At 63.0% G+C, this 57,671-nt stretch carries 48 protein-coding genes (2 of these 48 only partly in view); 21 read left to right on the top strand and 27 right to left on the bottom strand.

The annotated features are described in order from the left end of the window. Nucleotides 1-1,213, bottom strand: the 5' portion of a protein-coding gene (locus tag AC0L2J_RS11855; RefSeq protein WP_473389766.1) for a cytochrome P450 family protein. It extends 8 nt beyond the left edge of the window; only the first 1,213 of its 1,221 coding nucleotides appear in the window; the start codon lies at nt 1,211-1,213; its stop codon lies beyond the left edge, outside the window. Nucleotides 1,214-1,352: 139 nt separating this feature from the next. After that, nucleotides 1,353-2,633, bottom strand: coding sequence for a sodium:proton antiporter NhaD (gene nhaD / locus AC0L2J_RS11860; protein WP_473389770.1), 1,281 nt, complete (start codon nt 2,631-2,633; stop codon nt 1,353-1,355). Nucleotides 2,634-3,741: 1,108 nt separating this feature from the next. On the opposite strand from nhaD, the gene AC0L2J_RS11865 reads away from it, so the two are divergent. Next, the gene (locus AC0L2J_RS11865; protein ID WP_473389773.1) at nt 3,742-3,912 is read left to right on the top strand and encodes a hypothetical protein; all 171 of its coding nucleotides are present in this window, start codon (nt 3,742-3,744) and stop codon (nt 3,910-3,912) included. A gap of 963 nt (nt 3,913-4,875) precedes the next feature. Here AC0L2J_RS11865 and AC0L2J_RS11870 read toward each other — a convergent pair. Further along, the gene (locus AC0L2J_RS11870) at nt 4,876-6,138 is read right to left on the bottom strand and encodes an ROK family protein (protein WP_473389776.1); all 1,263 of its coding nucleotides are present in this window, start codon (nt 6,136-6,138) and stop codon (nt 4,876-4,878) included. A gap of 255 nt (nt 6,139-6,393) precedes the next feature. On the opposite strand from AC0L2J_RS11870, the gene AC0L2J_RS11875 reads away from it, so the two are divergent. From AC0L2J_RS11875 to AC0L2J_RS11885, 3 genes are read left to right on the top strand one after another with little or no spacing between them, the layout of a single operon-like run. After that, entirely contained in the window at nt 6,394-7,359 is a 966-nt protein-coding gene (locus AC0L2J_RS11875; protein ID WP_473389780.1) for a sugar-binding protein, read from the top strand. Nucleotides 7,360-7,419: 60 nt separating this feature from the next. After that, complete coding sequence (locus tag AC0L2J_RS11880; protein ID WP_473389784.1) at nt 7,420-8,946, top strand: sugar ABC transporter ATP-binding protein; 1,527 nt, start codon at nt 7,420-7,422, stop codon at nt 8,944-8,946. Next, entirely contained in the window at nt 8,943-10,004 is a 1,062-nt protein-coding gene (locus AC0L2J_RS11885; RefSeq protein ID WP_063993327.1) for an ABC transporter permease, read from the top strand. Before AC0L2J_RS11880 ends, AC0L2J_RS11885 begins: the two co-directional genes overlap by 4 nt. A gap of 238 nt (nt 10,005-10,242) precedes the next feature. Here AC0L2J_RS11885 and AC0L2J_RS11890 read toward each other — a convergent pair whose 3' ends face one another. Continuing rightward, complete coding sequence (locus AC0L2J_RS11890; RefSeq protein WP_473389788.1) at nt 10,243-11,130, bottom strand: VOC family protein; 888 nt, start codon at nt 11,128-11,130, stop codon at nt 10,243-10,245. Between the two features lie 165 nt (nt 11,131-11,295). On the opposite strand from AC0L2J_RS11890, the gene AC0L2J_RS11895 reads away from it, so the two are divergent. Continuing rightward, complete coding sequence (locus AC0L2J_RS11895) at nt 11,296-12,483, top strand: CaiB/BaiF CoA transferase family protein (protein WP_007607537.1); 1,188 nt, start codon at nt 11,296-11,298, stop codon at nt 12,481-12,483. Here the strand turns inward: AC0L2J_RS11895 and AC0L2J_RS11900 are convergent. Further along, on the bottom strand, nt 12,480-13,265 hold the full coding sequence (locus AC0L2J_RS11900; protein ID WP_473389794.1) for a DUF72 domain-containing protein: 786 nt from the start codon (nt 13,263-13,265) through the stop codon (nt 12,480-12,482). The genes AC0L2J_RS11895 and AC0L2J_RS11900 overlap by 4 nt on opposite strands. A 64-nt stretch (nt 13,266-13,329) precedes the next feature. Here AC0L2J_RS11900 and AC0L2J_RS11905 point away from each other — a divergent pair, with 64 nt between their 5' ends. Continuing rightward, nucleotides 13,330-13,575, top strand: coding sequence for a hypothetical protein (locus tag AC0L2J_RS11905; RefSeq protein ID WP_247496821.1), 246 nt, complete (start codon nt 13,330-13,332; stop codon nt 13,573-13,575). A 27-nt stretch (nt 13,576-13,602) separates the two neighbouring features. On the opposite strand, the gene AC0L2J_RS11910 is transcribed toward AC0L2J_RS11905, so the two are convergent. The 5 genes from AC0L2J_RS11910 to AC0L2J_RS11930 form a co-directional block, all read right to left on the bottom strand. Beyond that, nucleotides 13,603-14,751: an amidohydrolase gene (locus AC0L2J_RS11910; protein ID WP_473389798.1), complete on the bottom strand. Its 1,149-nt coding sequence runs from the start codon at nt 14,749-14,751 to the stop codon at nt 13,603-13,605. Between the two features lie 273 nt (nt 14,752-15,024). Further along, entirely contained in the window at nt 15,025-16,113 is a 1,089-nt protein-coding gene (locus AC0L2J_RS11915; protein WP_473389804.1) for a mandelate racemase/muconate lactonizing enzyme family protein, read from the bottom strand. A gap of 102 nt (nt 16,114-16,215) precedes the next feature. Further along, the gene (locus AC0L2J_RS11920) at nt 16,216-17,223 is read right to left on the bottom strand and encodes an alpha/beta hydrolase (RefSeq protein ID WP_473389807.1); all 1,008 of its coding nucleotides are present in this window, start codon (nt 17,221-17,223) and stop codon (nt 16,216-16,218) included. A 325-nt stretch (nt 17,224-17,548) separates the two neighbouring features. Continuing rightward, entirely contained in the window at nt 17,549-18,742 is a 1,194-nt protein-coding gene (locus tag AC0L2J_RS11925; protein ID WP_473389811.1) for a M20/M25/M40 family metallo-hydrolase, read from the bottom strand. A 24-nt stretch (nt 18,743-18,766) separates the two neighbouring features. Further along, entirely contained in the window at nt 18,767-20,020 is a 1,254-nt protein-coding gene (locus AC0L2J_RS11930) for an MFS transporter (RefSeq protein WP_473389815.1), read from the bottom strand. Nucleotides 20,021-20,163: 143 nt separating this feature from the next. Between AC0L2J_RS11930 and xylB the strand changes: the two genes are divergently transcribed. The 4 genes from xylB (at nt 20,164) to AC0L2J_RS11950 (ending at nt 25,443) form a co-directional block, all read left to right on the top strand. Continuing rightward, entirely contained in the window at nt 20,164-21,609 is a 1,446-nt protein-coding gene (gene xylB, locus AC0L2J_RS11935; protein ID WP_473389817.1) for a xylulokinase, read from the top strand. A 207-nt stretch (nt 21,610-21,816) separates the two neighbouring features. After that, the gene (locus AC0L2J_RS11940) at nt 21,817-23,352 is read left to right on the top strand and encodes a sugar ABC transporter ATP-binding protein (RefSeq protein WP_473389821.1); all 1,536 of its coding nucleotides are present in this window, start codon (nt 21,817-21,819) and stop codon (nt 23,350-23,352) included. After that, entirely contained in the window at nt 23,345-24,400 is a 1,056-nt protein-coding gene (locus AC0L2J_RS11945) for an ABC transporter permease subunit (protein ID WP_063993315.1), read from the top strand. Before AC0L2J_RS11940 ends, AC0L2J_RS11945 begins: the two co-directional genes overlap by 8 nt. A gap of 95 nt (nt 24,401-24,495) precedes the next feature. Next, nucleotides 24,496-25,443: an ABC transporter substrate-binding protein gene (locus AC0L2J_RS11950; protein WP_473389826.1), complete on the top strand. Its 948-nt coding sequence runs from the start codon at nt 24,496-24,498 to the stop codon at nt 25,441-25,443. A gap of 333 nt (nt 25,444-25,776) precedes the next feature. Here the strand turns inward: AC0L2J_RS11950 and AC0L2J_RS11955 are convergent, their stop codons facing one another. Both AC0L2J_RS11955 and AC0L2J_RS11960 read right to left on the bottom strand, forming a co-directional pair. Further along, nucleotides 25,777-26,403: a hypothetical protein gene (locus tag AC0L2J_RS11955; RefSeq protein WP_473389829.1), complete on the bottom strand. Its 627-nt coding sequence runs from the start codon at nt 26,401-26,403 to the stop codon at nt 25,777-25,779. A gap of 251 nt (nt 26,404-26,654) precedes the next feature. Further along, nucleotides 26,655-27,935, bottom strand: coding sequence for a L,D-transpeptidase (locus AC0L2J_RS11960; protein ID WP_473389832.1), 1,281 nt, complete (start codon nt 27,933-27,935; stop codon nt 26,655-26,657). A 52-nt stretch (nt 27,936-27,987) separates the two neighbouring features. On the opposite strand from AC0L2J_RS11960, the gene AC0L2J_RS11965 reads away from it, so the two are divergent. Then, nucleotides 27,988-29,322 carry a lysozyme family protein gene (locus AC0L2J_RS11965; RefSeq protein ID WP_473389836.1) on the top strand — a complete coding sequence of 445 codons (1,335 nt, stop codon included), beginning with the start codon at nt 27,988-27,990 and terminating at the stop codon, nt 29,320-29,322. A gap of 182 nt (nt 29,323-29,504) precedes the next feature. On the opposite strand, the gene AC0L2J_RS11970 is transcribed toward AC0L2J_RS11965, so the two are convergent. Then, entirely contained in the window at nt 29,505-29,918 is a 414-nt protein-coding gene (locus AC0L2J_RS11970) for a bleomycin resistance protein (protein WP_473389840.1), read from the bottom strand. Nucleotides 29,919-30,667: 749 nt separating this feature from the next. Between AC0L2J_RS11970 and AC0L2J_RS11975 the strand changes: the two genes are divergently transcribed. Beyond that, on the top strand, nt 30,668-31,699 hold the full coding sequence (locus tag AC0L2J_RS11975; RefSeq protein ID WP_473389843.1) for a serine hydrolase domain-containing protein: 1,032 nt from the start codon (nt 30,668-30,670) through the stop codon (nt 31,697-31,699). 133 nt (nt 31,700-31,832) lie between these two features. On the opposite strand, the gene AC0L2J_RS11980 is transcribed toward AC0L2J_RS11975, so the two are convergent. Beyond that, nucleotides 31,833-33,674, bottom strand: a complete 1,842-nt coding sequence (locus AC0L2J_RS11980) for a caspase family protein (protein ID WP_473389847.1) — start codon at nt 33,672-33,674, stop codon at nt 31,833-31,835. 1,691 nt (nt 33,675-35,365) lie between these two features. Between AC0L2J_RS11980 and AC0L2J_RS11985 the strand changes: the two genes are divergently transcribed. After that, nucleotides 35,366-35,632, top strand: a complete 267-nt coding sequence (locus AC0L2J_RS11985) for a DUF3551 domain-containing protein (RefSeq protein ID WP_156526759.1) — start codon at nt 35,366-35,368, stop codon at nt 35,630-35,632. 787 nt (nt 35,633-36,419) lie between these two features. On the opposite strand, the gene AC0L2J_RS11990 is transcribed toward AC0L2J_RS11985, so the two are convergent. Together AC0L2J_RS11990 and AC0L2J_RS11995 are read right to left on the bottom strand one after the other, a co-directional pair. Continuing rightward, nucleotides 36,420-37,640, bottom strand: a complete 1,221-nt coding sequence (locus tag AC0L2J_RS11990) for a hypothetical protein (protein ID WP_473389854.1) — start codon at nt 37,638-37,640, stop codon at nt 36,420-36,422. Nucleotides 37,641-37,830: 190 nt separating this feature from the next. Continuing rightward, nucleotides 37,831-39,222: a serine hydrolase domain-containing protein gene (locus tag AC0L2J_RS11995; RefSeq protein WP_473389859.1), complete on the bottom strand. Its 1,392-nt coding sequence runs from the start codon at nt 39,220-39,222 to the stop codon at nt 37,831-37,833. 355 nt (nt 39,223-39,577) lie between these two features. Here AC0L2J_RS11995 and AC0L2J_RS12000 point away from each other — a divergent pair, with 355 nt between their 5' ends. Beyond that, nucleotides 39,578-40,606 (top strand): lysozyme family protein, encoded by a 1,029-nt coding sequence (locus tag AC0L2J_RS12000; protein WP_473247689.1) that lies wholly within the window; start codon nt 39,578-39,580, stop codon nt 40,604-40,606. Between the two features lie 557 nt (nt 40,607-41,163). Here AC0L2J_RS12000 and AC0L2J_RS12005 read toward each other — a convergent pair. The 4 genes from AC0L2J_RS12005 to AC0L2J_RS12020 all read right to left on the bottom strand — a co-directional run bounded on the left by AC0L2J_RS12005 (nt 41,164) and on the right by AC0L2J_RS12020 (nt 43,585). Beyond that, nucleotides 41,164-41,514, bottom strand: a complete 351-nt coding sequence (locus AC0L2J_RS12005) for a hypothetical protein (protein ID WP_473389861.1) — start codon at nt 41,512-41,514, stop codon at nt 41,164-41,166. Between the two features lie 299 nt (nt 41,515-41,813). Beyond that, complete coding sequence (locus tag AC0L2J_RS12010) at nt 41,814-42,311, bottom strand: hypothetical protein (protein WP_473389864.1); 498 nt, start codon at nt 42,309-42,311, stop codon at nt 41,814-41,816. Nucleotides 42,312-42,650: 339 nt separating this feature from the next. Continuing rightward, a complete protein-coding gene (locus tag AC0L2J_RS12015) occupies nt 42,651-42,932 on the bottom strand; it encodes an HGGxSTG domain-containing protein (RefSeq protein ID WP_473389867.1) in 282 nt (93 codons plus the stop codon). Beyond that, nucleotides 42,929-43,585: a hypothetical protein gene (locus AC0L2J_RS12020; RefSeq protein WP_473389870.1), complete on the bottom strand. Its 657-nt coding sequence runs from the start codon at nt 43,583-43,585 to the stop codon at nt 42,929-42,931. The genes AC0L2J_RS12015 and AC0L2J_RS12020 overlap by 4 nt, the downstream gene beginning before the upstream one ends. Before the next feature lie 455 nt (nt 43,586-44,040). On the opposite strand from AC0L2J_RS12020, the gene AC0L2J_RS12025 reads away from it, so the two are divergent. Next, on the top strand, nt 44,041-45,015 hold the full coding sequence (locus AC0L2J_RS12025; RefSeq protein ID WP_473389874.1) for a Bug family tripartite tricarboxylate transporter substrate binding protein: 975 nt from the start codon (nt 44,041-44,043) through the stop codon (nt 45,013-45,015). On the opposite strand, the gene AC0L2J_RS12030 is transcribed toward AC0L2J_RS12025, so the two are convergent. Both AC0L2J_RS12030 and AC0L2J_RS12035 read right to left on the bottom strand, forming a co-directional pair. Next, nucleotides 45,002-45,487: an NUDIX hydrolase gene (locus tag AC0L2J_RS12030; RefSeq protein ID WP_473389877.1), complete on the bottom strand. Its 486-nt coding sequence runs from the start codon at nt 45,485-45,487 to the stop codon at nt 45,002-45,004. The genes AC0L2J_RS12025 and AC0L2J_RS12030 overlap by 14 nt on opposite strands. A gap of 104 nt (nt 45,488-45,591) precedes the next feature. Then, nucleotides 45,592-46,548 carry a lytic transglycosylase domain-containing protein gene (locus AC0L2J_RS12035; RefSeq protein WP_473389881.1) on the bottom strand — a complete coding sequence of 319 codons (957 nt, stop codon included), beginning with the start codon at nt 46,546-46,548 and terminating at the stop codon, nt 45,592-45,594. A gap of 182 nt (nt 46,549-46,730) precedes the next feature. On the opposite strand from AC0L2J_RS12035, the gene AC0L2J_RS12040 reads away from it, so the two are divergent. Further along, nucleotides 46,731-47,765, top strand: a complete 1,035-nt coding sequence (locus AC0L2J_RS12040; RefSeq protein ID WP_473389884.1) for a L,D-transpeptidase family protein — start codon at nt 46,731-46,733, stop codon at nt 47,763-47,765. 75 nt (nt 47,766-47,840) lie between these two features. Here AC0L2J_RS12040 and AC0L2J_RS12045 read toward each other — a convergent pair whose 3' ends face one another. Both AC0L2J_RS12045 and AC0L2J_RS12050 read right to left on the bottom strand, forming a co-directional pair. Then, a complete protein-coding gene (locus AC0L2J_RS12045) occupies nt 47,841-48,698 on the bottom strand; it encodes a VOC family protein (protein ID WP_473389888.1) in 858 nt (285 codons plus the stop codon). Nucleotides 48,699-48,843: 145 nt separating this feature from the next. Further along, the gene (locus tag AC0L2J_RS12050) at nt 48,844-50,034 is read right to left on the bottom strand and encodes a urate hydroxylase PuuD (RefSeq protein WP_473389892.1); all 1,191 of its coding nucleotides are present in this window, start codon (nt 50,032-50,034) and stop codon (nt 48,844-48,846) included. Between the two features lie 234 nt (nt 50,035-50,268). Here AC0L2J_RS12050 and AC0L2J_RS12055 point away from each other — a divergent pair, with 234 nt between their 5' ends. Beyond that, entirely contained in the window at nt 50,269-51,609 is a 1,341-nt protein-coding gene (locus tag AC0L2J_RS12055; RefSeq protein ID WP_473389896.1) for a PQQ-dependent sugar dehydrogenase, read from the top strand. Nucleotides 51,610-51,709: 100 nt separating this feature from the next. On the opposite strand, the gene AC0L2J_RS12060 is transcribed toward AC0L2J_RS12055, so the two are convergent. Continuing rightward, nucleotides 51,710-52,510 (bottom strand): SDR family NAD(P)-dependent oxidoreductase, encoded by an 801-nt coding sequence (locus AC0L2J_RS12060; protein WP_473247678.1) that lies wholly within the window; start codon nt 52,508-52,510, stop codon nt 51,710-51,712. 1 nt (nt 52,511) lies between these two features. Next, a complete protein-coding gene (locus tag AC0L2J_RS12065; protein WP_473389901.1) occupies nt 52,512-53,294 on the bottom strand; it encodes a carboxymuconolactone decarboxylase family protein in 783 nt (260 codons plus the stop codon). 233 nt (nt 53,295-53,527) lie between these two features. On the opposite strand from AC0L2J_RS12065, the gene AC0L2J_RS12070 reads away from it, so the two are divergent. Genes AC0L2J_RS12070 through cyoD form a run of 4 tightly spaced genes read left to right on the top strand, consistent with a single transcriptional unit; the run spans nt 53,528 to nt 57,378 of the window. After that, a complete protein-coding gene (locus AC0L2J_RS12070) occupies nt 53,528-54,361 on the top strand; it encodes a cytochrome ubiquinol oxidase subunit II family protein (RefSeq protein WP_007607596.1) in 834 nt (277 codons plus the stop codon). Then, the gene (gene cyoB / locus AC0L2J_RS12075; RefSeq protein ID WP_473389923.1) at nt 54,351-56,351 is read left to right on the top strand and encodes a cytochrome o ubiquinol oxidase subunit I; all 2,001 of its coding nucleotides are present in this window, start codon (nt 54,351-54,353) and stop codon (nt 56,349-56,351) included. The genes AC0L2J_RS12070 and cyoB overlap by 11 nt, the downstream gene beginning before the upstream one ends. Next, nucleotides 56,351-56,992 carry a cytochrome (ubi)quinol oxidase subunit III gene (locus AC0L2J_RS12080; RefSeq protein WP_007607598.1) on the top strand — a complete coding sequence of 214 codons (642 nt, stop codon included), beginning with the start codon at nt 56,351-56,353 and terminating at the stop codon, nt 56,990-56,992. Before cyoB ends, AC0L2J_RS12080 begins: the two co-directional genes overlap by 1 nt. Continuing rightward, a complete protein-coding gene (gene cyoD, locus AC0L2J_RS12085; RefSeq protein WP_007607599.1) occupies nt 56,989-57,378 on the top strand; it encodes a cytochrome o ubiquinol oxidase subunit IV in 390 nt (129 codons plus the stop codon). The genes AC0L2J_RS12080 and cyoD overlap by 4 nt, the downstream gene beginning before the upstream one ends. Before the next feature lie 219 nt (nt 57,379-57,597). Here the strand turns inward: cyoD and AC0L2J_RS12090 are convergent, their stop codons facing one another. Then, nucleotides 57,598-57,671, bottom strand: partial view of a thermonuclease family protein gene (locus AC0L2J_RS12090; protein ID WP_007607601.1) — the 3' end only. The gene runs 715 nt beyond the window's last position; the window shows 74 of its 789 coding nt (coding positions 716-789); its start codon lies off the right edge, out of view — the gene reads right to left on this strand; its stop codon occupies nt 57,598-57,600.

The following is a 57,671-nucleotide window of genomic DNA, read 5'->3' on the forward strand; positions in this document are numbered from 1 at the left end:
CCAGTCGCACCGGCAATCTCGCCAACGCGCGGATGCCAAGCCGCTTGTGCCACCTGATGTCTTCGGGCTGCCGGGCAAGCCGCAACCCGGGAAAGCGATCCAGGATGCGCTGAATGCCTATCGACGCTTCTGCGCGCGCGAGCTGGAATCCGAGGCAAAAGTGTACGCCGGTGCCGAACGAGAGGTGCGGATTGGGATGGCGGCCGATGTCGAATGTGTGGGGTTGCTCGAACCGTGTCGGGTCGCAGTTCGCCGCGGCAAGAAATGCCGCAAACATCTCGCCGCGCCGGACCTGGCGTCCTTGCCAGATCAAATCCCGGGTCGCGAAACGGGGCTTGGTCATCTGCACGGGGGAGACGTAGCGAAGACATTCCTCGATGCATGTCGGCATCAGGCCCGGGTCTTGGCGCAACCGGCTCAACTGGTCCCTATTCGTGAGCAGCGCGTAGAGACCGCCCGATATCAGATGCGTGGTGGTTTCCTGTCCCGCACCGAAGAGGAGGAAGATCATGGAGACGATTTCGTCCTCGCTGAGCCTCTGGCCTTCGATCTCCGCCTCGCGCAGCGCAGCGATCAGCCCCTCCGGCCGCGCCCCGCCGTCGGGTCTCGAAACGCGCCGAAGGTACCGCACGACGCTGATCACACCGGGGATGGCGCGTATCACCGCAAAGACATTCGCAGTATCCTTCAACCGGCCCAACCAGTTCTTGAACCGGTCGTGATCCTTCTCCGGCAACCCTAGCATCGCGCAGATTACCGAAAGGGGCAGATCGCGGCAGAACTCTGCCATGAGATCGGCCTCGGGCTTGGCGTCCAGCTTGTCGAGCAGCCGATCGGCCGTCTCAACGATCGTCGGCTTGAGAGCTGCGATCGTGCGCCTCTGGAAGGCGTGGTCGACGAGGGCACGCAGGCGACGGTGCTCCGGATCGTCGTGGCCGAGCATGTTCGACGCAAGAAGCCCGAGCGTCCTCGGGAGAACTTTCAATATCCGCTCCTGCGTTCTGCTTCCGGCGTTGGCGGGATCGCGCGCGAAGTCCTGGCTGTTTTTCAACAGGTCTGCGCAGCTCTCATGGCTCGCCGCGAGCCAGGTGCGGCCGACGATCGGCAACCTCAAGCGCACCACCGGGCCTTCGGTTCGCATGCGGTCGAGCGTCGTAAAAGGGTTCGCGTGAAACTCCGGGGACAAGATGTCGAACCGTCGCTCGTCGAACATGTCTGCTTCCGCGCTTCTGTTTGTTGTGGTTGGAAATTGAGCGGTGCTCCGTCCTGAACGCCGCGCGTGCGGGCGGTGCGACTAGCCGCTCTGCCGAGGGGTTGAATCCTTGGACAGACACACTGAAAAGAATCTGCGTTCAGTGAAAGTACCGGAACTGCACAATGTAGACCGCCGCTCCGGCGAAGTATCCGAGAATCGCGAGTACGCTGATTTTTCGCATGTACCAAATGAACTGGATCTTCTCGATTCCCATCGCGGCAACGCCCGCAGCGGAGCCGATGATCAGTATCGATCCGCCCGTGCCGGCGCAGTAGGCGATGAATTCCCAGAGGAAACTGTCCGGTGGATACTGGCCCATTCCATACATGCCCATCGATGCTGCGACCAATGGAACGTTGTCGACGATGGCGCTGAGCAGCCCCAACGCAAGCACGATTGCGTCGGTGCGGCCGATGCTTTGATCCAGCCAGGCTGCAAGGGCGGCCAGAATATGGGTGTGCTCCAGCGTGGCAACGGCCAGCAGAATGCCCAGGAAGAAGACGATTGAGCTGAGGTCGATCTGGGTAAGAGCGTGCGCCACAGTCAACGGCCTTCTCTCCAGCAGTTGCTTCCGGCGATGAATGACCTCTCCGACGAGCCACAATGTTCCCAAGCCGAAGAGGATGCCCATGAAAGGCGGCAGGTGCGTAACGGTTTTGAACGCTGGCACCAGGACGAGGATGGCAACCCCGAGGGTGAACATGACGTTTCGTTCGAAGGCGGGCGTAAAGGCATCGTCGCTGCCATCGACCTTGGGAGCCGCGAAGGTTCGCCCGCGCAACCGGTAATTCACGATGAGCAGCGGGATCAGCATGTTCGTGAGGGACGCGAGGAATAGCGTCTTGACTATGGCGAGAGCGGTGATCTGGCCGCCGATCCACAGCATGGTCGTGGTGACGTCCCCGATGGGGGACCACGCGCCGCCTGCGTTGGCAGCGATCACGATCATCGCGACGAACAACAGCCGATCACTTTGCTTGTCCAGCAGCTTCCTGATCAGCGAAACCATGACGATGGTGGTGGTGAGATTATCCAACACGGCGCTCAGAAAAAACGTCACGGAGCAGATGAGCCACAGCAGGGTCGTCAATTTCTTCGTGTTGATTTGCGAGGTGATGATCTCGAATCCGTCGTGGGCGTCGATGACCTCGACGATGGTCATGGCGCCCATCAGGAAAAATATGATCCCCGCCGTCGAACCGATGGTCTCGCGGAGCTGATCGACGATCGCTTCGTGGTCAGTTGCTCCCACGGCATAGATCGTCCAGAGCAGGCCGGCCCCAAAAAGGGCGGAAGCGGATTTCTCTATTTGGATCGGGTGCTCAAGCGCTATAGCGGCATAAACCACGACGAAAACGACGACGAGTGCGACCAGCAAAACGAACCTCCGAATCCGAATTTCGGGCCGATCATGCCCGAACCGGACTGCGCTAAGAAGCCTCATGTGCTGAAAGGCCGCGGTCCAGTATCGTTGGCTTGGGAGAACAAAATGCCTCAACCAAACGGTGACGGATCAAGCTTGTGGGGCTCCCGCGCGAAAGGCCCCGTTGGCTGGATCGTCAGCATCGTATCCATTCTGATGTTCGTCGTGGCCCTCTACCTGTATGCAACGAGTGGCGCACCGGGTTCGTCTCCGAATGCGACGGGCGGCTCAAGCGATCACTCGCCGGCTCGCCTCCCAGCACCGAGTAAATAAGGACACGGACAGAGCGCCGCGATAGCCGCCGTTGCACGGCGGCTATCGATTGAGCAATCTCCAGCGAATGGACCGAGAAACGTGGATTATCTCAGCCGCCGCTTCGGCCTGGCCGCTTGAGGTTTACCTTCAGGCGATCGACGCGCCGCGACCTCCAAGGCCACGAGGCCGAAGACGGAGAGAGCGATTAGAATGACGAGTAGCAGCAGGGTGCCGTACATTTAGATGACTCCTACCCAGCTGCTCCTGTGAGCAGCCAGTGGTTCGACAACGTGCGGCGCCGAGATCGCGGATAGAGGGGAGTTGTCGATCGAGCAATTGCACATGCGGACAGAAGCGGGCAGATGAGTGTGCGCACGCAAGGCCGGTGCCTGCAGCCCGAGCCTTGCTGGCACCTGCACGCGAGTTTTTCGGCTCTACGGCGAGTAGTTTTTGATGCTGCGCAAAAAGATGTCGGCCGGGGCGCCCTCAAAAAATGCGTTCCTCACGGGACTCTGCACGAACAATCACTTCAGGCCCAACGAAATGTAGCGATTGGCAGCTCGCCGGGCAGTCGGGAGATCGCTTGTCGCCCGTCAGGAAAATCCTGACTATCATGACCTCCGCTCGGGCGAGGAAGGTTCAGTCGTGAGTGTGGCTCGGTTCGCTGCACGATAGTAATCGCCCGAGGAGTGGGAGTATGCTTCAACGTCTGCCAAAGACGGCGCTCGAACGCCGCACACAATTACGTCCAAGGATGGAAAGGCCGCTCTTCGGGGCGGCTTTTCTGTGAGCATAGGAGGAAAAGCAAATGCATCTGAAAGCTCCTATCGATCTTGACGCCGAAAGGTCGCGCAAAAGGGCCGTGTGGTTGCGTCAACTAGCCGAAGGGGCGGCTCACCCGGAATTCGCTGAAAAGATCAAGGATCTGACTGAAGAATACAAGGGACTTGCCGAACAGTTAGAGCATGAGGACCAGTAGGCCAGCGACACGCAACGTGATCAAGCAAAGAAGCGGCGTGGGCCCGGCGGCTTGATGTCCCCGAGTGTCGAGCGCCTCCCAGCCCAATCCGTACCGCCGTTACCTTGTTTGCGGTGATGCCGCTCCGAACGACCGACCGCGTTTCGGCCGTGTGGGGGCCGGGTTGTGCACCTGGTCCTTACAAGGCAGGGAAGTCGCGCGACGAGGTGGACGTGAGCCGGACCCGCATGTGTTGCAAGCTGCGACCGCTCCGCCGATCCTGACTACTACCAACGCCCCGCACTGAATGGAGGGTCCGTTTCCGCCGACGAAGGCAGCTGCCGTTGCAAGGCCGCCTGGAAACGGTCGGCCCTCCTTGTAGGCGGGCAGCCGTCTAGTGGCATCGGAAGGCTTGGAGGTCGTTGCTCGATATTCCTCGCACCGGCCGCCCTCGATCCTGCGGCCGAGGCCGAACGCAATGCGCCATCTTCGGTCAAGTCGTGCGGGAGGCGGAGCACTACATCGCACACAATGGCCATCTGCCGTGCACGTATCCGAGCTCTGCAGCAGTCTCGAGGGGGGGGGGCGCAGGAGCTTGTACCGTGCCTTCGACGAGGTCCTCGGACCAGGCCCAATCGAATTCCTGCGGGCGAAGCGACTCTCGATGGTGCGCCTGCGGCTATGCGCAGCGTTATCGAGAGGAACGGTGCCACCTGTTCGATTTCCAGCTTGGGGCGGTATGGTCGCTCATCCTGCGTTGCGGTCGCTCCGCACGTGAGACGACAGTGTGATGCCAGTTGGTTCAGATATGCCGCCGCCGTTTCGGTTTTGGTGTTTCTTGATAGTGCGACACCAAGATGCTACACATTGCCAGTGTCGCCCGGATTTTCTCCAGTCTTTTCAGGTGCGTAGCTTCAGCGGCCACAGGTCGAAAACTGGCTGAGTACCCTCCCGCCCCAGCCAGCGCGCCGCAGCTCTCGGCGCTTACTCGGTCGCTTCCATGTGGTTTTGGTCGACGACCCGCAGCGTCCGCCGCACCATGCCCTCGACAATGACCGCCGACTCGCTTGGACGCAGATGGATCGCCGTGGACCTGAGCAGCCATGGCAACACCGCCTGCTCAAGCCGCTCTTCATAGGCGTGGCGCATCATGTCGAATGCCATCAGGCCTGGACCCGCCAGGATGACATGGTGTGGGCGCAATACGGATATCGTTGCCGCGACCGCCTCGGCGAGCGCGCGACCTGCCTGCAGGAAAAGGTGCTCGAGACGTGGATCGCCGCCCAGTGCGCGCTCGCGCAGCAGGGCCATCTGTCCCTCGGATGGTTGCTGCGAGTCCGCCGGCGGCAGATCGAGAAAGGTGCGGGCATCGCGGTAGAGCGCATAATCGGCAAGGTAAGCCTCGATACAGCCGCGCTGGCCGCAGCGGCATTGCGGGCCATCCGGCGCCAGCTTGACATGGCCGATCTCGCTGCCGGCGCCCCAGCGTGCTTCACCATCGGCAACGACGCCCATCCCGATGCCGTGACCGACCATGATAGTGGCCGAGAGGCCTTGCGCCAATGCCGGTTCGGCGGCCGTGATGGCGAGCGCGACCGCGACAGCGTCGTTCGCCATCACGACCTCGACCCCGAACGCCTGACGTATCGGCGTCGCGAGATCGACCTCGGTGATCGACAGCGCGGGACTCCACAGCGTCGAGCCGGTGTCGACGTTCACGATGCCTTGCAGCGCAATGCCGATTCCCAGCAGCCGATGGCGCGGCGTCGCCGTCGCATCGAGCAGCGCATTGATCTGCGCGATCACGAGATCGCGCAGCGCGCCTGCATCGAGCGCGCGCGTCGATAGTGCAAGTCGCGACTGCGCCACGCCGGAGCCCCGGAAATCCGCGATCAGCGTCTCGATCAGGTTCATGCGCACGGAGACCGCGGCGATGCGCCCGAACTCCGGATTCAGGGTCAGCAACACGGCCGGCCGGCCACGGCGGCGGCCATTCAGCCCGTCCGCATCCTCTTCCTCGCCGTCCTCGGACCAGGGGCTTGCCGCCGTCTCTGTCTCGCAGAGCAGCTCTTCCGCGATCAGTCGCGACGTCAGGCCGGAAACCGCCGGGAAGCTCAGGCCAGTGCTTCGGGCCAGCGCCACGCGGGGCAGCGGCCCCTGGCGTCGCAAGACGTCGACGAGACGGCCGCGGTTGGATTCACGGGCCGTGTTCGACGCGCGTCTGGACGGCTCAATTTGGTCAACCATGCTGCCTCTTTAATTCATCAGGTAAATTTAATGCAGAAATGAGATGCCGGTGCGACCGGAAAAGCACAATCGGAATACGGTTTGCAGCAGCCATGTTTACTAATATCGTACCGCATGTACTATTTAGACTGGAAGAAGGGGCGCATACATCCTGATCCGGCTGGTTTGCCCTGCTGCATTTGTTCGCGACGTAAATAAAAGATGGCGCATAAGCGCTGTGAAACCCCTCAACGGGGGTGACCAAGGGAGGTGTACATGAACGGATCGATGAAGAAACTGATGGTGTCGCTGTTTGCAACCGCAGCTGCGCTGGCGGTTGCTACGGGGGCGGCGCAGGCCCAGCAGAAAAAGACCATCGCGCTGGTCACCAATGCCGCGGCCGATTTCTGGACCATTGCCGGCCGCGGGCTCGAGAAGGCTCAAAAGGAGCACCCCGAATACGATATCCAGTTGATCGTCACCAACGATGCGACCGCGGCGGGCCAGCGGCGCTTGCTGGACGACCTGCTGGTTCGCGGCGTTGCCGGCATCTCCATCTCGGTCGACGATGCACCGCACGCAACCGAAGAACTCAACAAGGTCGCGTCCCAGACCGTGTTGATTACGACGGACAGCGACGCGCCGCAGAGCAAGCGTCTCGCCTATATCGGCACCGACAACGTCGCGGCCGGGCGGCAAGCAGGCGAGGAGTTCAAGAAGGCATTGCCGAACGGTGGCAAGCTTGCGCTGTTCGTCGGCACGATGGACGCGGACAACGCCCGCGAGCGAGTGCAGGGTATCAAGGATTCGATCGCCGGCACCAAGATCGAGCTGGTCGACGTGTTCACGGACCAGGTGGACTCCGCCAAGGCCAAGGCGAACATGGAGAACGTGCTCGTCAAATATCCCGACATCGCGCTGCTGTCCGGACTTTGGAGCTACGAGACACCGCTGATCTATGACGCGGTCAAGGCGGCGGGCAAGGCCGGCAAGGTGAAGATCGTCGGCTTCGACGAGGACCAGCGCACGTTGCGGGGAATTTCCGACGGCACGATCGAGTCGACGGTGGTGCAGCAGCCGTTCGAATTCGGCTATCTCTCCGCCACCAACATCATCAAGACGCTGAAGGGCGACAAGTCCTGGATTCCCGCCGACAGCAAGCTGATCGTGCCGACCCAAGTGATCAGCAAGACCAATGTCGCGGAGTTCACCGCTCACATGAAGGAGCTGCTGAAGAAGTGACCCTCTGTACCTTTCGACGCCCGGCGAGAATGCCGTCGGGCGTCGGTTGGGAGGAAGTGAATGGCGGAAATCCTGTTCGAACTCGCCGGGATCAGCAAGTCCTATCCCGGGGTCATGGCCCTCAACGATGTCAGTCTGCGCGTGTACCGTGGCGAGGTGTTGGGCCTGATTGGCGAGAACGGCGCCGGCAAGTCGACTTTGATGCGGGTGTTGGGCGGCGTGATCGCGCCAAGCGCGGGCGTGATCCGCATCGGCGGAACTGACCATGCAGAAATGACGGTGAGCGAGGCGACGCAGACCGGCATCGCCTTCGTGCACCAAGAACTGAACCTGTTCGAGAATCTCGACGTCGCCGCCAACGTCTTCATCGGACGCGAGAAGCTCGTCGGCGGCCCGCTAAAGCTGGTGGACAGCGCGCAGATGCGCGCTCGCGTGACGCCGCTGCTGGAGCGTCTGGGCGCCGATTTCACCCCTGACACGCTGGTCGACAATTTGTCGATCGCCGAACGCCAGATGGTTGAGATCGCCAAGGCGCTCTCAATCGACGCCCGCGTGATCATCATGGACGAGCCGACCTCGAGCCTGACGATTTCGGAGACCGAGCGTCTGCTGGAGGTGATTGCCGATCTGAAGGCGCACGGCATCTCGGTGATCTATATCTCCCACCGGCTCGGCGAGATCATGACCTGCGCCGACCGCGTCGTGGTGCTGCGCGATGGGCGCACGGTGGGAGAGCTGGCGCGAGATCAACTCAGCCACGCCGCAATGATCAGGCTGATGATCGGCCGCGACCTGAAGGCGCTGTATACCCCGCCGAAACGACCGCCGCAGCCGGGCGGCTGCGACATCGTCGGCGTCGTGACATCAGCCTTTCCCGACCGGCAGGTTGATCTTTCCGTGCGGCATGGCGAGATCCTGGGCCTGGCGGGGCTCGTGGGCGCTGGCCGCACTTCTCTTGCCCGCGCGGCCTTCGGCGTCGACCCGCTGCTGGGCGGCGAGATCAGGATCGATAACGCGCCGATCGCAATCGCGTCGCCGCGGGACGCGATCAGGCAAGGCATCTATCTGGTGCCGGAGGACCGCAAGAAATCCGGGCTCGTGCTGGAGCTGCCGATCCGGGAGAACGTGACGCTGGCCGGTCTGCTGAATTATGCGCGGATGTGGCTGGTCAGCGGCGCAGCCGAGCGCAAGGTCGCGAAAGAGCAGGTCAGGCGCCTCTCCATCAAGGCGCCGAGCATCGACATGGAGGTGGTGACGCTCTCCGGCGGCAACCAGCAGAAGGTCGTGCTCGGCAAATGGCTGTCCATGCAGCCGCGCGTGATGTTCTTCGACGAGCCCACCCGCGGCATCGATGTCGGTGCCAAGAGCGAGATCTACGCGTTGATGCGCCAACTCGCCGACCAGGGCGTCGCGATCGTGATGATCTCCTCGGACATGGAGGAGGTCATCGGTGTCTCCGATCGCGTGGCGGTGATGCACGAAGGCAGTGTCAGCGGCGTGTTGGAGCGACGGCAATTCAGTGAATACAACGTGCTGCGGCTTGCGATGGGCCAGGCGCTGGAAACCGTGGAAGCCGCTGCCCCATGAACAAAAAAGAACTCGGCCTCGGCCTGCTGCTCGTGGTGATTTCCGTCATCACGGGCATGATCAATCCGGCCTTCCTGTCGCTGGTGAACCTGCTGAATATGGCCAATCTGATCGGCCTGTTCGGCGTGTTTGCGCTTGGCGAAGGGCTCGTGATCATCACCGGCGGCATAGACCTTTCGCTCGGCTCGATGTTTGCGCTGCTCGGCGTCGTGTTCGTCGACCTTCTGACGACCTACCAGGTGCCGTGGCCCCTGGCGCTGGCGGCCGTGCTGTTGGGCGGGCTGGTGCTCGGCGGCATCCAGGGGCTTCTGATCACCCGGCTGAAGATGCAGCCCTTCATCGTGACGCTATGTGGGTTGCTGATCTATCGCGGCGCCGCCCGCTACTACACGAGCGATTCGACCCGCGGCTTCGGTTACGGCGACGAGGCCGCGACCCTGAGCAGCATTGCCTCCGGCCATGTGGCGGGCATCCCGAACACCTTCATTCTCCTGATCATTCTTGCGCTGGTCCTCGGCGTGGTGCTGCACCGCACGGTCTACGGACGCTGGCTTTATGCCGTCGGCAAGAACGAGGAGGCGGCGCGCTTCTCCGGCATCAACACGAATATGGTGATCGCCACTGCCTATATCATCAGTGGTGGGCTCGCCGGAGTTGCGACGGTCTTGTTCGTGTTCTACACGAACTCGGTGTCTCCGAGTTCCTTTGGCAATTTCTATGAGCTCTACGCGATCGCGGCTGCCGTGCTGGGCGGGTGCAGCCTGCGCGGCGGCGAGGGTTCAATTCTCGGTATCGTGCTGGGCACGGCGTTGCTGCAGGTGTTGCAGAACCTCGTGAACATCCTGGGCATTCCCAACTCACTGAATTTCGCGGTGATGGGCACGGTCATTCTGATCGGCGTGTTGGCGGATCAGCAATTGCAGGCACGACGGCGCCGCAAGCTGGCGCTTGCCGGCCTCGCCCGCGCCGCGCCGAAATCGACATCGCCGGAGCAAGTCCAAGGCGCGGCACCGCGCGCCGCGGATGCGTTGCCGGCGAGAACGGGTGATCTGGCATGACGGATCCACGCCCCAGTTGACACAAGGCTGCCTGGCCGGCGACCGCTGGGGAGGGGCGCGTTTCAGGCTCGAGGGCTTTGGGCGGGGACGCGAGGCAAAGCAAGCAAAGCCTGAACGGCGGGAGGGACGCTAACCCGGCTGAGGAGCACACGGAGCATGCGGGCGGCCCTGCCCCGAGCGGGGCCGCCCTGCTGCAACCGGGACTTCCGACGTTGCCGCTGCCAGGTGCAAGGTTTGCTTATCCCTCGTACTGGTCCGGCCCCATCGCCCAAAGCGATTGATCGTGGCCGGACGCGTAATTGCGATTGTTCAGCGCCGGATTGCGATTGACCATCGGTCGCATGAACATCGGGTGGGTGGCGCTGCGCACCTCGTGCTCGACCGTGAACAGCGGCTTGCCGCTGTCGAGATCGAGGATGTCGCAAAACCGATACTGGTACTGATTGTCCTCGCGCGAGATCAAATCGCGCGCCAGCAGCTTGCGATAAGGGCCGGAGAAATCGGTGATGTACATCTGCACATGGTGGCCGTCATAGTCGCCTTGCGGCCGATCGGTCTCGCGGAACAACAGATGCTGGTCGCGGCCCGTCTTCACGGCGGCAACCGCGCCGTCGCCGTTCCGCAACTCGGATGGCATGCCCATGATCTCGGGGTAGAAGGCGCAGATGCGCGCGGCGGATCCCACCGGTACGTCGAATTCGACATAGGGAATGCCGAGCGCGACGCGACCGAAGCGCGCGGCGTCGGGCTCGTAACAGCGCAGCCGGTTGCCCCACGGACAAATCGCCTCGACATGGTCGTTATGCTCGGCGAAGGCGAACGCGGTGCCCTCGAGCTTCTTGGCGACCGACGCCAATCGCGCCAGCAGCGCCTCGCGGCCCGCGATGACCAGCCCGACATGACCGCGCAGCACCTGCGGCCGGCCGCTCGGCAAGTGAAACTGGCTCCGTCCGGCGTTGATCCACATGTTGGTGTCGGACACCATCAGAAAGGGATCGCGGGTGAGCCCAAGGCCTGCGACATAGAACAGCGTGGCAAGCCGTTGGTCCGGGACCTGGATGTTGACGTGCTCGAAATGGATCGCGTTGCCGAGATCTTCTTTGGATCGATCGAATTGTTGCGGCATGAACGGGGCTCTGATGCGGGAGGGACAGGCCCATACTAGAGCACAATTTCCGCCAGTCGAAATGATTCGCCGATCACATCTCGAGGGCGGGCGTGACGTCCGTTGCCACCTTGCCGCAAATGCCAATCCCTGTAAGCTGACAAACAGCACAAAGGAAAGAGATCGATGGGAGGGGTTCTGGACGGCGTCCGCGTTCTCGATTTCGGGCGCTATATCGCGGGGCCCTATTGCGCGACCTTGCTGGCCGAATTCGGCGCCGAGGTCATTCGCGTGGAGAAGCGCGACGGCAGCGAGGATCGCTTCGTGGCGCCGGTGGGCGAAAATGGCGAAGGCGCGCTGTTTCTTCAGGTCAACCGCAACAAGAAGTGCCTCACGCTCGATCCGATGAAGCCGGAAGGGCAGGAGGTGATGCGCCGGCTGATTGCGACCGCGGACGTGGTGGTCGCCAATTTGCCGCCGCAGACCTTGCGCGCGATGAAGCTCGACTACGACTCGCTCAAGGCGATCAAGCCGGACATCATCCTGACGACGGCAACCGCGTTCGGCGGGCCGGGGCCATGGTCCGACCGCGTCGGTTTCGACGGCGTAGGCCAGGTCATGTCGGGCTCGGTGTACATGACGGGCGCCGGCGATCCACCCTATCGGGCAGCGGTCAACTGGGTCGATTTCGGAACCGCGCTGCATTGCGCGTTCGGCACGCTGGCCGCGCTGATCGAGCGCGGCAAATCCGGGCGTGGGCAGATCGTCGAGGGCGCGTTGCTCGCAACCGCCTTGTCCTTCACCAATGCCACGCTGATCGAGCAGGCTGTCATCAACGTCAATCGCGTGCCATCAGGCAATCTCGGCCAGACCGCGGCGCCCGCCGACATCTACCGCACCAGGGACGGCTGGGTGCTGTGCCAGGTCACGGGACATCCGCTGTTCAAGCGCTGGGCGAAGCTGATGGGCGAGGAGGAGGTCTGGCTGAACGATCCGCGCTTTGCCGACGATATCAGCCGCGGCAACAACGGCCCTGTCATCAGCGAGCGGATGGCGCGCTGGTGCGCCGAGCGCACCACGCAGGAAGCCGTCGACACCCTGGGCAAGGCCATGATTCCGACCGGCCCCGTGCTGAGCCCGCAGCAGGCGCTGGATCACCCGCACATCCGCGCCGCCGGCTTCATGCAGGACGTCGACTATCCCGGCTTGCCGAAGCCCGCACCGGTGGCGCGCGCCGCCGTCCGCCTCTCGGAAACGCCCGGCGAAATCGCGACGCGCCCGCCCACGCTCGGCGAGCATACCGATCTCATCCTGGGCGAGCTCGGCTACGACAAGGCCGCGATCGCGGCGCTCCGGCAGGGCGGCATCGTCTAGCGGTGAACAACGGCGCCTGCACGGCGGCTTGCCGTCGTGATCGCCGCGCTTTGCCGCACGTTGAGCAATTGCTTCAACGCCCGGGCATCGGCCGGCGCCGCGCTCTTCTGGTCGTTGTCGAAATAGACGTAGACGTCGCAGCCCTGCCGCTTCCAGGACTTGATGCGCCGCGCCCATTGCGCCAGCGTGGGTCTCGTATAGTGCCCGTGATAACGCCCGCTGGGCCCGTGCCCGCGCACATAGACGAAATCGGCCGTGCGCTTCCATGGCGCGGGCGCGTCGTGATGATCGGACAGGCACAGCGAGATGTTCTCGTCGGCCAGCATCCGCAAGATGCGTGGCTGATACCAGCTCGGATGACGGAATTCGAAACTGTAACGTCGCTTCCTCGACAACAGCTTGAAGAAGCCGGCAAGGCGGTCCGCGTCGGCCTCGAATTGCGGCGGCAGCTGGAACAGGATCGGGCCGGCCTTGCCGCCGAGCCGTGAGATGCGATCCTCGAGCAGCTCGAGGCTGTTCACCGAGCGGTCCGACAGCCGTTTCCAATGCGTGATGAATTTCGACGCTTTCCACGCGAACACGAAATCGCGGCCGGTCTGCGCCCGCCAACCTTCGACGGCCTCCGGCGTCGGGGTGCGGTAGAACACCCCGTTCAGCTCGGTGGTGTCGAACTGTCCGGCATAATAGCTAAGCTGCTGCTTCAGCGTCACGCCCTCGGGAAAGAACGGGCCTCGCCAGGAGGCGTAGTGCCAGCCGGAAGTTCCGATCAGAATGCGCGCCATTTTTGACGTGTCCATCCGTTGCGATTTGCCGGATGGGAACGTCCGTGCGGCCGATACGTTGCTCGTGAGCTTGATCAACGCAGGACCGGAACCGATGTACGCGCTGTTCGAAGGCAACAAGCAGATCGGCGACCCCTTTCCCTCCGAGAAGGAGGTGTGGGAAGCCGCATTGATCGAGGGGCTGGTGACCGACGTGCCGGTCGCGGACGAGGAGGGCGGCCGGCTTCTGCCTGCCGGGTATCACGTCGCGCAGGTCGAGGAGACGTTCGAGCCGAAGCCGGGCTGGAAGCTGCCGCGCGAGATCTCCTGAGCGGGCCTAGTTCGAGGCCAGCGCCGCCTAGTTTGAGGCCAGTGCCGCCTTGGCGACTTCCGCCATCCAGCCTGCCGCCACCGGCAGAATCGCGTCGTTGAAATCATAGCGCGGGCCGTGCAGCTCGGCGCCATCACGCAATTCGCCGTTGCCGATCCAGACGAAGGCGCCAGGGCGCCGCGAGAGATAATGGGCGAAATCCTCACCGGCCATGCTGGGCGCAAGGTCGCGCCGCAACTCGGCCCGCACCTTGTCCGCGGCGAGGCGCGCGAGATCCGCCTCGGCCGGCGTGTTGATGACGACGCCGACGCCAATGACGATCTCGGGCGTCACCTTGACGCCGAAGCTCGTGGCAATCCCGGCGCAGATCTGTTCGATCCGCGCCACGACGGTGTCCTTCACCGCATCACGATGGTAGCGCAGCGTGCCGCCGATCGAGACGCGTCCGGCGATTTGGTTGCGTGCCGTGCCGCCTTCGAGCGTGCAGAGCGAGAGCACGGCGGTGTCGAGCGGATCGACGCTGCGTGACACGATCGATTGCAGCGCCACGATCAAATGGCCGGCCGCCATCACCGGATCGCGCGTCAGATGCGGCATGCCGGCGTGTCCGGCATGGCCGTCGATGGTGATGATGACACGCCCGCCGGAGGCCATCACGACGCCGTCATGGACCGCGATGGTGCCGGCGGCAAGGCCCGGCCAGTTGTGAAATCCGAACACCCGCTGCATCGGAAAGCGCTCGAACAGCCCGGCCGCGACCATCGCGCGCGAGCCGCCATAACCTTCCTCGGCCGGCTGGAAGATGAAATCGACCGTGCCGCTCCAGCTGGTATCGGCGGCGAGCAGTGCGGCGGCACCGAGCAGCGAAGCGGTGTGCCCGTCATGGCCGCAGGCATGCATCACGCCGGGATATTGCGAAGCGTAAGCTAGCCCCGTATCTTCGGTGATCGGCAGCGCATCCATGTCGGCGCGCAGGCCTACGCGGCCCTGTGCAGCCCCTCGCGTGAGGGTCGCGACGATGCCGTGACCGCCGATGCCTGACACGAAGGGAATGCCGAGCTCGGTGAGTCTGTCCTGCACGAAAGCGGCGGTGGCTTCCTCCTGAAGGGACAGTTCGGGATGCGCGTGCAAGTGCCGGCGCCACGCGGTCAGTTTCTGGTGCAGCTCGGGGCTCAAGGCGGGATTCTCTCGGATTGTGTGTCGGCGTCGACACCATAGCCGAATAACCGCAGCTTGCATCAAGCGTCAGCGAATGCCTCGCGTGCAGCAACGCGTTGGTGATTGCTGGGGCAAACCGAATGCGCTGCGCGCTCCACTTCACCTCTCCCGCTTGCGGGAGAGGCCGGGAGAGGGCTCGATCGTCATTGGGGTTCTCACTGCGGAGACACCCTCTCCCCAACCCTCTCCCGCAAGCGGGAGAGGGGGCGCACCCGCGGCCGTGGCTCCGCGCTACGCCGACAGCTTCGCCAGCCCGTCCCAGTCGAAGCTGATGCCGTGGCCGATCCGGTCCGGCGCGAGCGCGAGTCCGTCCTGAAGCACCAGAGGATGATCGATATATTTGTCGAGTCCAAAACCGTGCGCCTCCAGATACGACCGGTTCGGGCAGGCCGCGAGCAGGTGCACGGTGATGTCATGTGCGCCATGGCTGGTGACGGGCAGGTTGAACGCCTCCGCCAGCCGCGCGATCTTCATGAAGGCGGAGACGCCGCCGCAATTGGTGACGTCAGGCTCGGGATAGGACACCGCGCCCGCGACGATGTAGTTCTTGAACTCCCACAGCGAGCGCAAATTCTCGCCCGCCGCGATCGGCACGCCACCGGCCTGCATGATGCGGGTGTGGCCCGCGACATCATCGGGAATGATCGGTTCCTCGAGCCAGGTGAGGTCGTAGCGTTGGAACGCCCGGGCGGCGCGGATCGCTTCCTCGACCGTCCATTTCATGTTGGCATCCACCATCAGCGGAAAGCCGTCGCCGAGATGTTGTCGCATCGCCGCGACCCGCGCCACATCCGATTTGAGATCGGGCCGGCCGGCCTTCATCTTGATGGCGCGAAAGCCCTTGGCGAGATTGCCGTCGGTCTGCTTCAGCAGCGCCTCGACCGATAGATCGAGGTCGATGCCGCCGGCATAGCAGGGCACGCGCGCGTCGAATCCGCCGAGCAATCGATACAGCGGCAATGTCGCGCGCCGCGCCTTCAAGTCCCATAGGGCGATATCGAGCGCCGAGAGCGCCAGCACCGCCGGTCCGCCGCGCCCGCCATAATGCAGGCCCCACCAGACATGATGCCAGATCGCTTCGGTATCATCGGCCTCGCGGCCCTCGACGAGCGGCGGGATCTCGCGCTTGAGGATGTCGGCGACGGCGCCGCCATTGCGCCCGACCGTGTAGGTGTAGCCGACGCCCTCGGCGCCATCGGCATCGCGCACCCGGCAGGTGATCAGCTCGAACGCCGCGATGTCGCCATGGGTCGAGTCGGAGAGCATGACGGGGAGGGGGATCCGGTAGAATCCGGTCTCGATGTTTGCAATGCGCGGCATGATTTTCTTCCTGCGTTTTCTTTGCAGGCTAGCCCGAGGTTCGCGCCGCGGCAATGCGGTCGTTGCGACATCGCGGCGCATCTTGGGCAAGATCGCGTTGCGCTATTGCGCCGGCGCGCCAGCGGCCGGTCGCCGCGAAACGTCCTCGGCAAGCTGCTGACCTTGAGCGAGCCTGCGCTCGATCATGCCCATCACGGTGGTCACGTCTTCGAAGGCCCGCGAATGCGCTTGTCCCTGTAAGCGGGTGATGTCGAACACCAGAATATTGGCCCGCGCCAGCTCGTCCTTGTAAGGCTCTTCCTCCGCGTTGACATCGCCGAGACGGGTGAGGCCGCCCGCGATCGACTTCGACAGCTTCAGCGCACCGTCATCCTGCGACAGGAACAGCGCGAAGCGCGGCCGCGACGATCCCATTTCCTGCATCTGTTCGCGAAACGCTGCGAAGTCGACATCGGGGGCCACCATAGCCACGTTCCTGATCTTGCCGCCGATCTTCCCAGTCCGGCGTGCCCTGGCCTGGAGGGCATTCAGCGTGATCAGGCAGCCCATGGAATGGCAGAGCACGGTGACCTCGCGGATTGCGGGGTTGAGCGCCACCTGCTCGATCAGCCCGTCGAGCGATCCGACGGATTCACGGGCGACCTCGCCGTCGCGCTCATAGGCGCGCAATCCGACCAGGCCTTGCGAGGGCCAAGAGAACAGGATCGGGATCACCGGGGCTCGCGAGTCCTGGACGATTTGCGCGAAGCGATAGACCGCATCGTCGAAGCGGTTGTTGAAGCCGTGGACGAAGATCATCGCCTTGCTGCGGCGGGTCTTCTTGGCGACACTGTTGATGGCAGTATTGAAGGCGGCCCTGTCGAGGTAGTCGGCCGACACCGTGACGAACTCGCGGCGCGGATCGCCGGGCGGCGCCACCGGCCACTGGATCGCTCCGACCACGCGGGCCTCGTCAGGCGGAATTGAGACCGAGACCATCGCGTAGGACATCGCGGCGGCACGTTCGCGGCCGAACATGTCGCCAGTGTCGACGGCCGCGCGCTCGCGCGTCGTCGCAACAAGGATCGGAACACGCGACGTGCTCTCCGCGGCCTCGACCGGAACGAACACGCCCTGCAGAGGGCGTCCCGCGCAGGATGCGCAAGCAAGAGACAGGATCAAGACGCCCGTCACGCGCCGGCAAGTGCGGGAGATGGCCTGGGAGCTCATGCTGCTGCGAGGAATGGCAATGGGTCCGTGCCCCGATCTTTCGCGACCTCCGCCCACTGCTGGACCTTCGGCCTCTGTATCACTTGATTTAGATCAAGCGCACCGGGCCGGGCGCCTCGATCCGCGGCCGGCGCGGGCCGGCCGAGCCAACGCGTGCGGCGCTGTCCCGCCGAAGGATATCGCCGGCTTTGTTTTCCAATTTGTCGGCGGGGTTTTGGTGGGCAGCTCACCGCATCGTTGCGAGCTGCACGGCCAGCGCGCAGGCGCGATCATATTCGTCCAGATTGATCCACTCGTCGATCGTGTGCGCCTCGTTCTGGCCGGCGCCGAAGGTCACGGTCGGAACGCCGTGGCGGACCATCCAATTGGCATCGAGGCCGCCATTGGCGGTGCGCACGTTCGGGGTGCCGCCGACGGCGGACACCGCCTCCACCGCGCGTTTGACCACCGGCAAATTGTCCTTCATGCGGAACGGGAAATAATCGGTCTCGGCCTTGAACTTGATCTTGCCGGACCTGCCTTGCGCGTTGGTGACTTTCCTGGCCGCCTTCTCGAACGCGGCCTTGTAGGCTTTTGTGATCTCCTTGAAGAACTTTCCGTCATGGCTGCGGCTTTCGCCGCGCACATGCACGTAGTCGGTGACGACATTGGTGGCGTCGCCCGCAGGTCGCCCCTCGCCGCCGGTGACGGGGCCGACATTGCTGGTGCCTTGCTGCTTGCGCTTGACCACCTTGCCGAACCAGCCGCCGGCCTTCACGTCCGCCAGCGCAAGCGCGAGGATCATGGTCGAGGAGATGCCGCGCTCCGGCGCGACGCCGGCATGCGAGGCGCGGCCGAAGATCTCGACGGTCCAGCGGTCGGCACCAACCGCGCCGATGACGACGTTGGAGGCCGAGCCGCCGTCATAGTTGAACGCCATCACCGGCGAGCCGAGCTCGTCCAGCTTGACGTGGCGCGCGCCGTAAAGCCCGCTCTCCTCGCGCACGCAGAACAGGAGCGTGATCGGCGGATGATCGAGCTGCTGCTTTTCGAGCTCGGCCGCCAGCGTCACCAGCACGCCGCAGCCGCAGCGATTGTCGCCGCCGAGCGCGGTCTTAGCCTCGTTGACGATCTTGCGACCCGACTTCTTCGGCCTGGCGCCGGCGCACAGCGGCACGGTGTCCATGTGGGTCATGAACATGATGCGCGGCTGGTTGTGCAGCGCGCCGCGGCCGGGCAGGTCGACGATCAGGTTGCCGGTCTCGGTCGGCACGGGAATGCGCGTATTGGCGTCGTCGAGCCGGATCGCCTTCGCCGGCACGCCGCTCTCCTTCAGCGCGGCCGTGAGCTCACGCCCGATCGCCGCCTCCTGTCCGGTGACGCCCTCGACGGCGAGAAAGCGCATGAGGCGGTCGGTGGCGGCTTTGGTGTCGACAGGCATGAGATGTCCCCTTGATGCAGGGCTCTACTCTATCGCCGGTCTTGGCGAGGTGTAGACAAAAAAGATCAGCGCGCCCATGCCAAGCATGGCAGCCATGAACAGCAGCACCGCCGGCAGTCCCGCGAAGGCCGCCACCGCGCCGGTGATCGACTGCATCAGCGCCGCGCCGAGGAAGAAGGCGAGGTTGATCGCCGCGAGCGCCTTGCCCGCGACTTGGGCGTCGACCAGCTGCCGCGACATGCCGAACAGCAGCGGCTGCGCCGAGGTCGCCAAGCCAATGAGCACGAACAGCACGAGGTCGTATTGCGGCGGCATCACGGGAAGGCCGAGCAGCATCGAGACGGCATAATGCGGCGCCCCTAACGCCATCAGCGCCAGCAGCAATGCGCCGGCCAGGTGCGTTCCCGCCACCAGCGCGCGGCGGCGGCCGATCCTGCGGTCGATCATGCCGACGAGAAGCGGACCGGCGATCATCGCGAGCGTGAACGCGCCGAGCTGGTTGCCGGCCTCGACTCGCGACAATCCCTTGACCTGCATCAGCCACGGTCCGCCCCACAGGCCGCGCAGCACCAGCGAGGTCGCAAGCGACACCAGCGCCAGCGCGATCAGGCCGCGCAAGGGACGCGACAGTCCCAGCCTGAGCACCTCGATCATCTGCGACAGCGGCGAGGATTCGTCCTTGTGCTCGGCCGGCTGGTTCGGCACCAGCAGGAACACCGCGAGCGCCACGGCGACGCCGCCGAGTGCCGAGATCCAGAATCCGGCGCGCCAGCCGTAAGTGTCGACCACGAAGGCGAGCGGGCTCGACGACAACAGCATGCCGATATTCCCGATCGAGAGGATCGCGCCCGACCACAGCCCGAAGCGCGCGGCCGACAATTGCTTGGCCGCCAATGTCATCGGGCACATCAGCATGCCGGAGGTGGCGACGCCCAGCAGCACCTGACCGACTGCGAAGCTTTCGGGTCCCGTTGCGAATCCCGACGCGATGGCGCCGACCACGGTGCCCGCGAGCAGGCTCAGCGACACCGGCCGCACGCCAAAGCGGTCCATCGCCGCACCGACCGGGATCTGCGCGGCCGCAAACGCGAACGGATAGACCGAGGTGAGGCTCGCCAGCGCCTGCGGTTCGATGCCGAAATCCGCCGCCATCAGGTCGAGGCTGACCGCCGGAATGGTGCGCAGCAAGGTCGAGAGCATGTGCCCGCAGGCGAGCGCCAGCAACGCAAGGATCAGCGCGCGGGTGGCTCCCGCGTCGTTGGTGGCGGCAGTGGTCATAGGCGTTGCGTCCCGGCAAGGTTTCGGGTGGGGTTACATGATTGGCGGGTGCATGCCAACATCGGGACCGCCATGCCCGCAATGTCATGGACGCGTAACGCACTGGACGCGCAGCGCAATGGACGCACAAGGCAAGTGACATCATGTATCTCGGCATCGACCTCGGCACCTCTGCCGTCAAAATCGTTCTGGTCGACGACGCGCAGCGTGTGGTGGCGAGCCGCAGCCGGTCGCTGACGGTCTCTTCGCCGCGTCCCGGCCATTGCGAGCAGGACCCGGCGCAGTGGACCGAGGCCACATTCGCGACGCTGGACGCCTTGAAGGCGGATCACGCGCGCGAACTGGCCGAGGTCGAGGGCATCGGCCTGTCCGGCCAGATGCACGGCGCGACGCTGCTCGACGCCAGCCACACGCCGTTGCGGCCCTGCATTCTCTGGAACGACGGACGGTCCTTTGCGGAATGCGCCGAGCTGGAGCGGCGCTGGCCCGCCTTGCGGACGACGACAGGCAACAAGGCGATGCCGGGATTCACGGCGCCGAAACTGCTGTGGCTCGCCAGGCACGAACCGGAGACCTTCGCGGCGACAAAACTCGTGCTGCAACCAAAGGCCTATCTGCGCCTGGTGCTGACGGGCGAGGCGATCGAGGATGTCTCGGACGCCTCGGGTTCGCTGTGGCTCGATGTCGGCAGCCGCGATTGGTCGGATGAGGGGCTCGCCGCGACCGCACTATCGCGCCGGCAGATGCCGCGCCTCGTCGAGGGCTGCGCGCCGTCGGCACGGCTGCGGAGCGAGTTGGCGCAGCGCTGGGGCATGGCCGGGCGGCCGATGATCGCCGGCGGGGCCGGCGACAATCCGGCGGGAGCCGTCGGCATCGGCGCCATCAATCCCGGCGCAGCCTTCATTTCGCTCGGAACCTCCGGCGCATTGCTGGTACCGACCGAGACGATCGCGGCCAACCCGGAGCGGGTCGTGCACACGTTCTGTCACGCCGTCCCGGATAGATGGATTCAAGCCGGCGCGATCCTCTCGGCGGCATCGTGCCTGGCCTGGATCGCCCGGCTGTTGGGGACTTCCGAGGCCGACCTGCTGGCGCCGCTCGGGTTGCGCCCGCGGGCGCCGTCGCCGGTCAGCTTCCTGCCGTACCTCTCCGGCGAACGCACCCCGCACGATGACCCGGATGTGCGCGGCATGCTCGATGGACTCAGTCATGGCACCGATCGTGACGCGGTCGTGCAAGCCGTGCTGGAAGGCGTCGCCTTCGCGCTTGCGGATTGCCGGGACGTTCTCGCCGAGACCGGACTGGCGATCGCGGAGGCGGACGTCATCGGCGGCGGCTCGCGGTCGCGGTTCTGGCTTGCGGTGCTGGCCAATGTCCTGAACGTGCCGATGCATCGCTTTGCCGACGGCGAGACGGGCGCGGCGTTTGGTGCGGCGCGGCTTGGCCGCCTGGCCGTCACCGGGGAGGCGATCGATGCCGTCTGCACCGCGCCCGAACGCGTCGAGACGTTCGAGCCTGAGCCCGCGCTTGCACAGGCCTATGCCGAGCGGCTTCAGCAATGGCGCCGCCTGTACCGGCCGCGGCGCTGATCGCAATGCGCGATGATGTGGCGAAGAAAAGGCATCACGCGCGAGATCGGTTCCGTCTGCAAAAGATAAAAGCAGCGCCGGACCGTTGGTCGGCATGCCGGAGGTATTGCCCTGCGCCACAACCTTTTGTTTAATGCTTGCGCGCGCCAGGGACCAACGAGACGCGCGTGAGATTGCGGCCGCCGTCGGCGCGTCGGGGGAGGTGTGATGAGCGAGCCCATCCTCGAGATGCGCCGGGTCTCCAAATCGTTCTTCAGCATCAAGGCGCTGCGCGACGTCGATCTCACCGTTTACGCGGGCGAAATCCACGCTTTGATGGGCGAGAACGGTGCCGGCAAATCCACCCTGATGAAGATCCTGTCGGGCGCCTACCGGCCAGACCCGGGCAGCGAAATCCGCATCGACGGCCAGCCCGTGCAGATCAGCGGTCCGCTCGGCGGCCGCGCGGCCGGCATCGCGATCATCTATCAGGAACTCTCGCTCGCCCCCAATCTGAGCGTCGCGGAGAACATCTATCTCGGTCGCGAGGTCTCGCGCGGCGGCTTGCTGGCGCGCGAGGCGATGCGGGCCGGCGTCGGTCCGATCCTGGCGCGGCTCGGCGCGGATTTCACGCCGCAGACCCAGGTCGCCAATCTCTCGATGGGCCAGCGCCAATTGGTCGAGATCGCGCGCGCGCTGCACGCCCGCTCCAGGATCCTGATCATGGACGAGCCGACCACCGCGCTGTCGGCCGGCGAGAGCGAAAGGCTGTTCGCGCTGATCCGCCAGCTGCGCGCCGAAGGTCTCGCCATCATCTACATCTCGCATCGCATGGACGAGGTCTATGCGCTCGGCGATCGCGTCACGGTGCTGCGCGACGGCACGCTGGTCGGTTCGCTCGACAAGGGCGACATCCGCGCCGACACCATCGTCCGGATGATGGTGGGACGCGACGTCTCGTCCTTCTACAAGAAGGAGCATGATCCCAGGAACGATCCCAACGCGCGGTCGGGAGCTCCCGTGCTTGCGGCCGTCGACATCGCCGACGGCAGGCGCGTCAAGGGATGTTCGCTGACGGTGCATGCGGGTGAGGTCGTCGGCCTTGCCGGCCTGGTCGGCGCCGGCCGCACCGAGCTTGCGCACCTCATCATCGGCGCCGCGCCGATGGTCTCGGGCCATGTCGAGATCGACGGGCGCGCGGTCTCCATCCGCACGCCCGGTGAGGCGCTGGATGCCGGCATTGCCTATCTCACCGAGGACAGGAAGGCGCTCGGCCTGTTCCTCGACATGTCCTGCCTCGACAACATCAATCTCGCGGTGCTCGGCCGGGATGCGAAATTCGGCGGCATTCTCGACCGCGACAAGGCCCGCGACCGCGCCAAGCGCGCTTTTGCAGGCCTCGGCATCCGTGCTGCGAATGTCGGTGTTCCCGCCGGCGGGCTCTCCGGCGGCAACCAGCAGAAAGTGCTGCTGTCGCGGCTGCTCGCGATCGGCCCGAAGATCCTGATCCTCGACGAGCCGACGCGCGGCGTCGACGTCGGCGCCAAGTCCGAGATCTATTCGATCATCGACAATCTCGCGAAGTCGGGCACCGCGGTTCTCGTCATCTCGTCCGACCTGCCCGAGATCATCGGCATCTGCGACCGCGTCATCGTGATGCGCGCGGGACATATCGCGGGGCAGATCCGGCGCAACGCGACATCGCCGCTCGATCAGGAGGAGATCATGGCCCTCGCCACCGGAACGGAGCAGCTCGATGCCTGAGAACGGCGCTTCCTCAAGCACAGCCCCCGCCAAAGCCGCTCCCGTCGCCCCCGGTCTTGCCGCCGCGCAGGAGACGAAGCGGCAGCGGACGCGAATGATCATTCGCGCGGTCGGCATGCTGCCGGTGCTGCTGTTGCTGTGCATCGGCTTTCACGTGCTGTCGGATGGCCGCTTCTTCACCGGCCAGAACATCGGCATCGTGGTGCAGCAGTCCGCGGTCAATACCGTGCTGGCCGCAGGCATGACCTTCGTCATCCTCACCGGCGGCATCGACCTTTCGGTCGGCTCCATCCTGGCGGCGTCGGCGATGGCCGGGCTGATCATCTCCAAATTCCCGGATCTCGGGGTGCTGTGGTTGCCGGCCGCGGTGCTCACCGGCGCCGTCTTCGGCATTCTCAATGGCGGCTTGATCGCGCTGTTGCGCTTGCCGCCCTTCATCGTCACGCTGGGGTCGTTGACCGCCGTGCGCGGCGCGGCGCGCCTGCTCGGCGCCGACACCACGGTGTTCAATCCGTCGATCCCCTACGCCTTCATCGGCAACGGCGCGCTGACCCTCATTCCCGGTGTATTGTCGATTCCCTGGCTCTGGGTGATCGCGTTGCTGGTCATCCTGGTGTCGTGGCTGGTGCTGAAGCGCACCGTGCTCGGGGTGCACATCTACGCAGTCGGCGGCAACGAGAGCGCGGCGCGGCTCGCCGGCATCAAGGTCTGGGCCGTGCTGATCTTCGTCTATGGCGTATCCGGCCTGCTGGCGGGCCTCGGCGGTGCGATGCAGGCGGCGCGCCTCTACGCCGCCAATGGCCTGCAGCTCGGCCAGTCCTACGAGCTCGACGCCATTACCGCCGTGATCCTGGGCGGCACCTCCTTTGTCGGCGGCATCGGCTCGATCTGGGGAACGCTGGTCGGCGCGCTGATCATTGCCGTGTTGTCGAACGGCCTGATCCTGATCGGCGTGTCCGACGTCTGGCAATATGTGATCAAGGGCCTGGTGATCATCGGCGCGGTGGCGCTGGACCGCTATCGGCTGCAGGGCTCGGCGCGGACTTGAGAGCAAGAGAATGCAGGGCTCTGCGCCGTCATGTCCATTCCGTCAAGGCAACTGGTCGCCGTGCCGGAGATTCAAACAGACCAGGGAGGAAGCCAATGTTGAAGTCGATCTCGTTTGCCGGCGCCGCGATGGCGCTCGTCCTGAGCTCCGCGCCGTCCTTCGCCAAGGAGCTCAAGTCGATCGGCGTTTCGCTGGGCTCGCTCGGCAATCCGTTCTTCGTCGCGTTGTCGAAGGGCGCCGAGTTCGAGGCCAAGAAGACCAACCCCAACGTGAAGATCACGACCGTCGGCTTCGAATATGATCTCGGCAAGCAGGTCACCCAGATCGACAATTTCATCGCCGCCGGCGTCGACCTGATCCTGCTCAACCCCGGCGATCCCAAGGCCGTCGGTCCGGCGATCAAGAAGGCGCAGGCCGCCGGCATCGTCGTCGTTGCCGTCGACACCGCGGCCGAAGGCGCCGACGCCACGGTAACGACCAACAACGTCCAGGCCGGCGAGATCTCCTGCCAGTACATCGTCGACAAGCTGGGCGGCAAAGGCGACGTGATCATCGAGAACGGCCCGCAGGTCTCCGCGGTGATCGATCGCGTCGTCGGCTGCAAGAACGTGTTCGGCAAGAACCCCGGCATCAAGGTCCTGTCCAACGACCAGGACGGCAAGGGCTCGCGCGAAGGCGGCCTCACGGTGGCGCAGGGCTATCTGACCCGCTTTGCCAAGATCGACGCCATCTTCGCCATCAACGATCCGCAGGCGATCGGCACCGACCTTGCCGCGCGCCAACAGCAGCGCACCGGCATCATCATCACCGCGGTCGACGGCGCACCCGACATCGAAGCCGCCCTCAAGGACCCGCAGGCGATGCAGATCCAGGCCTCCGCCTCGCAGGACCCGTTCTTCATGGCCCGCCGCGCCGTGCAGGTCGGCGTCAACATTCTCAACGGCCAGAAGCCGGCATCCACCGTCGAGCTGCTGCCGTCGAAACTCGTGACGCGCGACAATGTCAAAGACTACAAGGGCTGGACCTCGGACCGGTCGCAGTAAGTAGGGAGCGGGAGACGGCCGGCGCCGGGTGCGGCGCTGGCCGGGCTCGCGTGGTGCGATGTTAGCTCGGCATGCAGCGTTTGACCGGGGCTGGGTCGACCGCGCTCTCGTTAGGCTCATGATCTTGAGGTCGCAGGTTCAAATCCTGTCCCTAATCATACCCGCGGACTCAACCACCCGACGTCCGCTTTTCGACACGAAGCGGGCCCTGGCTTCCAGTGGACCAGTTCAGCTTGTGACCCAAAGAGGACTTAACCGCTCGCTCCATATGCTGACATTGGCTTGAGCGAATCGTCATGCGGTAATCACAAATGCAGTACGTACTCTCTGATCTCATTTTTTGATCTTACCGGTTATGAATGAAATCAATTGCCTGATCGTCGCCTCACCGCGCTCAAAGAAGCAGCGTTGAGCCGTGGCTGGGATGCGCAGATGAGTGTCGCGTGTCAATTGTATCTTGACGTTTGTCGTTGGAGGCTCGCGGTAGAAGGTTATCTGTTCGCCCCAGAAATCTTTGAGGTCGCTGGCTTCGAATTGATACAAATCCAGAATAGGCCGCCCGGATGGTGGCCTGAGTTGGGAAATGCCACGAAACTCGGTGGACCTCGGTGTATAGTCGAGAAAGAGCCGCTGCCGAACGATCGGCTCGATGGTCTGGTTAATTAAGACTACCTGTCCAATGTCCAGGCACGCCGGAATGTCAAACGGAGGTCTAAAAAACACAGACGCATTCCGCCCGACGGTCAACGTCGAGTCTGAGCTACTGGGCTTCCCGTGACCGCTAACCCAATTGATTTCGCTTGGCTCGAACGCGATGGTCGTTGCCCCAAACCGGAGCTCTAACAATCCCGATTGCGCCTCTTGCGTTGGAGATGGCTCAATCGGTGCTGCAAGCACTTGAGTACTCGACAGAATGCCCCAATAGATCGCGACCCAAAACGAGATCAGAAGCCGCTGCATTGGTGGGCCGGCCACGGGGAGTTGCGACATCCATTGGTTGTGCAACAAGTCACGCTAACCTTCGGTAAATTTCCAGATGTAGTTCCGCTTGTGGCCCGTAGCTGACCTGTCCCGCGCAGCCGGTCCATGACCGCTTGTCACTCTTAGCCGACCTCGCGCCGCTTTGGCTCAGGTGCGGACATCAAGTTGTCGTCGGACAATTCCACCTGGGTGCGCAGCGGCATCGTGTGTTGGTGAGTTGCGCCGCCGCGTCAATGCGTTACCACGATGAAATCCGTGTCTTTTCCGGTCTCCTGGCTAATTCCGTCGTCGGAAACAATCAACGAAGAGGCCGGCGTCAGGAGTTCAGAGATCTTCTCAACCGTATCCTGGGGCATTTCGATACGGTTGAGCGCAGCGTTGGCTTTGTCGGGTAACGGTCCCGGCGCGGTTTGCTGCGCGGGCGATTCTCGCCGTTTCGTGGCAGCTTCGGACATACGGGGCAATTCCTCTGGAATCGACACGACGCTCCAGCGAATAGCCGTTCCCTCGTTCTGGAATTCCATTGCGGTAAACACGTGCGTTCCCAGCGGCTCCTCCGGATTTTCGATCTTGACCGGGACATCAAACAACGGCGTGAAGCCCTGACGCACGAACAGCTTGCTCAACTTACGACTGACGAAGATGGAGATCGGGACGATCTTTTTAGGCACGCTTGCAGCGGGAGCCGAGCCCGGCTCCTGGAGACTGGCGGCTTCTGGAGTCTCGGCGTTTGACACCAGTGATCCCTGCGTTGCCGCGGCTGCACCGATGCTCTTGGTTGCGACGGTGGCACTCCGGAATTCGGACGAACCGGACGCGGCTTTCGGTTGAAAAAGCTGCGGATTGGTTATCTCGACCGGCTGGACATCACCATGCGCAATGATCACGCGCGTGCCGCGCTTCGTGAGATGCCAGAGCCGAACGGCAAAATCATTCTTCAAACGGATGCAGCCGTGTGACGCTGGATGCCCAGGGACGACACCGGCGTGCAACGCTATCCCTGACCAGGTGATGCGTTGCATGTAGGGCATGGGGGCGGCGCTATAAATATTTGAACGGTGCCATCGTTCTTTGCTGATGACGCTGAACACGCCGAGGGGCGTCGGATGCCCCTGCATTCCCGTGGACACCGAAGAGCGTGCAATCAGGGCCCCGTTGTCAAAAAGCGAGACCCGTTGGTCTGCGATCGAGATGATGATCTGGAGCGGGCCCTTCGGAAGGGGCTCGGGCCGAACGCTCTTCGCCGTTTCAGAGTTTGTCTGCCGGTGGTGGTGCTTGTCCTTGTACGGAGCGTAATGGCTTCGCCAGAACGTGTGTTGGGGTCCAAACAGAAATTGAGCGTGTGCGATCCCCGCGGGGAGCATGAAAATGGCGAATACAGCGGTTGTTATCGCGCGCTGCATTGCTGGTAATTCCTTAACGAGCATCGCCCGGTCCCGTAGGCGCGACTCCATCGTTTCGAGACGATGCGCGAAGCCGAAGCCTGATGCGTCATCCTGACGGCGCGCCAAGCCTCTCCTCCAAATCTGGTCGCAGTGGGTCGAAAATTGGACGGTACTCACAATGACCGTGCGAGTTGCCGCTGAGACGGGCGCAATGGCTTGTGATCGACGCGTTGCAATCGGGCAACACGTTTCGGAAAAATTGACGAGCGGCGGTTCGCGCCATTGCGCGGCCCACATTGATCCCAAGGATGAGCCTCTTCGCATGCTTGGCTTTTCTACACGCTCCGGTGGAGCCTATGGGGGCGACGGCATCATGAACCCGCGGCGATTTGCGATAGTGGCGCCGACGTTTTGCGGAACGGTCGTTCTCGCGGGGTGGATCGTTGGCTGGCTGGCTGGCTTCGGTCCGGCGGGCACCGAAAACTCCCGCGCGGTGACAATCCAGCAGCGCGCAGCATCCCTCGCCGCCAGCGCGAGGCTCGCGGATGAACCGCAGGCAATCGCAATGGGCAACACCGGGCCCGCGAACGCCGCTGTTGCTAGCGCCGAAGTGGCGACGGCCGCTGAGCCCGCGGCAGGGACGGCCACCGACGTGACGGTGGCCTCGGACAAATCGGAATCGATCGTCGTGGCCGCGTTGCCCGATCCGTCGCAAACGCTGTCGGCCGATTTACCGCCTGCGCAAGACTCGGTGGACCTGGGCCACCACGATGTCGCCCAGCCGGCGCCGACCACGTGCGGTGCATCCGGCGGTGCCTCCAGCACGGGGCCGCAGGATTTCCGGTATCTCATTTGTTATGTCTGGTCCGAACTGCCGCCTGCCGAGAAGCCGGCTGCGATCGTCTTGCGTTCGTTCAAGGACATCCCGGTCGGAACGCCGGTGGAAGAGATCAAGCGAGCGTCCGACGCTTTCGGTCTGGATTTCGCTTTCATGAAGGCGGTAGCCAAGGTCGAGTCCGGGTTCGACCCCAAGCAACGCACCGGGTCGTATATCGGGCTGTTCCAGCTGAGCAAATACGAGTTCAGAAAATTCGGCTCCGGAGACATTCTTAATCCCCGCGATAATGCCGTTGCGGCAGCCTACAAGGTCATCACGGAAGGCATTCTATTCCAGTGGGTGACGCACAGGAACCCGGACTTGAACGATCTTTACCTGATCCATCAGCAGGGCTGGGAAGGCGCCGCGGAGCACCTCAGCCAACCCAATCGCATCGCCTGGAAATCGATGTGCGCCACCGGCGAAGGCAGGGAGAAGGGCGAAAAATGGTGCAGGCGCGCGATCTGGGGCAATACGCTTCCGGCTGTCAAAGAGGCGTGGAAATCCGTGGAGAAGCTGACGTCGGAGGCGTTCGTCGGAATGTGGCGCGAGCGGGTTGCTCATTTCCAATCGAAATACATGGGCACCGCGACCGCCGACGCCGAGCGGGCGCAGGCACCAGTGAATGTCCGTTGAGTGGTTAGCAGGAGTTGCCGCGCCCGCGGGCGAGCGGGGCTTCACCGTCGCTGGTCGCGCGGATCACTTTACATCGTTGCCTGATCAGTCGCTTGGGGAGGAAAGTGAAGCTGCGTAGACGAAGTCCGCTTCTGGCCCGGAGCGGACGGGCCACTTGACGCGGCTCTCTTTCGAAAGCGTGGTTACCTCTTCCCCAAATCCTCAGCGAACCGCAGGAGGTAACCATCGGGGTCTTGGACCAAGAATTGCCTGTTGCCGCGCTCCTCTCCGGCGATCCGATACCATGCGTCGTGACACTCTCTGAAGAGAGCCCATTTGTGCTGCTTCAGTGCATCCAGAAGAGGAGCAACAGAGTCGACGGAGATTTGAAAATTAATCCCGCGCCCCAACGGCCGCTCCAGAGGCCCGGTTTCCCAGTTGCCATTTCTCTGATTCAGCATGACCTGTGCCCCTTGTAGTTCGATGTATATGAAGAGATTCTCAGGCCTTTGATAGGCAATCTGGAAGCCAAGTATGTCGCACCAAAAATTCTTGCTGCGTTCCAGGTCGAATACGTCAAACTCGGGTACAAGCCGAGCAAAGCCGCCACTAGGCAATCATCCATCGTTATTCCCATCACTCGGCATTCCTCACGCTCTTGGTTTAGCGAACCGCGGCAGGGCCGATGCCGCTCTCGTGAGGGGCTATCTATCATGGATCCTCTGCGAGTGCGTGTGGCCCGTAGTTGACCTGCCGCGTGCAGCCGGTGGAGGACCGCTAGTGACCCATAGCTGACTTGGACCGCTCGCCTGCACCACGACTATTTTCCCGAGTGAGCTCGATCTCGGTCCGGAATGGAGCTAATGCCGACACTTCTATCAAGGGCGTAATGCTCAGAGTGTAGAGACCCTCATCCAGCGGCAACAAGGCGAGTTCACGAGCGCGGGAGATAGCTGTTAATGCGACGATCCCGTCCGAACTGCCGGTCTGATCATGCACGACGCGGTTCTCCTGATCCCGGACGGTTACGCGAAATGTCGTCGGCAGCTTGCCGGGAGGCGAGCCTGCGTTGATCGGTTGTGCGACGGGACCGCCAAGGAGAGCCATAGCCTCACCAGCTTGGCGGCCAGCGCCGTTTGTGACCCATTGCCGACCTCGGCATGAGTAGTATTTGCTACTCAACAACAGCGTGTTATGTATCTTGATGCTCGTCAGAGGGGTTGCGAGGAGAATGAGACGGCGTCAATTCGTTTCACTTCTCGGAGGAGCTGTGCTGGCGCCACTCTCCGCCTCTCGTGTGTTCGGGGCCGAACTTGGCGGTTGCGGTATCCCAGACGCGCGAGATGACGGCTGGCTCCCCACTTCTATGGACGAGGACAAGCTCATCGACCGCAACGCTCTGTGCGGGATGGCCGATCGGCTCGCGGGCAGCGCCGACGTGCACGCCGTCCTGCTCGCACGGGGCGGCAAGCTGGTGTTCGAGCGCTACTTCAGGGGCAACGACGAGGTCCCCGGCCGCTTTTTCGGCCACCGGCTGGAATACGTTACTTTTGATGCCGATACGCTCCACATCATGAAATCGGCTTCGAAGAGCGTCCTGTCACTCGCAATGGGCATCGCGATCGATCGCGGGCTAATACCTGGCGTCGACGAGCCGATCTTCAACTTCTTCCCCGAATTGTCGGACTTGCGATCCCCTGAGAAGGACCGCATTCAGCTCGTGCACGCGCTCACAATGTCGATGGGTCTGAAGTGGGTGGAGGCGACTCCGGCCACTGGGGACTATAACAACGACGAGGCGCGCATGCGTATTGCGTGGGATCCCTGTCGCTATGTCCTCGGTCTCCCCGTCACCGCCCCGGCGGGACAGGAGTTCTTCTACAACACCGGAGCGCTCGCACTCGTGTCGGCAATCCTGCGCAAGGCTACCGGCATTCCCTTCGAAGAATTTGTCCGTGTCAACCTGTTCGAGCCTCTGGGCATCACGCGCGTGGCGTGGGATCGGTACTGGGGCGAAGCGGACGCCGGCGGCGGATTGCACTTGCGGCCGCGCGACATGGCGAAAATCGGCCAGCTCGTCCTCTCCAGCGGCCGCTGGAACGGACGTCAAATCGTTTCGAAGGCATGGATCGCGGAATCGACGGCATTCAAGTTCAAGGCCACCGACGGTCAATCCTACGGGTACCTGTGGTGGCTTGGCCGCGCCAAGGTCAATGGGCGTGAGATCGACTGGATTGGCGCACTCGGTCGCGGCGGACAGTCGATCCGCATCGTGCCGGAGCTCGATCTGATCGTGGCGGTGACCGCGGGATATTACCAAGACTACAGCCCGCGCGCCTTTCAAGCGCAGTTCTCCGTCTTCAGGGACGTCCTGCGGGCGATCTCGCCTCCTGCCTGAACTGGGAGCGCCGACGTACGTCGCATTGGTCCGCTTTATGGCCCAGCTGCGAAGTCGAGCAGGGTCCGACGGGCGTCTGCCCATCGCGGCAGACAGCTTGGTCTGCAGAGAATGGTTGCGTCGCGGACGCGGCTCAATCGCAGACTTCTGCTTGTCCCCCTCCTACCATGGAGACTGCGCTGCCAAACTTTTGGGTTCCGATTCGACAGCCTGGTCTCACCGGCCGACAGCCCGCGTTGTTACAAATCATTTGACCAGACGCCTGCGGCTTTGACGGTGTGGACTCAACCTTCTTGCGCTCATTGTCTCGTGGCTTGCTGTCCTCGCGGGTCGCAACCGGCTTCTTGTCCGGAACCTTCTCGCATTCGTTATCGTCGTTGACGCGATATCCGGCGCGGCATGCGATCTTCACGCAAGTATCGCCGTCGGCCTTGAAGCCCTGGTCGCACACCAGCGGGCAGACCCGGCCCGGCTTGGCCTTGATGGCGTCGAGCGCGTCGACGTTCGCGAGTTTGGCGTCGAACTTCGTTCCCGCATATTTGTTGAAGAGAGTCAGCGAACGCTGCGATGACGCATTCCAGTCGCCGTCTGCCGATGCCGCCAGACAGCCGACGCGGCGCAGTTCGGACTGCATCAGCCTCGCCGTCTCCGCGGGGGACACCGTGGGCTGCGATGAAGTTGGCGCAACGGCCGCGACTTTCTGTGCGCTGTCCGCACCTTGCTGCTTCTCGGCGGCTGCCCTGTCGCTGGCGATCTTGTCGGCGAGCGCCTTCTCGGCGGCTTGCTTATCGGCCAGCGCCTTGGCCACGGCGGCCTCGGCGTCCTTCCGGCGCAGCTCGGCGGCGGCCGCCTTGGCCTCCTCGATCTGCTTGGCCTTTTCGGCGGCAAGCCGGGCGTTCTCGGCGGCCTTGGCGGCGGCAGCGGCCTTCTCCTGTTCGGCCTTGTTGGCGCGCTCGGCGGCTAGCCTTGCCTTTTCGTCTTCGGCTTGGCGTGCCTTCGTGGCCGCAGCTGCGCGCGCCTCCTCGGCTGCCACGTTCTTCAGTTGCGCGCGGGCAAGGCCCGCATAGAACCCGTCCGGATAAGCCTGTAGGAAGGCTTCCCAGGCGTCTCGGTTTCCGGCCTGGAGCGCCAACTCATAGTCCCGGCGCACGCCATCCTGGGGACTGGCTTGCGGGCCCGGCGCTGCCGCCGGCTTGATGGCCGGCACCAACGAAACGTCATCGCCGCCGAGCGAGCCGTACACATACGGCTCCTGCTTGTAGCCGGTGGTCTTGAGCACGTCGTCGCGCACGAAGCCGAACGCCTTGCGAAGATCGAGGCCCGGCATCGGCAGACGTTCGACGAGAGCGGTGGCAAACGGGCTGTTCTTTGTGTCGCCGTCCGAGGCGGTGGAGCCTGCTTTGGCCGCGAAGGCGATCATGGTGTTCGGGCTGGTCGGCTCGACCTTGGCAAGGCCGCGGCCGATGGCGCGGGCGGCAATGGTCCGCTTCATCGTCTTAGCGAACGGATTGTCGCGGCAGGCATCGAGAATGACGAGCCGAAGCTGCTTGGCAGGTTCGACTGCGAAAAGGGCCCGATCCAGCGGCAGCGCTTCGTCGAGGACATCGCTGTCGGTCTCCAGCGTCGCGTCAGTGGGGATCAGGTAGTTGGTCCCGTCGAGCTCAATGCCGTGACCGGCATAATAGATCACCGCAACGTCCGCCTCGCGCGCCTTGCCGCCAAAATCGCGCAACGCCTTGCGCATCTCGGCGACATTCAGGTCGAGCTTGATGTCGACCGTATCGAACCCGGCCTTCCTGAACATGCCGCCGACCAGCGCGGCATCGTTCGCGGGGTTCGAGAGCCTCGCCACATTCTTGTAGGCCGAGTTGCCCATCACGAGCGCGACGCGCTTCTCCGCCTGCGCAGAGCCGGTCCCAAGCCCAGTCGCAAGCCAGCCCGCAAGAATTAGTAAAACAAACAGCCGAAGCCGCATCCCAGCCCCCGATGCAATAGCGTGAGATTATCCGCAGCATGGTCGAATGCAAACTAAGATCAGTGACGTTCATCACACGGCCGCGGACCCAAAGTTCGTTGAGATCTGGCCTGCAGGCGAATTACGATGGTGGCTCGCGGCCCGCTTGAGACCTTGCGATGGGCAACCGAAGATGTCCGCTCATGGGGGCTGACCGGCAGTCGGTCGCGGGAGGACTAAACCGACGCGAATGACCCGAAGGCGACCTGGCTGCCTATATCCCGGAGAGGCCCTTGGCCCCACCGCTCATCTCCTCCAGAATGTGCAAGGCGCTTGGGCCTTCACCTGGCTCGTTCGCTGCTCGATGACACGCCCGCCGACGCTTCCCAATGAACTGAGCCCACAGCACGCGACCGGCGTCTTGACCTGGCTACTTCGATCCGGTCCCGGAATTTGCAAGGGCGGTGGATGGCGCAGTTGCCGGAGAACGGCGCCCGACCCGGTCGTTGCGGACGGGTTCGTCGAGGTAGTCTTCGTTGTGGGCGCGCTGGGCTGGTTAGATGCGGTGGTGTGGTTGCCAGTACTGTAGAAAACGGCGGCGATCGCCGCGATCACGACGCTTGCGACGACCACCCAGGCTATCGGGTTGCTCCGATAGTTTGACCTCGACTGTTCCTGATCTATTCCTAGGCAGATAGCGGGGCCTCGGGCAAGAGACTCCGCATCCGCTGCACTAATCACAGCGTGCCTTTGAAAGAAGCTGCCGAGCAGGGACCCAGCAGCCTCCTTCGTGTCGGTGACGAGGCAAAATGTCACCGACCAGTGGGATCCTGGCTCGCGCCCGGACGAACCTTTTGCGGGCCACCCTGGCCGCCGCTCGTTCCGCCGCTGTTTGCGCCGGCGCTAGCGCCAGCGCCGCTTCCCGAGCCGCTCGTGCCGCCGGCCGATCCCGCGGACCCAGCTCCGCCCATGCCCGCTCCGCCTGCTCCTGCGCCGGCTCCCGCACCCGCGCCGGCTCCCCCAGCGCCAGCACCTCCACCTGCACCGCCGCCAGCCTGCGCGTGGGCGAAGCCGATCGAGGCACCCGCAAGCATGGCGCACATCGCCACCGAGAAAATTGTCTTTCGCATATCGTCAACTCCGTTTTGAGGTTGTGTTCGTCAAACCCTAGCTAATTGCCGCCGTTCCTAAGAGATGACGATAATCTTGATCTGTGCGGCCTCATCGGGCCGACGCGCTGAGAATTTTTCGGCGCGCGCCCAACCCGGCTCCAGCAACAGCACCACGGTTCGATGCAGGCACGACATCCTCATGCTCGGCGAGAGCACGCCATTCGCGTGCAGGCGCTTGGGCGCGCGGCGCCTATCTGGAGCTGTGGGGCATTGGCAGCCGGGCCGAGCGGGGCCCTCGAGGAGAGCCGGCGGCTTCGACGCGCTTGCGCCGTGATGCAGGTTCCAAGAACACGGCTTCCTGCGCCCAAAGGGCAGTCTGCGGCTATTGTGGGGCGCGACCAGGGGCGGCTTGGGGGCCTTGGGCGACCTCCGGCCATGTCCGCTTTTGTACTGCTGTTGAGGGGCGAACGGACATCCGAGAGCGTCCAAACCAAGCGCCAGAATTGTCTGATGGCTGTCGGCTTACGGATGGCCTTTTGAGGATCCACTTGCTTTTCGGGACGTTCTATAGTCCGTCGGCTTTACATGATGGAGGGTCGAATGCGACTCGCTTTGCTTATCGGCTTCCTGGTGATGGGACTTTCTTCAGCAGCAGAGGCCGACCGTGACTATCCCTGGTGCGTCTTTGGTGGCCATGCTGGCGCTCCCGGGGAGTGTATGTATGAGACGAGAGAGCAGTGCCTGGCATCGGCATCCGGACGGTGGACCACCTATTGCGATATCAATCCACGCGCGAGATTCCAGCAGCAGGCGCCGCGCAGGAGAGCATGTGACTCTCGGGGACGTCGATGCGAGCCGGGATCGTGAGTCGTTCAGGAGGGTTCTGACCGTTATGATCATGCCTGGCTTTCGCCTGTGGCCGATCGCTTCCATCGACGCGGCTCAGTTGCATGTCGGTCTTACAGGAAGCGAACGGAAGCTTGCGGATGAAGCGCCAAGCGAGCCTTTGACCCAACTCGGACGTCAACCGACGCCGGTTCGTTTCCTACTCTATCGTCGCATTCACGGTCATGACCGATCTGCCTGACCCGTATGGGCCCTTTCCTTCACCATAGATGGCGAACGTATCGTTGCCCTTGTAACCGGATGCTGCGGTGTACCTGAACGTCGTTACGTTGATCTGTCTGAGCGTCCCGTGCGCAGGCTTCTGCGAGACGCCCGAGCTATGCATCGCTCCTGGAATTCGCATCGGGAAATTGCACGTTTCCCCCGACCTGACTGCGAAGTAAGCCGTCATGTCAACGCCAAACACGGACGGCTGACCGGTGACACGGCACTCGGAGACGGCGAGGGCCGTAACCGGCGTCAGACTCAGGACAGCAGCGACAGCCAACATCCGCATGCTCGTCTCCCGTGAGGATGAAATGGTATCCGCGCGGCAATTGATCCCGAAGCGTCGGGACAGCCATTGATTTGAATCAACATGTCGACTCGTGTCGATAAGGCGATTGAAGACTCGGACGGGCGACCTTCCGCTATTGGCCCGTAGCTGACCTGCCGTGCGCAGCCGGTGGAGGACCGCTTGTGACCCTGAGCGGACATATCGACATCAAGGCAGACCGAAACGGCCGAGACGAGAAGTACTGCGGCTCAGCTAGGGAAGTGCTTTTGTCATCGTAAAGGGATTGAACCCACGTTCCGCGAGGGCAGCCCACGAAGCTGCGCCAAGATGTGACAATCGGAAATAGTTTCGCGGCTTGGTCGGGTCGGTGTCCAACACGAACCCCGTCGGTAACGCGCGGACAGTCGTGGCATAGAACCCACCATCGGGCGACCTCTGGGATTCGATGACAGCGATCAACGATTCTGCCCTCTTGGTCTTGCCGAGCAATTTCATCAAGAGAGCCATTTGGCCCGTACCTTCGGTCCACACACCGTCCCGGTCTTCACCGTAAGAAAAGCCTCCGCCGACACTCATTCGCTGTTCGGCGGTCGTCATTGCCGATGCAAACTTCCCGGCCGCTCCGTGAAGCGCTGTTAAAGGCCAGATCTGGGCATCCAGAGCCAAAATCGGATTATGCGTGACACCGTCTTCAGCGGTCCCTGCGGCGAAACAGGCGCACCCCGGATCCCACATCGTATTTACAAAGTACTCGGCAACCGTTGCCTTATCGCGCCAGCGCGAATCGCCTGTACGGATCGCAAGAAGGCCAAATGCGGCGGCGAGGTCAGTATTATGTTCAGTCGATTTCCACGTCCGCACTTCCGGCGTCGGCTCGTGCCCAAACGTACCTCCCGTGAAACCGCCAGTACCGCGCGTATCGGCCCATTGCGCGACCCAAGCACCAAGCCGCGCTGCACCATCGCGGAACCGGGAGCCGGTGTTCACATCATCAATCGACAGCAACGCCAACATGGCCCATGCCATGTTACCAACATCGCTGCCCACCTGATATCGATCCTCCAACCATTCGTTCCGAGTATTGTCCCACCAACCCGGAAGCTTGGCGGAGTCATTCGCCACCACACCCGCGGCGTAAGCGTTTCGGAGCCGTCCATCATGCCAGGTCCGGTCGTTATCGACGGCCCAGAGAATCGCCGCGCCGATCCGATTTGCTTTGTCTCGCTCACCGCAACCGACCAACGCGATCGCGGCCACCGCATTGTCATAAAGGTATGCGGCGCCATGGAGAGGCCCCGATTCCACGGTCGGATAGCTGGGCAAAAACAACGGCCCTGGCTGTGCCTTATCAATTAGACCAGCGAGGTACCCGCATGCAGACGCTTCTGGTGTTGCCAAAGCCCGTAGTGGAGTGGCGGCCAAAATGACTATGAAAGTCGTTACGATCAATACGAAGGTTTCTATTCGGGCCACTTGGCTGTGCTCCAGCGTGGACGATGATTCTATATACCCATCGGCGATGTCTGGAAGTGGCCCCGTCGCAATTGCCCTTGCGGTGCTCGGTCATGTCCGAAGTTGAAGGTAGACCGGCCCTGACTGCCCACGGCCGAAACCGGCGCTATCGACCCTGAACGGACGTCGCGAGCCGATTGCTGCTTGCAGATCACTGAGGCAGCGCCACCCCGGCGATTTGCATGACGCCAAGCTCGTCGAACAACTCAATCTGCTCGCCGTTCAGCACTGGGATGTAGCAACGACGTCTAGCAGCCGAGATCAAGATACAGAGCTTATCCCCCGCGACGGCCCATGTCCCGGTTGCAGGTCCAAACGACTCGTCCCAGTGCGGATAAGTCATCCGGCCGTCGGGCTCGAATCGCATGGATAACGGACCATTCTTGAGCTTCGGACCGAAGCTGATCGTCTTGCCCTTGAAATTTGCGGCCAAGGTCTCACCTCTCGGTCTTTCGCCGGTTGCTGCGGCGAGCGAGGCGTCGGGTCCCGGATTATAGCCATCGGCCTTCAGGATGAGCCAAAAGAGTCTGGCCATGTTACGAAATGAAGGTTCAACGTAAGGCGCATCGCGGTCGACACGATGCACCACGACAAGGTCGAGTGCGGGTACGACTAAGGCGTATTGGCCGCCGGCACCTTGGGCCATAAAGCTGCCCTCGGGCAAAGTCACCGTAGGCGCAACGTCACCACCCAGAAAACCGATCCACCAGAGATAGCCATAGCCCATCCCGAACACTGCTTTCGAATAGCTGCGCGTGCTCTCTTCCACCCACTCCCGCGGCACGATCTGGTGTCCGGCCCAATTGCCTTTATGTAGATAGAGAAGTCCAAAACGCGCCAAGTCCCGTGCGCTCATGCGGATCGCATAGGCGGGGTGGATAGACGCTTCGCCGCGGACGTAGCTGCCATCCTGTTGCCGGTAGTCCTGCATGCCGATTGGCTTTGCGATCTTTTGGTCGAGCGCCTCGAAGATGTCGGTGCCAGTTGCGTGCTCGTAGATCGTGCCTAGCACGTTGAAGTCCCAATTGTTGTAATACCAGAAGGTGCCGGGAGGGTGGCTGCCGCGCGGCGGTCTCATCTTGGCCATGTCCGGCGTCTCATAAAGCGCCGCGTGGTAGACCCCGGAACGCGCTTCGAGGAGTTCGCGCACCGTCGCGCTCTTCTCTATCCCGGTCAAACCAGGCGGATTATCGTCGATGCCGAGTTCGCCAAGCGTGCTGTCGAGCTTGATCAGGTGATCCGACACTGCGATGCCGATCAGGGCGCTGAGCAGGCTCTTGCGGATTGAAGCGAGTTCCATTGGCTTCGTCGTATTGCCCCACTCGGCCACCACCTTTCCGTGCTGAACGATCACAACCGCGCTCGAGTGAATCTGATCCGAAAAGAATCGCGCTTGGGCCAATTCGGTCTCTGACCAGCCCAATTCTGCGGGGGCGACGCGCTCCCACTCCGCTGCTGGGAAGCCATCTTCAGCTGTAGCAGGCCCGAACCAAACCAAAGCGCCGAGCAGCACGACGGCGAAAACAATCTGGCGAATATACATTGGACCCCACGCACTGCGAGCTTGACCTGATCGCAGCATAATACTCATCAAGGGAGCTCGGCAGAACGCCTATTGAAGTATATTCTTTGGATTCCCGCCAACGTGTTCTCATAGCGACGTCTCTTGTTGGCCCATAGCTGATCCGCCGGGCGCAGGCGGTGGAGACCGCTTGTGACCCATAGCCGAACCCGCGGGCGTCTCCCGCCAGGTGCCACTTGTGATCATACGTGGCGAGGCAGAAGTCTGCTCTCGTTCACCACATTTAAACCTTAAGATTTTACGAAGAAGGCTCACCACAGGGCGCAGGAAACATGCGGACACCCTTCGTAGAGAAGCCATCCGTGGACCTCGGGCAATGAAGGGTTTGCAGGGCAGCTTCATCCTGTGTGTCATCGGATCCGTGGGACTCTATCTGGCCGGCGGAAACAAGCCGGCTGCGACGGAGCCGGATGGCACGCCGAAAGCGGCAGCGAACATGATGGCTCCTGCGCATATGGTGACGCCTACCTTGTACGCCGAGGCATCCGCCAGACTTGCGGCAGCGCTTCGAGCAGAAAGAGCAGAGCTTGGTGCGGCGTCGTCAGCACGTTCCGGATCGTTGAGCACCGGAGCCGAGATCGTCGATGAACCCGTCGCACCGAAATTGGCGTCGTTGGGACAGGATATCGTCCGGCCGGTGCTGGCAGAACGCGGTGCGTCTGACGATGCTCCGAAAGGGGCGTCGACGCAGGATTTCCGCTATCTGGTCTACTACGTCTGGTCCGAACTGCCGCCCGTCGACAAACCGGCGGAGATCGTCTTGCGTGCGTTCAAGGACATTCCGGTCGGAACGCCGGCCGAGGAGATCAAACGCGTCTCCGACGCGTTTGGTCTCGATTTCAATTTCATGATGGCGGTTGCCAAGATCGAATCCGGTTTTAACCCCAATCAACGTACCGGGTCCTATATCGGCCTGTTTCAACTGAGCCTCTATGAGTTCGGGAAGTTCGGCTTCGGGCAGATTCGCAATCCGCGGGACAACGCCGTTGCGGCCGCCTACAAAATCATTACCGAAGGCGTCCAGTTCGAGTGGATCACGCACCGGACGCCGGACATGAGCGATCTTTACCTGATCCATCAGCAGGGCTGGGAAGGCGCCGCTGAGCACATCAGCCGGCCCGCTCGCACCGCCTGGAAATCCATGTGCGCCACCAGCGAAGGCAAGGAGAAGGGCGAGAGGTGGTGCAAACGCGCGATCTGGGGCAATGTACTTCCCGCGTTCAAGCGCACCTGGAAATCGGTGGACAACGTAACGTCAGAGGCGTTCGTCGGCATGTGGCGCGGCCGGGTCGCCGATTTCTACACGAAATATGCGGCGACCGCTGCTGCCGCGGCAAGCCAATAATTCCGTGTCCGCGGGGCCTTGCCACGATTGCATTGCCTTTAGCCGCCGTGGCGAAACAGACCCTGCTGGGTAGACCAAGTCCGCTCAGGTCCCATCGCTGACCCGCCGGGCGCAGGTGGTGAGGACCGCTTGTGACTCGAAGGCCAAGTCGCCGCTGTCCGTTGCGTGTCCGTTAATGGGGAGCCGAGCCGACTCGTTGTGCTCGCGGTGAGTCTTTCCGTTGACGAGTGCGGCCCATCGCCCGGGTTGCGGTATCCAATACGTCGCCGAGCAAGGCGCCGATCATACGTCGGCAGCAGTGGATAGCATTGTTGCCTGATCAGTCATTCGCGCCGACATCGGTAAAAAGGAACCCCGCCGGCGTCTTGGTAAAGACGAACATGACCTTGCCGCAGAAGACGAAGTAAGTGTCATTATTCTCTTGATCGCGATCGTAGACAGCCTTGCCGCGTCTGGATAGACGCGCGGTTTTTCGCCGTGAAAGAGGTCGGGTAGGTCTTGGCGCGAAATTGCGCGGCGTCGCGAATTGCGATGTCGGGAGCACCTTGAAAGTGAAGTCAAGTCATGATGCCAGGCATGAAGCATCGGACGCGCGGATGACCGTCTATGTAATGCCTCCAGACCATTGTACGGCCGAAGCGGTTTGGTTGTGTGACAACCGCACCGTCAGGTACGAGCACCCATTCGCCGTCAATGAGGACGCGGTAACGGCCCCGACTGGACTCCCAATCGGCGTCGGACACGATATATCCATCGGCATCGGTACAGCACTTTCCAAATTCGCTCTGCAAGCTTTCAAACCACGACTTCAGCGGAGAGTGGTCGTATCGGCCATCGTCACGTGCAAGTACCGGCCTCAGTAGCATCGTTAAGCCAAGCAACATGGCCGCGGCTCTTGCTGAAAACATCTCATTGCCTCCGCGATCTTAACCGCTGTCCGCCGACTTGACGCGGATATGGCTGGCACCCGGAAAACAAGATAGCGATTACAGCTGAGATTCGGCGATGAGCGCAAAAGCAACAATCGTTCGACGCTTCGTCGTGGAATACCTTCGGGTCCCATAATTCGGGCAAAGGCATTCGCTCAGATTGAAGCAGTCCCAGAGCCTGATTGACGCCAGGTGTATCAGCGGCTTTATAAAATCGATTCTTATCGGAAAGAGGACTTTCAACATGCCCGACCAAAAGCGGATATGTCGCTTCTGGCTTACTTCAGCTTGTAGGTGCCGGTCTGATGATTGCAGTCCTGAAACGTTCCCGCTTTCACGACCGGAAAAGGCCCTAAGGGGTGGACTGTGCCGCTTGCCTTCATGCCTTCGTATTTTCCGGTGCCTGAAACGTTTTCTCGGGTGAGACTGCCGTCACTTGCGAGCGAGAAATATGCCAGGCGTTTGTCTCCGTCGACATCTACCGTCTCGCACACAGTGGACCCTGTGAATTTTCCGTCAAGCGAAGCGTTCATGCCAACGCATCTGAAGGTGTTCTTATCAAACATGCCCTCGGGAGGATTGCTGCGGGTAGTGCCGGTCATTTCAAAACTAGATGCAGTGTGGGTTTTTGAGAATGTAATCACGTTGTTCGCGCCGGACCAGCAGGCCGTGTAATCGTAGCTGCCTTCCTTCGGCGGATCTGCTGCTAATGCAGAGCCACCAGACGCGAGCCCTAGCAGTGCGATGAAGCAGAATAACTCTAATGTCTGACCCATATGCTCGTCTCCGATCAACGAGGGGTTGAGCAAATGACCGTTGCAGGTTTCAGCCGGTCAATCAACCAGCACACCTTACCTTTGTTGGGCGCTTGAAATTGACTTCCGCTCTTGGCCCATAGCCGACCCGCCGCGTGCATGCGGTTGAAGACGGCTTGTGACCCTCAGCCGACTTCCAGGCTGGCGCCGAGCTTGTCCGCTCGTGATGGCGCAGCGGACCAAAGCCCTCACAGACTTAAGAAATGACTCACGGTGCAAGTCTACAGGGCATCTGTTGCGGGTCTCTGCAAGCGTGTCCGTCAACAACGATTGCGATCTACGCTGGCTTGCCTTGAGAATCTATTCGGCAACCGACGACAGCTCCCCAAGTAGCTTCAACGCATCATCCAGCACCTCGCGAACCTGCCTTCGTTCCGCGACCGCATCGCCCGTGAATGCGCCATGCGTCCGCGCATTCTGATTTCCCTGCGGCGCGCCTGATTTCCGTGCGCCGCCGTGCATGCGGCAGCGGGACTTGCCGTGCACTGCGGGCGCGCGGCAGGTGGTGCCGCGTCGCGTTTCGGCGCCGCAACGCGGGCTCGTCCACATCGCGCTCGTGTTGCGGATGTGATCGCCGCTCATGCGCTGGCGCCGTGTCTGGATTCGGCCCGTTCGTATTCGCCGGCCTCGCGCGGCGGGACTGGTCCTGCGGCCGTCGCAACGTTCGGCTCCGCGACGATCATGCTCGCGTGTTGCGTGACGTTGCCCACGATCGCCCTGCCGCCGTCCTGCACCGACAAATTCCGGACCGTGATCGCGCGCTCGCCGTTGTTGCGGTGCCGGCTCAGTGCCTCGATCTGGCTTGCGAAGGTGCGGGCCAGCCGGGTCAGGGCGCGTGTGAGGCTCTCCTGCTGCGGAATGTCGTCGGTGAGGCCGAGGCGGCAGGCGGAGCGCATCGCTGCGGCGTGAACGGACACCATCTGCACTGCGAGCATGGCCTCGATCGAGTCCTTCGGCGCGATATTCTTCACCAGCGAGATCAGGAAGGCGAGGTTGGCTTCATCGGGCTTGCGCCCGATCACGCTGGCCTTCACCAATTGGCTGAGCAGACCATGCAGCGCGTCGCGGTCGGCGGCGCCGAGCGCCTCGGCGAGTAACCGTTCGCCGGCTTGCGGGTCGGCATGGCGGATCGCAATCCGCCGCTTGTAGAGCTTGACCCGCGGGCTCGCGGCGGGGCCGCTGCGATCGTTTGCCGCAACCGGCAGCGTGCTGTGGCGTTTCGCAGATGTCGTCATGTGCTGTGTCCTTTGCCCGCGCGGGCGCATTGCGCGCGATATCGATCGCTCGCTGCGCGCCTGTGGGATTTTCGGGATGTTGATGAAGGGCTTATGCGCAATTGCCGCGAGGCGCCCCGTGGTCGGGCGGCGTGGACGCTGGCGAATGTTGCGATGATGGTATTCTGCCAGTGTTTTGCCCGACGAGTCAAACGAAGATTGCAAAGCGCGCAATCCTCGTTCGTGCAAATCCTTGTTCGTGCGAGTCCTTGTTCTTGCAAGTCCTTGATTTCGCAAGTGCCGGCTACTGTGCATGGGGTTGTTTTCGTGTTTTTGTTTTGAAGCTGCTCCGACGCGCCGCGCGACGGAATGCCAGGCTGCAAACGCGATTGCGAAATCCGGCGCGTCCGCTCATCATGATCTGCGAATGCGCCGCCTCATGCAAAAGAGGCCTGAGTCGCCTGGGGAGAGAACGAATGCAACGAACGCTTCGCCTGCTGGCGATCGTCGCCGGATTGTGCGCGACGACAGGGGCCTTCGCACAAAAATATCCGGTGCGGCCGGTCAAGATCATGGTCGGCTTCAGCGCGGGCGGCCCGGTCGACGTCGTCGCGCGCATCGTCGCCGATCGGCTGGGCAACAAGCTCGGGCAAGCCTTCGTGGTCGAGAACCGCGCCGGCGCCAACGGCATGATCGCCGCCGAAGGCGTCGCGCATGCGGAAGGCGACGGCTACACGATGCTGGCCTGCAACTCCTCCACCATCACGCTCAACAAGACGCTGTTCAGGGATATCCGCTACGACCCGGAAAAAGACTTTGCGCCGCTCACCACCGTCGTGTCCGCGCCGCTCGTGCTCGTGGTCAATCCGGAGAATCCCAAGACGGCCAACATCAACACCGTCGCCGATCTCGTCGCGGCGGCAAAGGCTGCGCCCGGCGCGCTTGCCTACGGCTCGGGCGGCAACGGCAACCTCGCCCATCTCGCCATGGAGCTGCTCAGCCAGAAGGCCGGCGTCAAGATGATCCATGTGCCCTATCGCGGCGGTGCTGCGTCCGAGGTCGGCATCCTCGCGCAGGAGGTCCTGGCGGTGTTCGATCCCTTGTCCGCCGTGCCGCTGGTGAAGGCCGGCAAGCTGCGCGCGCTCGCGGTGTCCTCAGCCGAGCGGCTGCCGGCGCTGCCGGATGTGCCGACCGTCGCGGAGGCCGGCTATCCCGGCTTCGACATCTCGTTCTGGGTCGGCTTCTTCATGCCGAAAGCAACGCCCGCGCCGACGCTGGAGATGCTGCATCGGGAGATCGTCGCCGCCGCCAACGATCCAGTGTTACGGGAGCGGCTAGTGACGCAGGGCGTCGTCAGCGTGCTGAGTCCGGCCGACTACGCCGCCAAGATCGCGAATGAGACCAGGGAGCTCGCCGAAGTCGTGGCGGCCGCGAACATCAAGGCGGAGTAGCGCGTCTGCTTGGCGTGCTGCCGACCACCTCCGCCAGCCGCTCGAGCAGCGGGCGCTGTCCGGCGTTGATCTTCTCGTGCGCTTCCGCGAGCGTGAACCATTCTGCACGGTCGACCTCCGGGAAGGTCTGACGTTTGCCGCTGCGCGGCGGCCATTCCATCTCGAAAGTGTTGCTGCGAATGCTGCGCAAATCGTCGTCGAACTCGGCCGCGAACGCGGAGACGACCTTGCCGCCGCGCTGCTTGACCTGACCAAGCGAAGTCAGCGGCGTGGACAGCTCAAGTCGAAGCTCCTCCGCAAACTCCCGTCGCGCGGCGATCTCTGCGTCTTCTCCGTCCGCATACTCGCCCTTCGGGATCGACCATGCACCGAGGTCCTTGTTGCGCCAGAACGGTCCTCCGGGATGAACGAGCAGGACCTCGACCTCCAGGCGCTTCCGATAGGCAATGATCCCGGCGCTTTTCGATGGCATCGCTGGTTCCGTGCAGGCGGCGCATAGCGTAGGTCAATTAGCTAACGTTTCAACTGATCGCGGACCACCGGAAGCCGCTCCATCGAGCGGCTTCCGGATTCGTATCAGCCCGAAGATCGTTCGCGCGCCGCAAAACGGATGGCGCGGGCCTTGGCGCTCTTTCCCGCCGCGCGCGCGGCGATCATGCTGCGTGCCTTGCCGTGGGTGCTCTTCCGGATCAGGGACGCGAGGCGCCTGCGTGCGCGGCTGGCCGTCAACCGCACCGCCAGTTGCTCCGCCTTGCGAATGATGGTCGTGACCGAGGGCGTCAGGTTCACCGGAACCCAGGCGACGTCTTTGGTCTTGGACAGGCTGCCGATGCCCTCGCATGGAGCTTCGCGCGGCAGGTCGATCCGGATCGCGAGGGCTTCCGCGCGTTCGGTCCAGTCCTCGGCCTTGGTGCCGGTGATGATGCGGACATAGTCGCGTGTCTCGCGCGGCAGCTCGCTCTCTTTGGCGAGCCATTTCTGGATCCGGCCGGGACCTGCGTTGTAGGCGGCTGCGGCAAGGCCGAGATTGCCGAAATCGTCGCGCAGCTTGCGCAGGAATTTGGCCGACGCCGGCAGCGCCTTCATCGCATCGAACGGATCATCCAGCCCGACCTCGGCTGCCGTTTCCGGCATGAACTGTGCGACGCCCTGCGCGCCGGCCTGGCTGACTTCGTTCGACTTGAAGCGGCTCTCCTGCCAGATCAGGCGCGCGAAGAACGGCACGGGAATGCCGCTGGCTTCGGCAGCGCCACGAAGCGCGTGGCAGAATCGCTCCGTCGGCGAAGCCGGCGCCTGCGCGATGGGTTCAACCGTATCGGGCGGCTCGGGTGTCTCCTCATAGGCCGCACGCGCATTGGCGAGCTCGAGGGCCTGCACGCTTGCGAGGAACAGCTCGACCACGGGAACAAGTGGCGAGGCCTGAGTGTTTTGAAGAACGGTGTGGTCGAAAGCTGATGTTTGGCGGGACGCCGACGGATCGAAGTCGCACATCAGAATCATGAACGCGGCGCAAGCCGCGACGACAAATCGCATTTGCTGGAGCAACCTCGAACTGTGGGTGAACGGCCAGCGGTGCGCCGGCGCTAAGGAGTTCTTAACCCTGCGATTGCGGCAAAGCTGCGGTCTCGTCGGTTCCGCCGGTGTTACTACGGTGTTCCCGCCGGGAAACTCTTTTCTCCGCGAATTTGCGGGCACGGCGAATTGGGACGAACGAGATGATGCGGTGGATGCTTGGGGCGGTGATTTCGCTGTCGGTGATCTCTCCGGCGCTTGCGGGCAATCTCGATGCAGCAGCGGTGAACGATGCTGCGCGTCCCGCCAAGCCACCTGCTAGCGACAAGCTCAACGCCGCAATCGTGAAGCTTCAGATTCTGCTCGATCGTGCCCGGTTCTCGCCCGGGGAGATCGACGGCAAGCTCGGCGAGAACGCGCAGAAGGCGCTGAAGGCATTCGCCGAGCAGAACGGCGTTGCATCCGACAAAATGATCGCACCGGAGCTTTGGGACAAGTTGAATGCAGCGAGCGAAGGCCCCGTCCTCATCGAATACAAGATCACGGATTCCGATGTGAAGGGCCCGTTTCTGAAGGAGCTGCCCGGCAAGCTTGATGACATGAAGCCGCTGAAGGCGCTGAGCTACACCAGTCCGCTCGAAGGGCTTGCCGAGAAATTCCACATGAGCGGAGACCTGCTTCGGACGCTCAATCCCGGTAAGTCCTTCGACAAGGCTGGAGAGACGATTACCGTTGCGAATGTCTCTGCACGAAGCGAGCTACCAGATGTTGCGCGGCTCGAGATCGACAAGAAGAACGGCACGCTGAAAGCATTCGATGGGGGCGGCACCCTGATCGCCTTCTATCCCGCGTCAATCGGAAGTCCGGATCGTCCGACGCCGAGCGGTACGCTCAAGATCACCAGCACGCACGAGAATCCGGTCTATCACTACAACCCCGACTACAAGTTCAGAAGCGTCAAATCGAAAAAGCCGTTCGATGTTCAGCCGGGCCCGAACAATCCGGTGGGAGCATACTGGATCGGCTTGTCCGCACAGGGTTACGGCATCCACGGAACGGCGGAGCCCGACAGGGTCAGCAAGTCCGCGTCGCATGGCTGCGTCAGGCTGACCAATTGGGACGTGCGCGCACTGGGCGAACACGTCAAGCGCGGCACACCGGTGGTCTTTCTGGATGCGCCGACGGACTCCTCGTCCAGGCAGCAGGGGAAGTCCGGCGGCAGGCGCGCCTCGAACTAGTCTTTGGGAAAGTCCTTGCGCATCGCGATCTCGGCGGCATCGCCGGGCGACAGCTTGTTAAAGAATTAGTTCAAATCAGCCGGCAACAAAGGCGAGCAGGGTGCCGTTCGCCTTGGCCGGCGGCACGCAGATCGCAGGCCCGCTGCGCACCGCTGCCGAGCCAAGCGCCTTCTCGGTGGCCGCGAGATCGCCGCTCACGAGCACCAGGGCAGCGCCACCGCGTTCGGAAAGACCCGCGAGCGGCACGCCGGGATAGCGTTTGCCGAGCTGCTCCAGCGTCAAGTAAACGAAATCGGCACGATCGCCACCGGAGGGCACGGTCACCGCGCCGTCGGCCTCGGCCTTCGGCTCGCGGTCGATCAGCCGTCCCAGATGCGAGGCGTCCTTCGCGGGATCGGGCGTCGCGATCAATGTCTGCTTGATGCGCTTGGCCGCATTGGCGTGCTTCATCAGCTCGGGAATCCACACCGTCTCGCGCGTCTTGTGCTGGCAGGCGAAAATGCGCACGCCGCCGGGCGCTCCCGCGGTCGGCCACATGAAGGTGCGGAATTTCGCCGCCGAGATCGTGCCATCAGGCAGCGTCACAGGCCGTTCGAAATCGGTCGGGCCGATCGGCTCCAGGCCCCGCGCGCGGATTTCCTCCGCGCCGGCGGCGGAATCGACCGCAGTGAAGGCGATGCGCTCGATGCCTTCGCCGCGCTGGTCGAGGAAGGCACGCGCCGGTGCATTGTGCTCGGTCGCGGCGAGCACGCCGAGCAGCTCCATATAATCCGGGTCGAACATGATGGTGTAGTTGCCGGTGCCCATATGCGCGCTGTGGGTGCCGCGCGGCGAGATGGTGAAGCCGAGCTGCCGGTAGTTCTCGGCGGCTTTGTCGAGGTCCTGAACCATGACCACGGCGTGGTCGATACCGATGACGTTCTTGAGGGCCACTGTTCTTTCCCCGCATGCAAACTGACTTGAGGCCGCGCCGGGCCACTGCTTCTGTCTACGCCGGATAAGCGTTCAAGTCATTTTCAAATCGGCGGGACATGCAGAAATTTCGTTCCGCGAAAGCCGATATCGACGGGTGATGGCGTCAGCGCGCCTGCTCGATATAGGCGGCGAGGATGGCGCGCTCCTCGCTGGTCATTTCGGTGATGTTGCCCGGCGGCATCGCATTGGACCAGGCAGCGACGCGGCCGATCAGGCGGATGTTGCGATGGATGTGCTCGGGCGCGTCGAGCAAGATGCCCTTCGGCGCGGTGACGATGCCGGCCCAGACCGGCTCGGCGGCGTGGCACATGCTGCAGCGGGACATCACGATCTCCTCGACATTGGCAAGCGTCGGCTGCGCTGACAGCGCGCTTGTCTTGAGCTCGCGCGGGCCGGCCGCAGAGAGGAAGAGGATCGCGATCACGCCCGCCGCTGCGATGCCCCACACCCACCACGGCGATTTGCGTCCGGCATGACCCTCGTTGAAGAAGTGACGGATCACCGGTCCCAATCCCAGGATAATCGCGACGATGATCCAGTTGAAGCGCGTGGCGTAGAGCAGGGGATAATGGTTGCTGATCATCAGCACGACGACAGGCAGCGTCAGATAGTTGTTGTGGACCGAGCGCTCCTTGCTTGACTTGCCGAGCTTTGGATCGGGCGCCTGTCCTGCGATCAGGCTGGCCGCGATCTTTTTCTGGTTCGGGATGATCAGCGTGAAGACGTTGGCGACCATGATGGTGCCGATGATCGCCCCGATCTGGTTGAAGGCGCCGCGACCGCTCAGCACGTGGGTGAAAGCATAGGTCAATGCGACCAGGAACAGATAGCCGCCGATGGCGAAGGGCAGCTCGCGTTGCGCGAGCCCGGTACGGCAGGCGGCTTCATAGAGCAGCCATGCCAGCGCCAGGCTGCAGAGGCTGAACAGGCCGGCCTGGAATGGCATGAGGTCGAGGATCGACTTGTCGACCAGGAACAAATCGGCTTCGAGATAATACACCACCACCATCAGCGCGAAACCGGACAGCCAGGTGGTGTAGGCCTCCCATTTGAACCAGGTCAGCTCGTCCGGCATCTGGGCGGGCGCGACCAGGTATTTCATGATCCGGTAGAAGCCGCCGCCATGGACCTGCCAGGCCTCCCCCTGCACGCCGTCCGGCAGATCGCTGTCAGGCTTGAGGCTGAGGTCGAGGGCGATGAAATAGAAGGAACTGCCGATCCAGGCGATCGCGGCGACCACGTGCAACCAGCGGAGCAGCAGGCTCGCCCATTCCGATATGATGGATCCCCACATGACCACCCCAACAGATGCGACACCAATGCCGCAGCTTGATGACCGCAACCGGCGGTCCCGCCCTTACAATGTGTCGCACCGATCAGCCGCATTTTCCAGTAGGATGGGCTGCGGCTGATGCACATCGTGCGGGCATGAGCTGACGTGGGATTCGGCAGGCATTTGACCTGTCGCAGAACGTTTGCGCGCCAATCGGCGTTGATGCGCCAGATGTAACGGCCGGGAGGAAACGACGTGAAGAACAGGATTTCGTTCGTGGCGATGTCCGCAGGGTGGCTGGTCGCGGTCGCGACCTGCGCGCAGTCCGAGCCAGTGCTGCAAGGCAAGGACGCCTATGGCGGTTGGCAGGCCGACAAGCCCGGCACGGTCAGGTTGATCCGGCCGCAGGATCTGGTCAGGCCCGGGGCTACCCGGTCGGTTGCGAGTTCGTCGCGCGTGGTGCCGCGCCCGCCGGAGGGCGCGCTTCAGGTGCCGGCCGGCTTCAAGATCGAGCTGTTCGCCGAGGGTCTGCGCGCCCCGCGCATCGTGCGCGTGGCGCCGAACGGCGATGTCTTCGTCGCCGAGACGCGCGCGGGCAACATCCGCGTGTTGCGCGCCGGCGACGGCGGCAAGGTCGCGACCAACGAGGTGTTCGCTGCCGGACTGCGGCAGCCGTTCGGCATCGCCTTCTTCCCAAACGGCGACAATCCGCAATGGGTCTACGTTGCCAACACCGACAGCGTCGTCCGCTTTCCCTATCAGGCCGGCGATCTCAAGGCGCGCGGCAAGGCGGAGACGATCGTGGCGAGCCTGCCGCATGACGGCGGTCATTCCACCCGCGACATCGTGTTCACGCCCGACAACAAGCGCATGCTGGTATCGGTCGGCTCGCTCAGCAATGTCGCCGAGGGCATGGGCACGCCGCCGGGTGGAATGGAAGCCTGGTCGAAAGCGCAACCGCTCGGTGCGGCCTGGGCCAGCGAGACCGAACGCGCCACCGTGCTCGCCTTCAACCCTGATGGTAAGGAGCGGAAGATTTACGCCACCGGAATCCGCAACTGTGTCGGGCTCGCGGTCCAGCCGCAGACCGGGCTGCCCTGGTGCTCGACCAACGAGCGCGACGGACTCGGCGACGATCTCGTGCCTGATTACGTCACCAGCGTGAAGGAAGGCGCGTTCTACGGCTGGCCGTGGTTCTATATCGGCGGCAATGAAGACCCGCGCCACGCCGGCGCGCGGCCGGACCTCAAGGACAAGGTGACGGTGCCTGATGTGCTGGTGCAGCCGCACTCGGCCTCGCTCGGCATGACCTTCTATCAGGGCACGCAGTTTCCGTCCGAGTATCGGGGCGATGCTTTCGCGGCCGAGCACGGCTCCTGGAACCGGTCGAAGCGCACCGGCTACAAGGTGATCCGAATCCGAATGAAGGACGGCAAGCCGACCGGTGAGTACGAGGATTTCGTTACGGGATTCGTGGTGAGCGACACCGAGGTGTGGGGGCGGCCGGTTGGTGTGGCCGTGGCGAAGGATGGATCGCTGCTGGTGTCGGAGGATGGCAACGGGACGATCTGGCGGGTGACAAGCGTGCCGCGATGAAGGTGTACCCTCGCCCCTTGCGGGAGAGGGTGGCTCGCCGCGCAGCGGCGAGACGGGTGAGGGCCGCAAGGGAGAAGGAAGAGCAGCGTGCTTGCGGTGCCTACCCCCGTCTCACACTCGCTCCGCCATCCACCGGCAAGGTCACACCGGTGATGAAATTCGCCTCGTCCGAGGCCAGGAACAGCGCGGCATTCGCGACGTCCCAGCCTGTGCCCATCTTCCTGCGAAGCGGCACCTTGCTGTCGCGTTCGGCTTCGACTTCGGCGCGGGTCTTGTGCCATTCGCGGGCGCGGGTGTCGACCGCCATCGGCGTGTTCATCAGGCCCGGCAGGATGACGTTGGCGCGGATGCCGTATTCCGCGTTCTGGTAGGCGAGCTGTTCGGTAAAGGCGATCATCGCCGACTTCGTCGCCTTGTAGGCGACGTAAGGGTAGGTGGTGATGGCCGCCATCGAGGAGATGTTGATGATCACGCCGCTGTTCTGCACGCGCATGATCGGGATCACCTCTTTCGCCGCCAGAATGCAGCTCTTCAGATTGATGGCGACGACGCGGTCGAAGGCCTCCTCGGTAATTTGCAGCAGCTCGGCGTCGCCGCCGGACAGGCTGACGCCGACATTGTTGTGCAGCACGTCGATCCGGCCCCAGCGCGCCTGCGCCTCCGCGACCATCGCCTTGATGTCAGCGGACTTTGTGACGTCGGCCTTGAACGCCGCGGCGGTGCCATGGTTCGCCGCGATCATGGCGGCGGTCTCCTGCGCCGATTCCAGATGATGATCGACGCAGAGCACCTTGGCGCCCTCGCGCGCGAAGGTCAGAGCAGTGGCGCGGCCATTGCCCATGCCTTCGCCGGGGCTCTGGCCGGCGCCCACGACGATCGCAACCTTGTCCTTCAAGCGCATGTCAGTTCACTCCCGGGATCGGGCACTGCTGGAGTACCTCTTTGTAATACGGCTCGTTGTCAATCTTCATGGTGGCGAGCACGCGCACCACGCCGCAATAGAAGGCGATGGTCAGCACGAGGTCGACCATGTGCTCGTCCGAGAGATGCTGCCTGATCTCTGCAAAGGTTGCGTCCGACATCGCGAGCTCGCGTACCATCTCGCGGGCACCTTTCAGGATCGCCTTCGCCTGTGGCTCGAGCGTCGAGGGCTCGCCGTCGGTCTCGGCAATCAGGCCGGCGATATCATCATCGGTGACGCCGAATTCCTTGCCGATCTTCACATGGTGAGTGAATTCGTATTCCGATTTCTCCATCCAGCCGACCTGGAGGATCGCAAGCTCCCGCAGCCGTGGATCGAGCTTGCTCTTGAAGCGAATGTAGCCGCCGATGCCGTTAAAGGCACGCGCCATCTCCGGCGAATTGACCAGCAGCTTGTGCAGATTGGTGTTGCGCTTGAGCATGTCGCGATATTCTGGCGCGACCTGGTCGGCCTCGAGATAGGGCAGGCGGGCCATCCCTGTGTTTCCTTTCCTTGCTAGTGTTCTTGTGACTCGCGTTCGGGCGCTTGTCGCGTGACGTTCGGCGAGCTTGAGGTCGCGATCGGCCACCAGCACTTTGGCGCCGGCGCGAGCCAGTAGAATTGCGGCGGCGCGGCCATTGCCAATGCCGTCGCCCGCAGCGCCGCGGCCGCTGACCAGCGCCACCTTGCCGGCGAGACCGGGATCGTCCTCGGGCCCCTGCATATCGTTTCACCCCAAACATTTTCGTGCAGTCTAGCAATCGCCCCGAGCGGCGAGAAGGGCCGGGCTCCCGCTTTCATGTCATTGACATCGCATGGAATTGCATGCCGCCGCGCGAGAAGGGCGAACGATCGCCCCGCGCCGTTAGGAACCGACCTCGCGCGATCGCGTTTGTTGCGGAGCCTTTCCCGCGCTAGGCTCTGTCCCGGGGCTTCCCAACCGCCAGTGGCTTGCCGATGAATCTGCTCGATCCACAAGGGCCTGTGGCTGCGGCCAACAGCACCATCCTGGTCGATTCCGTCTTCATCATGCTCGCGATCGTGGTGCCGACCATTTTCGCGATTTTGGCCTTTGCGTTCTGGTTTCGCGCATCCAATCCAAAGGCGCGCTTTCAACCGGAGTTCGTCTATTCGGGGCGGGTGGAAATGGTGGTGTGGGCGATCCCCGCGCTCACCGTGATCCTGCTCGGCGGCGTGGCCTGGATCGGCTCGCACCAGCTCGATCCCGCGGCACCCGTGCCCGGCACCGGCAGCCCGGTGCGCATCCAGGCCGTCTCGCTCGACTGGAAATGGCTCTTCATCTATCCGGACCAGCGCATCGCCACCGTCAACACCCTGACGGTGCCGGCCGGCGCCGAACTGAATTTCCAGCTGACGTCGTCGAGCGTGATGAACGTGTTCTTCATCCCGCAGCTCGGCAGCATGATCTACACCATGAACGGCATGGTGACGAAGCTGAACCTGCGCGCCGACAACGAAGGCAAGCTCCAGGGACTGTCGGCGCATTTCTCCGGCGACGGCTTTCCGGACATGATGTTCGACGTCAACGTGATCTCTCCGCTCGCCTTTCCGGACTGGGTCGCGACCACGGCGAAGAGCGGTGCCGTCCTCAATGAGGACAGCTACAAGAAGTTGATGCAGCAGGGCATCGAAAAGGGCAGGCCGACCTACAGGCTCGACGATCCCCGGCTGTTCGACCTGATCGCGACCCAGCACATTCCGCCGGGACCGGGCCCAGAGCTCGCATCCGAAGCAGGCCGGTCGCACAGTGGAGGCCATGATGCTCGGTAAGCTCGATTGGTCGGCCATTCCGTTCGATCAGCCGATCCCCCTGATCGCAGGCGCGGTGGTGCTGGTCGGGATTCTCGCCGTGCTGGCCTGGGTCGTGGTGAAGGGGCATCTGCCCTATCTCTGGCACGAATGGATCACCAGCGTCGACCACAAGCGCATCGGCGTGATGTATATGCTGCTGGCCTCGGTGATGCTGCTGCGCGGCGGCAGCGACGCCATCATGATGCGGATCCAGCAGGCGGTTGCCTACCAGTCACAAGGCTATCTGCCGCCGGAGCACTACAACCAAATATTCTCTGCGCACGGCACCATCATGATCTTCTTCGTGGCGATGCCGTTCGTCATCGGGCTGATGAATCTCATCGTGCCGCTCCAGCTTGGCGTACGAGATGTCGCTTTCCCGACGCTCAATTCGGTCGGCTTCTGGCTGACCGCGACCGGTGCACTGCTGGTCAATCTTTCGCTCGTGATAGGCGAGTTCGCCCGCACCGGTTGGCTCGCGTTTCCGCCGCTGTCGGAACTGTCCTACTCGCCCGGCGTCGGCGTCGACTATTACGCGTGGTCGCTGCAGATCTCCGGCGTCGGCACGCTGGTGGCTGGCATCAATCTCGTGACGACGGTGCTGAAGCTGCGCACCAAGGGCATGAACTATCTGCGCATGCCGATGTTCTGCTGGACCACACTGGCCTCGAACCTCCTCATCGTCGCGGCCTTCCCGATTCTGACCGCCACCCTCGCGATGCTGCTGCTCGACCGCTATCTCGGCTTCCACTTCTTCACCAATGAGGCCGGCGGCAATGTCATGATGTTCATGAACCTGATCTGGGCCTGGGGGCATCCCGAGGTCTACATCCTGGTGCTGCCGGCCTTCGGCATCTTCTCCGAGGTGGTCTCGACCTTCTCGGGCAAGGCGCTGTTCGGCTATCGCTCGATGGTGCTGGCGACGATGGCGATCTGCGTCATCTCCTTCATGGTCTGGCTGCATCACTTCTTCACGATGGGCGCGGGCCCCGACGTCAACGCCATCTTCGGCATCGCCAGCATGATCATCGCGATACCGACCGGGGTGAAGATCTACAACTGGCTGTTCACGATGTATGGCGGCCGCATCCGCTTCGAGACGCCGATGCTGTGGTCGATAGGCTTCATGGTCACCTTCATCATCGGCGGATTGACGGGCGTGCTGGTCGCGGTGCCGCCGGCCGATTTCGTCCTCCACAACAGCATGTTCCTGGTCGCGCACTTCCACAACGTCATCATCGGCGGCGTGCTGTTCGGCGCCTTCGCGGGGTTCGAGTACTGGTTCCCCAAAGCGTTCGGCTTTCGCCTCGACGACCGCTGGGGCAAGCTTGCGTTCTGGTTCACTTTTCTCGGCTTCTATGTCACCTTCATCCCGCTCTACGTCGCCGGCATGCTCGGAATGACGCGGCGCATGCAGCACTACGACGTCGCGGCGTGGCGGCCCTGGATGCTGGTTGCAGCCGTCGGTATGGCCGTGCTGACGATCGGCGTGATCTGTCAGATCATGCAGATCGTGGTCAGCATCCGCAACCGCGAGGCCCTGCGCGATCGCACTGGCGACCCTTGGGACGGCCGTTCGCTGGAATGGGCGACGTCGTCGCCGCCACCGGTTTTCAACTTCGCTTTCAATCCCGATGTGCGCGGCGAGGATGCCTACTGGGACATTAAGACACGTGGCCAGCAGCAATCGCTCGATCATGATGCGCCCGAGTATCATGACATCGAGATGCCCAGGAATTCGCCGACCGGCTTTGTCTGCGCGTTCTTCGCCACGGTCATGGGCTTTGCGCTGATCTGGCACATCTGGTGGATGGTGATTTTGGGCGGCATCGGAGCGTTCGCGACCTTCGTCGTGTTCGCCTGGCGTGACCATGACGAATACGTCATTCCGGCCGACGAAGTCGCTGCAATAGACCGCGTCAATCTCGAGGAGCGGCGCAGTCTTGTCAGCATGGCGGGGACAGTCTGATGTCAATGACCGCAACCACCGGCCGTGCACACGCCGATCCGCATCACATCGGGCTCGTCATCGAGCATCCCGGCCCAGCGCCGAAGCGCATCGTGACCGCCTATGGCTTCTGGATCTTCCTGCTCTCCGACATCGTGATGTTCTCCTGCTTCTTCGCGGCCTATGCGGTGCTGGCCGACCAGACCGCCGGCGGCCCGAAGGGTTCGGAGATATTCGATCAGCGAAACGTTGCGATCGAGACGGTCTGCCTGCTGCTGTCGAGCTTCACCTGCGGCATGGCCAGCATCGCCGCCGATGTGCGCAATCGGTTCTGGTTCTATCTCGGGATGGCCGTGACCTGTTTGCTCGGCCTCATCTTTCTGGTCATTGAGTTTCGCGAGTTCGCCGATCTCGTCGCGCGAGGCGATGGCCCATCGCGCAGCGCGTTCCTGACTGCGTTCTTCTCCCTCGTCGGCTGCCACGGCCTCCACGTCTCGGCCGGCATATTGTGGCTCCTCACCATGATGGCCCAGGTCTCTGCGAAGGGTTTTCGTGCCGACGTGCTGCGCCGGATGATGTGCTTTGCGTTGTTCTGGCATGCACTCGACATCGTCTGGGTCGGAGTCTTCTCCGTCGTCTATTTGCTTGGGAGTGGCGTATGAGCGATCAGACGCACATGCCGGCCGGTCATGACCTTGCGCCGGGCGACGAGGAGCAACACAGTGTCGGCACGCGCGTCCTCGGCTACGTGGTGGGTCTTGTTCTCGCCCTGCTGCTGACGGCGACCTCGTTCTTCATCGCCGGCACCGATCTGGTCTGGCAGCCTTCCATTCCCGTCGCGCTGATCGTGCTGGCGATCGCGCAGATGGGCGTGCACCTCGTGTTCTTTCTGCACATCACCACCGGCCCCGACAACACCAACAACGTGCTGGCGCTCGCGTTCGGGCTGCTGGTCGTGTTCCTGGTGGTCGGTGGCACCGTCTGGATCATGGCGCATCTGAATGCGAACATGCCGGCGATGGATCAGATCGTGCCGATGCGCCACTAGCGCATTGTGCAAAAAAGAAGAGCCGCTTGTTGTGACAAGCGGCCCAAGTCTAGGGAGGAAACGCCCGAGCAAAGCAATCGGGCCGGAGCCGGATTGCCGCCAAGGAAACGCTCGCGCAAAGCGCTTGCGTACGCTTACAAATGCAGCAACTCCCGATAGAGTTCAATTCCGGATGAATACTGTCTCCGGCTGGCGCTCACGGCTGCGTGATGGGCTTGGTTATTTCGGCCGCCGGCAGTTGTAGGCCTTGCGGAAGCCCGCGGCCTGGGCGTCCTCCTCCGAGCAGAACCAGC

The organism is Bradyrhizobium sp. MV1.5, assembly GCF_055807615.1.

Coding starts and splice junctions, on each gene's coding strand:
- AC0L2J_RS11865 (WP_473389773.1), top strand. CDS start 3,742: ATGCATCTGAAAGCTCCTATCGATCTTGACGCCGAAAGGTCGCGCAAA.
- AC0L2J_RS11870 (WP_473389776.1), bottom strand. CDS start 6,138: ATGGTTGACCAAATTGAGCCGTCCAGACGCGCGTCGAACACGGCCCGT.
- AC0L2J_RS11875 (WP_473389780.1), top strand. CDS start 6,394: ATGAACGGATCGATGAAGAAACTGATGGTGTCGCTGTTTGCAACCGCA.
- AC0L2J_RS11880 (WP_473389784.1), top strand. CDS start 7,420: ATGGCGGAAATCCTGTTCGAACTCGCCGGGATCAGCAAGTCCTATCCC.
- AC0L2J_RS11885 (WP_063993327.1), top strand. CDS start 8,943: ATGAACAAAAAAGAACTCGGCCTCGGCCTGCTGCTCGTGGTGATTTCC.
- AC0L2J_RS11890 (WP_473389788.1), bottom strand. CDS start 11,130: ATGCCGCAACAATTCGATCGATCCAAAGAAGATCTCGGCAACGCGATC.
- AC0L2J_RS11895 (WP_007607537.1), top strand. CDS start 11,296: ATGGGAGGGGTTCTGGACGGCGTCCGCGTTCTCGATTTCGGGCGCTAT.
- AC0L2J_RS11900 (WP_473389794.1), bottom strand. CDS start 13,265: ATGGCGCGCATTCTGATCGGAACTTCCGGCTGGCACTACGCCTCCTGG.
- AC0L2J_RS11915 (WP_473389804.1), bottom strand. CDS start 16,113: ATGCCGCGCATTGCAAACATCGAGACCGGATTCTACCGGATCCCCCTC.
- AC0L2J_RS11925 (WP_473389811.1), bottom strand. CDS start 18,742: ATGCCTGTCGACACCAAAGCCGCCACCGACCGCCTCATGCGCTTTCTC.
- AC0L2J_RS11930 (WP_473389815.1), bottom strand. CDS start 20,020: ATGACCACTGCCGCCACCAACGACGCGGGAGCCACCCGCGCGCTGATC.
- xylB (WP_473389817.1), top strand. CDS start 20,164: ATGTATCTCGGCATCGACCTCGGCACCTCTGCCGTCAAAATCGTTCTG.
- AC0L2J_RS11940 (WP_473389821.1), top strand. CDS start 21,817: ATGAGCGAGCCCATCCTCGAGATGCGCCGGGTCTCCAAATCGTTCTTC.
- AC0L2J_RS11945 (WP_063993315.1), top strand. CDS start 23,345: ATGCCTGAGAACGGCGCTTCCTCAAGCACAGCCCCCGCCAAAGCCGCT.
- AC0L2J_RS11950 (WP_473389826.1), top strand. CDS start 24,496: ATGTTGAAGTCGATCTCGTTTGCCGGCGCCGCGATGGCGCTCGTCCTG.
- AC0L2J_RS11955 (WP_473389829.1), bottom strand. CDS start 26,403: ATGCAGCGGCTTCTGATCTCGTTTTGGGTCGCGATCTATTGGGGCATT.
- AC0L2J_RS11965 (WP_473389836.1), top strand. CDS start 27,988: ATGACCGTGCGAGTTGCCGCTGAGACGGGCGCAATGGCTTGTGATCGA.
- AC0L2J_RS11975 (WP_473389843.1), top strand. CDS start 30,668: ATGGACGAGGACAAGCTCATCGACCGCAACGCTCTGTGCGGGATGGCC.
- AC0L2J_RS11980 (WP_473389847.1), bottom strand. CDS start 33,674: ATGCGGCTTCGGCTGTTTGTTTTACTAATTCTTGCGGGCTGGCTTGCG.
- AC0L2J_RS11985 (WP_156526759.1), top strand. CDS start 35,366: ATGCGACTCGCTTTGCTTATCGGCTTCCTGGTGATGGGACTTTCTTCA.
- AC0L2J_RS11995 (WP_473389859.1), bottom strand. CDS start 39,222: ATGTATATTCGCCAGATTGTTTTCGCCGTCGTGCTGCTCGGCGCTTTG.
- AC0L2J_RS12000 (WP_473247689.1), top strand. CDS start 39,578: ATGAAGGGTTTGCAGGGCAGCTTCATCCTGTGTGTCATCGGATCCGTG.
- AC0L2J_RS12005 (WP_473389861.1), bottom strand. CDS start 41,514: ATGTTTTCAGCAAGAGCCGCGGCCATGTTGCTTGGCTTAACGATGCTA.
- AC0L2J_RS12010 (WP_473389864.1), bottom strand. CDS start 42,311: ATGGGTCAGACATTAGAGTTATTCTGCTTCATCGCACTGCTAGGGCTC.
- AC0L2J_RS12015 (WP_473389867.1), bottom strand. CDS start 42,932: ATGAGCGGCGATCACATCCGCAACACGAGCGCGATGTGGACGAGCCCG.
- AC0L2J_RS12020 (WP_473389870.1), bottom strand. CDS start 43,585: ATGACGACATCTGCGAAACGCCACAGCACGCTGCCGGTTGCGGCAAAC.
- AC0L2J_RS12025 (WP_473389874.1), top strand. CDS start 44,041: ATGCAACGAACGCTTCGCCTGCTGGCGATCGTCGCCGGATTGTGCGCG.
- AC0L2J_RS12030 (WP_473389877.1), bottom strand. CDS start 45,487: ATGCCATCGAAAAGCGCCGGGATCATTGCCTATCGGAAGCGCCTGGAG.
- AC0L2J_RS12035 (WP_473389881.1), bottom strand. CDS start 46,548: ATGCGATTTGTCGTCGCGGCTTGCGCCGCGTTCATGATTCTGATGTGC.
- AC0L2J_RS12040 (WP_473389884.1), top strand. CDS start 46,731: ATGATGCGGTGGATGCTTGGGGCGGTGATTTCGCTGTCGGTGATCTCT.
- AC0L2J_RS12050 (WP_473389892.1), bottom strand. CDS start 50,034: ATGTGGGGATCCATCATATCGGAATGGGCGAGCCTGCTGCTCCGCTGG.
- AC0L2J_RS12060 (WP_473247678.1), bottom strand. CDS start 52,510: ATGCGCTTGAAGGACAAGGTTGCGATCGTCGTGGGCGCCGGCCAGAGC.
- AC0L2J_RS12065 (WP_473389901.1), bottom strand. CDS start 53,294: ATGCAGGGGCCCGAGGACGATCCCGGTCTCGCCGGCAAGGTGGCGCTG.
- AC0L2J_RS12070 (WP_007607596.1), top strand. CDS start 53,528: ATGAATCTGCTCGATCCACAAGGGCCTGTGGCTGCGGCCAACAGCACC.
- cyoB (WP_473389923.1), top strand. CDS start 54,351: ATGCTCGGTAAGCTCGATTGGTCGGCCATTCCGTTCGATCAGCCGATC.
- AC0L2J_RS12080 (WP_007607598.1), top strand. CDS start 56,351: ATGTCAATGACCGCAACCACCGGCCGTGCACACGCCGATCCGCATCAC.
- cyoD (WP_007607599.1), top strand. CDS start 56,989: ATGAGCGATCAGACGCACATGCCGGCCGGTCATGACCTTGCGCCGGGC.